A 57,041-nucleotide genomic window follows, 5' to 3' on the forward strand; every position below is an offset into this window, starting at 1 on the left:
TCTGCCACAGTGCAAACGCCACCAGCGCGCCCAGCACCGCGGTCAGCATGGTGACCGTGGCCTGGTAACGACCCAGCAGCCACAATGCCAGGACGGCCCCCGCCCCATAGAACAGGACCTCGGCGCCCGGGGCCCAGGCCACCGCCCCGTAAGCGGGCATGAGGCCGCCGTACATGAGCCCGCTCACCACCTGAAACAGCAGTATGAAAGGGAGATAGCGCAGCAGTGGTTCAAGGGTGGTGGCGTCCCCGGGACCAGGATCACTGGGTTCACGGGACCGGGGGAACAGGGCCAGCAGCAACACTGCCAGGAGCGTGAGCTTGACGGTGGCGGGCAGCGGGGAGGCGATCAGCGCCAGGGCCAGAAGATTGCCGCCTGCCAGGGTGGCGACCCCGGTGGCGACGGGTTGTCCAGCGCCTTTCAGATACTGGCCCACCCTCAGGGAGACCGGCGCGGCGCCCAGGCCCAGGGCGATCATCCAGATGGCCACCACCATATCGGGAATCAGCGCCGAGATCAGCGTCAGCAGGCTGGTGAGGACCACACCTGCCTGGCACAGGCGCTGGAGGATCCAGGAGGGCAAGCGGGCCGCCGCATAACCCAGCACCAACAGTCCCAGGGTGTGCGGGATGAGAAACCAGAGCATCAACTCCGCTTTGCCCAGCAGCATCCCCGACATGGGGAATGCCGTCAGCCAGGCCACGTACGAAGCGGTGGAACCTGCCGCTTGCCAATCGTTTTTCGACAGGAACATTGTCTACTCAAATGGCTGATTTGGCGGCAAGTCTACACCAGGGTTGACAGTGGCCCAAGGCATGGTTGACACGCTGACGACTCGTCCTTTGAGTCGGCCGGGCGGAAGATGAAGGGTAAAGCCCTTACTGTCTTCCCCGGAGGCGCCATGTTCAGCCTGCAAAACCCCGCCCGTGGACCCCTCGTGTGGTCTGCTCCCCTGACGCTGCTGATGGCGCTTGCCCTGGGCACGGCGCAGGCCGACCTCTCTGAACTGGAGGGCACCGTCGGGCACGGCACCCAGGAGGGAGGGACATCCTCCCTGTGGGATCTGGAGGGCGACCACGGCCATGCTCCGGACCGGGGCACCTCATCACTCTGGGATCTGGAAGGCGACGCGGGGCATGACTCCGCCGCCCGCGAACCCCGTGACGACGGCATCGACTGCACGGGCCAGGGCCCTTGCGTTGAAGCCTCCACGGAACTGGCATTGCGGGTGCTGCCGCGCCCGTTTTCCCATGTATACGCGGACCGGGAGGCGTCCGAGTCGGGCATCGTCGAGGCCAACGTGGCCGCCTTCCGGCCACTGTACGTGTTTGCCCGCGAGGGCGTGAATCTGGACCGCGGCGGCGATCCCGAAGGCTGGTACCAGGTGGGACCGGGCCGGGACGCGCCGCTGGGCTGGATGCAGGCCCGTGACGTGTTCGAGTGGCGCCAGGCATTGCTGGTGTCTTACACCCATCCCGGGGACCCCATCGAGGGCCGCAGTCCGGTGCTCATGTTCCAGGACCTGGCCTCGCTGGAGTCCCTGGTGGACGATATGGACATGGCGGGGCGTGCCCGTTCGCTGTATACGGATATCCGCCAGGGTGAGGTGCCCGAGTCGGTGGTGAGCATGGAGCCGGAGCGCTTCGTGGACATCACCCGTCAGTTCTACATGCTGCCGATTCTGGACTGGGAGCAGACCCGCATCCGCGGTGACGACGCCCGTCTGTTGCAACTGGCCGCGGCGGTGCCCCGGGCGAGGGGGGCCGACACCCTGGACAACCCCGACTATGCCAGTCAGTCCCGGGTGGGTCGCGGCGAGGCCGGCGCCGGTCTGGGGGATCTCCAGGTGGACCTGGTGTTCGTGATCGACACCACCCGCAGCATGCAGCCGTTCATCGACATGACCCGGGATGCGGTGGCGCGAATGACCCGGGAATTCACCGACGAGTCCTCGGCGCGTTTTCGTTTCGGTCTGGTCACCTTTCGTGACTGCACCGACACCATCCCCGGTCTGGAATACGTGACCCGCAACCATACCCCGGAACTGGTGGAAGGCGAGGCCCTGGTGGACCTGCTGGCCCATTCGGCGCGGGCCACCGAGGTGGGCAGTCTGGATTATGCCGAGGAGGTGTTTGCCGGCGTCGACACGGCGCTGCGCTCAGCCTGGCGGGAGGATGCCCTGCGCTTCATGATCCTGGTGGGCGATGCCAGTTCCCATCCCAAGGGGCACCCGCAGAACGTCACCGGCAAGGATGAGGTGGACCTGCGCCGCGAACTGGACGATGCCCAGGTGCACCTGCTGGCCATCCATCTGCAGGACCCCCGCGCCGAGGCGGATCACCCCATTGCCCATGCCCAGTTCAGTCGTCTGTCCCGGGTGCGCGGGGATGCCGGCAAATCCGCCATCGAGGAGGTGGATGCCTTCGAGCAGGACCAATACCTGGCCCTGGTGGAGCAGGTCACCGATGACATCAACGGCCTGTTGCAGCGTGCCGTGGCCGGTCAGGCACCCGCGGATGGACAGGCCGTTGCGGATACCACCGCCGCGCCCGGGAGCGGGGCGGAACTGGACTCGGTGTCGGCCCTGTGGCAGGCGGCCCTGGTGGAATACATCGGCCGCGAGGCCACACCGCCCAAGGACATCGTGGCCTGGTCCCTGGACCGGGACCTGGTGAATCCCGCGGACCGGTCACTGGACGTGCGGGTGCTGGTCACCCGGGAGCAACTGAGCACCCTGTCCCAGTCCCTCGACCGGGTGGTGCAGGCGCTGATGCGCGCCGAGGTCACCCAGGCACAGTTCTTCGAGGCGCTGCAGGGGGTGGCCGGGCAGACCATGAAACAGCCCGACGAGATCGGCCAGGGCGCCCAGCTGGCGGACACGGGCCTGCTGCCGGCGTTCATCCAGAGCCTGCCCTACCGCAGCGACATCCTGTCGCTGACGGACGACATGTTTGCCTCCATGACCACGCAGCAGCGCGCGGAGCTGGAATGGAGCCTGCTGGCCAAGCTGGAGCAGTACCGGGCCATCAATGAACAGGTGGATGTGTGGTTCCAGCTCAACGACACGGACGATGACCGGGACCGGGTCTATCCGCTGCACCTGGATTACCTGCCCTGAGGGAGGCGCCATGCCCATGATCCGTATCGCCGGCCTTGGCAAGGACCGCTCCCAGGGTGAGAGTGTCTTCACCCTGGAGGTGCCTGAGTTCACGGTGGAGCCGGGTGAACTGGTGGCGGTGGTGGGGGCCAGCGGCTGCGGCAAGAGCACGCTGCTGGACATGCTTGCCCTGGTGATGGCCCCCACGCGGGTGGAGCAGTTCGGCTTTCTTGCCCATGACGATGAGGCCGAAAGGGATATCCGTCGGCTCTGGCGCCTGCGCGACGAGTCGGCCCTGGCGGGGTTGCGCCGGGACCACCTGGGCTATGTGCTGCAGACCGGTGGGCTGTTGCCGTTTCTCAGTGTACCGGAGAACATCGAACTCTCGTCCAGAATCCGTGGTTGTGGTCCCGCCGGGCAGCGGCTGTACGCGCTGGCCGAGCGCCTGGGCCTGGAGGGTTGCCTGGACCGCATGCCCAGTGCCTTGTCGGTGGGCCAGCGTCAGCGGGTGGCCATCGCCCGGGCATTGATCCACTCCCCGCGGCTGGTGCTGGCCGACGAGCCCACGGCGGCCGTGGACAAGGCAAGGGCCCGGACGGTGATGGCCGATCTGGAATCCCTGGCCCGCGATGAAGGGGTGGCGGTGGTCCTGGTCACGCATGACGTGGACCTGGTGATGGGCCACGCCGACCGTACCTACACCTTCCAGGTCATCCCGGTCTCTGAGCATGTCACCCGCTCCACCTGCCTGCCGCTGGCGGACGGGGAGGCCGCATGAGGCCGACCGGCTCCGCCCACCCCGTGAAGCTGATCCCCGGGCTGGCTGCCTCCCATCTGCGCCACGACTGGATACTCACCCTGTGTCTGGTGGTGGCCCTGGCGGCGGTGATCGCGCCATTGCTGGTGCTCATGGGCCTCAAGAGCGGCACCATCGAGACCCTGCGCGAGCGGTTGGTGGAGGATCCGGTCTACCGGGAGATCCGTCCGGCCCATACCCGGGAGTTCGCCCCGGAGTGGTTCGAGCAGGTGGCCCGATGGCCCGGGGTGGATTTTCTCACCCCCACCATCCTGCCCCTGTCCTCGGTCGTGCAGGTGGTGCATTCCCAGGGAGGGCGCGTTGAACTGTTCGATCTGATTCCCACCGGGCCCGGCGATCCGCTGCTGCTGGAGAACGGGGCCCGCATTCCCTCCGAGGGTCAGGTGGTGCTCTCCGCCGAGGCGGCCCGGCGCATGGGTGTGAGTGCCGGGGATGATCTGCAGGTGAGGGTCACCCGTACCCGGGGCACCCGCACCGAGGAGGCCCGGGAGATCTTTGAGGTGCTGTCCGTGCTGGATGCCCGCGCCGGCAGTCTGCCCCGGGTGTATGCGCCCCTGGATCTGGTGGTGGACGTGGAGGCCTTCAAGGAAGGCTATGGGGCCTCCGCCCGAGGGTGGCCGGGAGACACGCCGGAGCCCTTCCTGAGTTTCGATGGTGCCATCCTGCTGCTGGAGGAACCGCTGGACCCCATTGCCCGCACCGGCCTGATCATCAATACGGGTTTCGCCCGCCTGTCCGACGCAGACCCGGCGCGGGTGCGTGATCGTATCGGCGTGCCGGTGCCGGCAGGCCTGACCGCCTACGATGTCTTCACCCCTGGCAGCACGGTCACGGTGTCCAACCTCAGGGCCATTGAGCAAAAGCTTCGGGGTCGTCAGGCGGTGGTGCTGCCCTATGTGGATCAAGTCGCCCTGACAGATGACCAGGATCGGGAGATCGCCGTGGCCGGGTTGTCCCTGTCGCCCCGGCAGGCGCAACTGCTGGAGATCACCGCGCCCCCTTGGGGTGGTTTCTCCGGCCGAGCCGCGCCGGGCGACAGGCTCGCCTCGGTCATGTTGCCCACCGGCATGGATGCCGCCGGACTGGGAGTGGTCAGCCCCGGCGTGCAGACCCTGAGACTTTCCCTGGAGGGCGTGGGTACCGCTGATGGAGCGCATCCGGTGGTGCCCGTCGAACTGCTCGGCGTGCTGCGTACGGGGATGCAGCGGGCCCTGACCTACCGGGCGGACACACACACCTTCGAGATGGCGCGCGGCGGCTATCGGGGGTTTCGCCTCTATGCCCGCAGTATCGATGATGTCCCGGAACTGGCTGCCCGGCTGCGTGAACAGGGCCTGGAATTCGTCGCCCAGGTGGAGGCCATCGAACGCATCCAGGTGCTCGACGAGGGGCTCGGGCGGCTATTCTGGCTGATTGCCCTGCTGGGCATCAGTGGTGGCACGGCGGTACTGGTGGCCAGCCTGTACGCGGCTGTGGAGCGTCTGCGCCGCGATCTGGGGGTGCTGCGGTTGCTGGGTCTGTCGCGCCGGCATGTGTTCTTCTTCCCCGTGGCCCAGGGATTGATGATGGCCGGCCTCGGGCTGGTCGCGGCGCTGGCCGGGTACGCGTCCCTGGCCTGGGCCATCAACCGCACCTTTGCCAGCGAACTGGCACCCGGCGAGCGGTTCTGCACGTTGCCGGGGGAGCAGATCCTGATGGCCATTGCCGCCACCCTGGCGCTGGCGGTGCTGGCCTCGCTGGTGGCCGCCTGGCGGGCCACCCGCATCGACCCGGCGGAGGCCATTCGTGAACATTAGCCCGCGATCCCCGTCCCGCCCGCAGTGGGCGCCCGACACCTGGCTGGCCCGATGGGCGCGCGGGCTGATGTGCCTCGCCTGCCTGCTGGCATCGGGCGTGGGTCTCGCCGAGGTGCCACCCCAGTCGGTTTTCAACCCCCGCCCCGCCGCGGGTGACCTGATCCTGCCCATGCCCGATGGGGCCGAGATGGTCTTTCGTCGCGTATCGGTGCCCGGGCAGGGTTTCTGGGGCGATCGGGATCGGGTGATCCAGATCGGGGATGCCAGCGGCGGCATCTTCGAGGGCCTGCAACGCACCCAGATCAGTGGTTCCTTCGCGCGGGATGATGGCAGCTGGTATCTGGTGCTGGGCAAGTACGAACTCACCCGGGCCCAGTATATCGCCGTCATGGGCCTGGACACGCTGCTCGAGACCAGCGGCGACCCGCAGGCGCGGGAGATCCCGCAGCTGCGAGGGCGGGAGCTGCGCGAGGCCCTGATGCAGCCGCTGGCCTATGTGAGTCATCAGGATATCCAGGCCTTCCTGCGCGCCTACAACCGCTGGCTGTTCGATCCGGATCACCCCGAGCGGCGCGCCCAGCTACCCCAGGTGGATGGCGTGCCCGGCTTCCTGCGCCTGCCCACCGAGGAGGAATGGGAGTATGTGGCCCGGGGCGGCATGCCAGCCCTGGAGGCGGGTACCTTCAATGATCGCCTGCCGTTTCCCTCCCGTCAGGTGAACGATCATGCCTGGCACCTGGAGAATGCCCGTCACGAATTGCGCCCGGTGGGTCTGCGAGAGGCCGACGGGCTGGGCTTTCATGACCTGCTGGGCAACGTGCAGGAAATGACCTCCGGCCTGTTCCGTCCGGAGATCTGGCAGGGCAAGCCGGGCGGCGTGGCGGTGCGTGGGGGCAGTGTCTCCACCCCGGCCTCGGAACTGCGCACCTCATTAAGGGCGGAACTGGACATCTACGCCTGGAACGCCGATGCCCAGCAGGTGGAGGAGCGGCGTTCCTTCAACACCGGGGCCCGGCTGGCCATCGGCGCCAACGTGCTGGTCAGTTCCGCCCAGCAGGCTCGCATCGAACGCGAATACGAGGCCTACCGTGAGGATCTGCGCCGCACCATGCCGGTGGGCCGCACCCTGGACAACCTGGTGGCCCAGGCCTCGGTGCAACTGGGTACCGTGGATCCCATCCTGGATCGGCTGATGGCCGAGAACCCGAACCTGGCCGAGCCGCTCAAGGCCGTGCAGGCGCAGATGGACCGGGCCCGGGAGCGGCTGGAACTGGCCCAGCGGGAGAGCGCCCGCAGCCTGGCCCAGGATGCCGCCCGCAACGGCGTGAACCTGAGTGTGTACCTGTCACGCCTGGCGCGCCTGGACGACACCCTGGCGCGCGCCCGTCGGCTGGCGGAGATCTCCACCCGCTATCAGGAACAGGTGGATGCGGTGGAGCGCTCCATGCGTGACCTGGAGGTGGCCGCCGGCGAGCAGCTGCGGGGCTACCAGGACAAGGTGGCGGAGCTGGGTGACTACGAACCCCAATATATCGAACACGCCTTCCAGGTGCTGGACGCCGCGGAACTCCCGCCCCGTGAGCGCCAGGTGATGGGCGTGCTGCGCGGGCATGTGGAGGCCTTCAGCGAGCAGCGCCGGTCCGATCCCGAGGCCTGGATGCAGGATTTCCGCGAAAGCTTTGAAGACTTCCAAGACGACTGAACAGACATCCTTCAGGGGGCAAACACCATGAACATGATGAAAACCACTCTTCCCGTCATCCTGGCCGGTGCCCTGGTTACCGGCTGCGCCCATATGGAGGACGGTGATCGCACCCGCACCGAGGGTACGGCCGCTGGCGCCGTGCTGGGTGGGTTGCTGGGCTATGCCGTGGACCGGGAGCGGGGTGCCGTGATCGGCGGCCTGCTGGGGGCCGGCGCGGGTTACTTGGTGGGCAACGAGGTGGCCAAGCGCAAACAGGCCTACGCCACCACTGAGGACTTCCTGGACGGCGAAGCCGACCGGGTGGCCGAGTTCAACACCACCACCGCCGCCTACAACCGGGAAATGGAAGGCGAGATCGCTGCACTGGAGCGGGAATCCCGGGACCTCAGGGCCCGCTACGACGCAGGTTCGGCGGATAAGCGGCGCCTGGAGGCCAGGCGTCAGGACCTGCAACGCCAGTTGGCCCGCAGCGAAAAACTGGAAAAGGCCCTGGAGGAAGAGCTCAAGGTGCAGGAGGCCATCCTCGCCGAGGAAGGCAAGGACCGGCCTGCCAATGATCCCTATCTGGCACGCCTGGAGCGCGAGGTGGCCGCCTTGCAGAGCAATCTGGAGGAACTGCGCGAGGGCAGCAGCCAGTTGGCCCGCATCGACCAGAGGCTGTCGGTATGAGACGCGTCACATTGATGGTGGCTGTCATGGGCTCCCTGGGTCTGGTGGGCTGCGCCACCACCACCGACCCCCGCGAGGGTGGCCTGCTGGGGGGTATTCAGGGCATGAGCAGCGGTGCCTACGATCAACGGGTACAGGAGCGTGAGGACCGTCTCGCCCGGCTTCGTGAGACCCAGCGGGAACTGGAAAGCGAACGCGAGGACCTGGAAGCCCGCAAGGCCCGCCAGAGCCACGAAGTGGCCCTGGAACGGGAACGCCTGGCAGCCCTGGATCGGGATGTGACCGGTCTGAGTCGTCAGGTGGAGGGGCTTTCCGCCCGCCATGGCGAGGATGACGCCCGGGTGAAGGAATTGCAGACGCGCCTGGATGATCTCCAGGGCCGCATGCAGTCCCAGGAATCCGCTCTGGACGCCCTGGAAGGCACGGGAATGGGGGACACGGAAACGGACCTGCGCCGCCGGCAGCTGGAAGAACAGCGCAACGCCCTGCGCGAGGAGTTCGACCTGCTGATGGAACTGTCGCTGGACCTGGCCCGGTGAGGCAAGCCGCCCTTGCCCTGCTGGTGCTGGGCCTGATGGTGTCAGGGCCGGCCCTGGCCGAGGCGGCCGCGCCCCTGGATGAGATCCGCCAACTGTTGCGCCAGCATCTGTACGAGGCCCCGCCGGAGTCGGTGCTGGCCGGGCTTCGGGCCGGCCATCTGAATGCGGATCTGGCCAGCGTGGACCCGTATGCCCGGCATTTTCCCGACCGGGAGGCGGCACAGCTCGATCGTGACGCGCCCACCTGGACGGGCATCGGCGCGGATCTGCAACTGGAGTCGGGCCAGGTGTGGCTACAGACCTACCAGGGTGGCCCGGCGAAACGGGCCGGCCTGCCGGATCGGGTTCGATTGCTGGAGATCGATGGTCAGTCGTTGACGGACTGGCAGGCGGATGCCTTGATGAATGCGCTTCGCGGTGAGGCGGGCTCCCGCGTGGAACTGACATGGCAGGAGAATGGCGCAGGCCCCAAGCGCAGTACGGTGCTCACCCGGGAGCCCTTCCGACCCCTGGATGTGGAACTGGTGGAGCCCTGGGACCGGGGCGTGGTCCGGGTGCGTGATTTTCTGGCCGGACGCACACGACCCGCCCTGATGGCCACCTGGGACTTCCTGGATCGGGTGAGCCCCGAGGTCTCCGACGTGGATACCCCCCTGGTGATGGATCTGCGTCATGCCGGCGGCGGTGACCTGCATGAGGCCCTGGACCTGGCGGGGCTGTTTCTGCCGCCGGGGGCTTCCCTGGGCGGGGTCATGGCGCGTGGCGGTGAAATCCGCAGCTTCAGGGCCCCCGAAGGGACCAAGCTCTCCATGCCCCTGGTATTGCTGGTGGGCCCGCATACGGCCAGTGCGGCGGAGGTGTTCGCCGGCATCCTGCAACACCATGGGCGTGCCCGTCTGGTGGGTCAGCCCACCTTCGGCAAATGCAGTTCCCAGACCGACCGACGTCTGTCGGATGGCTCCGTGCTGCGGTTCACCAACCGTGAAGTCTTGTTGCCCGATGGCCAGAGCTGCAGTGGTCGAGGCCTTCGCCCGGATGTGGAGGTGGGGGATGTCGTGCTGAGCGACCTGCAGCGCCTCATGTCGCTGGCCATGGCCCTGGAGGCGGGGCGGGGCAGCGATGTCACGGGCACCGGACCGGGCAGGCAGTGACCGGGCTCAGATCGAAACAGGAGCGACCCATGTCCATCTCGGCCACATCTGCGCTCAAGACGCCCCCCAGGGGCGTGTTCATCTCCCTGTCCCTCTGCCTGCTCCTGTTGGTCTGTATGGGGCTGGCCGGTGTCCAGGCAGCCACGGGGAACGATCAGCAGCCACTCGGGCCGACACCGGCACCTGCGGCCGAAGACAGCGCTCTGCCTGCTGAATTGGTGGAACTGGCGAGCGACGGTCGGCTGACCGTTCGGGCCCTGCGGGGCTGGGACCAATTGCCGGAGCGCTTCAGCCAGCTCGCGCTGGATCTGCGCCCGCATGACATTGATCTGCTGAGCGCCAATCAGGACACGGTGGAGGCGCTGATTGCCCGCGCGGCGGATGCCCCTTATCTCTCCGAGCGGGTTCAGGAACTCAGGGAACTGGCGCAGCTGCTGGCCCTTTACGCGCAGCCGGCCCTGGAGACTGCGTCCGAGGGTACTGACGAATCCAAAACCGCAACACGGGTTGGATCCCAGGTCGAGACGCAGATCGGGCAGGGTCTGCCGCCTGATGGGGTGTCGGGGTGGGTCCTGGTGTCGGCCGAGCCCCGTTATTGGCAGAGCTCGGACAGTCGGCAAAGCACCTTTTCCTTCAACTTTCACGCTGACAGTGCCGCCGATCGGGCCCAGGTCCGCCAGTCCTCTCGCGGCTACTCGCGGCTGGTCAACCTGGCCTTTGACTGGCGCTGGGACGAGCCGCCTCAATATGCCTTCAAGGAGGAGACCTGGGTGGGGCGGATCGAGTTGAGGAACGTCGGGAGCGATGTGGAATACCTGAGCGGTTCGGCCCCCGAGATCGATCCAATGTCCGGTGGGTTTGCCGTTGGCGCACAGTATCGTTCCGGTACGCGACCGATCATGGATCGCGGTTCGGCCGCCACCGGCCGGTTCTCGCCGGACAACCCGGATTCCGTGGGCACCCCGCTGGCCGAGGCGGAAATCCGTTGGCCGAATCGGGGTTGCCCAGGCGATCAGTTCACTGTCGAGCTGCGGGTCTCGGCCTGGTCGGGTCGCGGCACCATGGTCTGGACCTATGAGTATCATCCCAATGTGCGGCGCTCGCCCCTGTTCGCCGACGTGGTTGCCGAGGGGGCGCTGCAGAACCCTGAGCCTGCGGCGGCCGATCTGGAAACCATCCGGGATTGCCCCCAGTGCCCGGAGATGGTGGTCATCCCGGCAGGCAGTTTCGTCATGGGGTCACCGGAGTCCGAGCATGGTCGACATGAGCAGGAAGGGCCGCAGACAACCATCACCATCGCCAGCCCCTTCGCCATCGCCAGAACGCCGGTCACCCAGGCGCAGTGGTCCGCCTTGCTGGACTCCACGCCCTTCCGTTTTCCGGACTGCCCGGACTGTCCCGCCGACAACGTGTCTCACAGCATGGCCCTGGAGTATCTGCGTCGCTTGAGTGAGAAGACCGGTCACACGTATCGATTGCCCAGTTCAGCGGAATGGGAATACGCCTGTCGTGCCGGCACCGATCTGCGCTTTTGCGGCAGCAATCACATTGACGATGTGGCCTGGTACCGATGCAACAGCGACGGTCGGTCACAGCCCGTGGCCTCCAAGGCGGCCAATGCCTTCGGCCTGTATGACATGAGCGGCAATGTCATGGAGTGGACCCGGGATTGCTATACGGAAGACTATGAACTGATGCCGACGGATGGCAGCCCGCTCACGGAACGCGCCTCCTGCACGCTCAGGGTCTCCCGGGGGGGCGGCTCGTTCAGTGAAGGCGATCAGGTGCGTGCCGCGGCCCGGGGCGCGGGGGGCATGATGGGCATGGGCGATGATGGCTTTCGGCCGGTGCGGGTTCTGCCGGACCCGGACCCGAGCGCGGAGGCGGAATGAGCCACGGCATGCCTGCCCTGACAGCCATGCCATGAGGCATGAGTCGCGGGGCTGGCGGGATTGGCGTTGTGCCCACCTGTTCAGGTATTTTGCTGTCCATCGCGACCGTTTCCCAACCGAGGAGTCCCCATGGTCACCGCCATCATCCTGATGAATGTCCAGCGTCAGAAGATCAACCAGATCGCCGAGGAACTGGCCGATATGGAACAGATCACCGAGGTCTTTTCCGTCAGTGGTCAGTATGACCTGATCGCCATCGCGCGCGTGCCCAGGAACGATGATCTGGCCGAGGTGGTGACCCGTCGACTGCTGACCATCGACGGCCTGGAGAAGACCAACACACTGCTGGCCTTCAAGGCGTACTCCCGGCACGATCTGGAGGCCATGTTCTCCGTTTGATGTGATCCCGACCGACCCAGGGCTGCGTGGTTTGCCTCGCGCCAGGGTGGGTATTCATTCATTTGCAAGGAACCCCCATGACCCAGATTCAGCATCGCGAGGCCTGGCTGTTGGCCTCGCGGGAGTTTGACGAAAATCGAAGTGAAAGCCTTTGGCAGCGGTGCCTGGAGCAGTGCGACCAGGACCCCAACGAGGCCAAGGCCCAGTACCTGAACGAGGCGGCCGTCCTCTACGACCAGCACCTGGCCCAGGGGCGTGGCGAGGGTACACCGCATCCTGACGGCTCCGGTGGGGTGCGCCGTGGCAGGCCACCCAAGCAACCCCGGGTGGGCCTCTGGGCGCGCCTGAAGGAGCCTTCGCCGCTCAACCCCGTGGTTGCAGCCATCCCGCTGGGCCTGGTGGCCCTCTGGATCATCCTGGGCTACATCTTCGCCCAGACCCGCCCACCCTTCGTGGTATGGGGTGTGTTGCTGGCCATCATCTACGTGCCGTCTGCCGCAATCATCGGGTATGCCGCCCTGTTCACCCTGCGTTATCGGCTCAGCGAGACCTTTCGGCGTGAGCGGGCCGCCGAGGTGGAGGGTCTGAGCCTCTGGGCCATTGTCTCGGTCCTGCTGTTTGGTGCCATCAGCACGTTCCTGCTTTGGGCCATGTAGCGTCGAGCTCCCTGCGCAGGGTAGATATGACTTATTTTTCGTGGGATATTGGCTACCCACATAAATACTCCGGGAAACCACAGGTAAGTGTGCCATGCTGATCAAGCCTGTTGACGACCTCGCCCCCCACATTGAGGAACTAAACCGTCTGCTTGAGCGGGCCAGCGAAGAACAGGCCCGGCAGATCCGGGCGAGGATCCTGGCCCTGGAGGGGCGGCTGGCCGCAGCCGCCGAACTGGATCAGCAACTGGCCGACTCCGATCAGGCTGTGGTCATCCATGACCTGCAACTGGAAGTGCGGGGCACGTCCGTTCACTTCGATCATGTGGTGTTCAACCGCCGCATGGAGGCGTTCGTGCTGGACTCCCGCTTCTTCAATACCGGGGTCAGGGTGGAGGCCGAGGAGCGCTTCTTCCATGTGGATGAGGAAGTGGACGGCAACCCGCTGGAGGTCATCGACCCGCTGAACGATCTGGCCGAGCAGGTGCGAGCCCTGGGCAACGCGGTGTTGTTCATGTCCTGGCCCCATCGTTTGGGCGTGAGGCTCATTCCACAGGTCCACGGCCGCATCGTGGTGGGGCCCGATGCCCATGTGCACCTGGCTGGCGAGCACAACCCGGGTGGCCAGGTCACCTGGCTGGAGGATGTTCTGGAACAAGGCCTTCGGGGCAAGCCAGGGCAGGGTGGAAACTACCTGGCCATGTTACGTGCCCTGGCCTCCACCGTGAGCATCCAGGCCCTTCAGGGCTGTGCCGAGGCGCTGGTCGGGCGGCATGTGGCACGTGCGCCGGATTATGAGGCCGAATTCGGCATCAGTGATCAGGCAGCCTCCCCCGGGGTGGCGCCGGAGCAGGCAGCACGGCCCGAGGATGCCGATACCGCGCCCGCCGCACCAGCAGCACCCAGGGAGGACGACGCCAAGCCCCGCACCCAACGGGGTCGTGCGGGCGCCCGTGGTGCCAGGAAGTCCTCCAAATCCGCCACCCAGGAGGGCGCGGCCCCCAAAGGAAAGGCCAAACCCGCAGCCCGAGGCAAGACCGGGGAGGCGGCCAAGGAGACCGCGGGCCAACGCCGTGGCAAGGCAAAATCTGCGGGGGGGAAGGCACAGAAGTCATCCACGGCGGCTTCCGATGCTTCATCGCCACCGGCCTCCCATCGGGATGAAGGCCCGGCGTCCGAGAAGAAATTACCTTCCTCCCGTATCGCCTCCGCCCTGGGCATGAAGACCGGCCCCTTCCTCGATCTGCTGGCTGGGCAGGGCCTGCTGGAGCAGAAGGACGGCGCCTGGCAACTCACGGAAAAGGGGACCGAGCGCGGCGGCGAACAACGGGGCAGCGGCAACCGTATCTCCTTCGCCTGGCCTGAGTCGGTCAAGGAAGAGGCGAGGGCGGCAAGGGACGGGGGTTGATTCGGGCGGCCTCCTGCCATGCCTGGTGGTCTTCAAGGGAGATCATGACCGCGGGCTGTGCCCTAGCGCTTTCGGGTTAAATCCAGCCGCCGCACAAAATCCTCCAGAATGCGGCGGTACAGGTCCTCCTTGAGGAGGGCGTCCTCCACGCCCGCGTCCAGGCTCGGGTTGTCGTTGACCTCGATCACCATCATGCCACGGTCTGTCTGTTTCAGATCCACCCCGTAAAGCCCATCGCCGATGAGATTGGCGGCCTTGAGGGCCGTCTTGATCACCATGGGAGGGACATCCTCCACTGCCAGGGTACGCGCACCCCCTTGCCGCAGTCGGCCCTTGGCCTGGTGGTTTACGATCTGCCAGTGTTTTCGGGACATCAGGTACTGGCATGCGTAAAGGGGTTGCTTGTTGAGCACGCCAATGCGCCAGTCAAACTCCGTGTAAACGAATTCCTGGGCCAGGATCAGATCCGATTCCTTCAGCAGCCTGCGGCCGATCTCTTCCAGTTCGGCACGGTTCTCGGCCTTGAACACGCCTCGGGAGAATGATCCGTCCGGGATCTTCAGGACCACGGGATAGCCGATATGCTCCTCAGCGGTGAGGAGGTTTTCTCGGCGCAGCACCAGCGTGCGGGGCGTGGGGACCTTGTTGGCCGAGAGCCGTTCAGCCAGGTAGACCTTGTTGGTGCACTTGAGGATGGAATCGGGGTCGTCGATCACCACCATGCCCTCGCTGCTGGCCTTGCGAGCGAAGCGGTAGGTGTGATGGTCGATGCGGGTGGTTTCGCGGATGAACAGGGCATCGTATTCCGCCAGGCGCCCGAAATCCCGTCGGTCGATCAGGTCCACCTCCAGCCCCATGGTGCGTCCCAGGCGTACAAAGTGGTTCAGGCCCGCCCGGTTGGAGGGCGGCAGATCCTCTTCCGGGTTTTGCAGGATGGCCAGATCATACTTGTAGCTGCGGGTGCCCCGGGGTTTGCGCCAAGGGCGCTTGAGATAGGTTTCCAGGGCGCTGAAAAAGGCGTCCTCCTGCTCGGCATCCAGGCTGTTCAGGGCCATGGGCTTGAGGGCTTCGATCCGCCACTGGCCCACCAACCGGAATTCCACCTTGAACAATGGGGTGGGGAAGACGGTGAACAACTGCTGGGCGATCTCCCGTAGTTCCTTGGGTGCGCACTGCCCGAAGAAGACGGTGATCTCGAACGCCGTGGGTTCCAGTCCCGAGCGTTTGCGCCCCAGTACCCGGGCCACCTTGCGGTCGATGTCCTCGGTGTCCAGGCTGTAGATGGACTTGCGGGAGAGGTCCTGCAGGGTTCGCACCGAGGGCACCACCTTGTGTTGCCGGGCCTCGGCCAGCAGCGAACAGTAGTAACCCACGCTCAGGTAGCGAAGGCTGCGGCACAGGTTGATCACCCGCAAGCGGCTTTTGCCGGCGGCATGGTCCGGGTGGGTGAGGTAGTCCGCGGCCAGCACCACGGGGTAGTCCGGGAAATGGGGCTTCCAGTCTCCGGGTTGCTCGATGAGCAGGACATGATCCGACATGGGGTCTTCCTTGTGGCTTGTTGCGCGGGGTTCGGGCTTTGTGTGGTTACGAATCGGCTCGGGGGCCGATCACCAGGACCGCCTTGAGTCCCGCCTTGCCATAGCGGGCCATGCGCTCGAAATCCCGTTGCAGGATGGGCATGTTCAACGAGTCCAGCGGGGTTTCACCGTTGTCGTAGTCCACGAAGGGATCATGCACGTAGATGAAGTGCTCATCAAAGCCGGTCACCACCACCCAATGGGGAAACTTCTCGCCGTAGATCTGGTAGGAACTGATGAGCACCACGGGGATGCCGCCGGCATCAAAACGCGCCCGCAGGTCCACCGGTGTCAGGTGCCCGTAATGCACCGGAATGCCCAGGCCGTGGATCTCGTCCAGCATGTCTTCCTGAACCAGACGCATCACCTCTTTCTTGTCCTGGCTGCGCACGGAATCCAGTAGCGGTATCTGTTCATCGCCCAGGGTGAGTTCCACGGAAAAGCCCCGATGGGCCGCAGCCAGGGCCAGCCCGAAAGGCCCGCAACCCCCATGGCCCGAGGTCATGTAGATGGTGGTGGCCTCCCGCCAAAGGCGAAGTTCCAGCTTGCGGTCCAGGGTCAGCGTCGGGTCCTGGGCCTTCATGGCCATCATCAGACAGGAAGGGCCACAGGTGAAATCCAGGGTCTGCTCGTAAAACGGCACGCGGACCATCTCCGGTCGCAGATCGGCTGCCAGTGATTTTTCGTAGCGCCAGGCATCCATGTGATCTTCGTAATAGTCGTCATACTCACCGAAACGTCGATAGCCCAGGGACTCGAACAAATACTGCGAGGCCGTGTTGTCCTTGCGGATCTCCAGGCGCAGGTAGGCGCAGTCCCTGGCCCGGGCAGCGGCTTCGGCCGCCCGCACCAGGTTTCGGCCCAGGCCCTGCCCCCGGGCGGCGGCGTCCAGGGCGATGGAATACAGCCTTGCGCTTGACGTGCCGCGGCTGAACAGCACGAGCACGTAACCCCCAGGGCCCTTGCCGGTGTCGTGCACCAGGGTGTGTGCATTGGCCTTGGTCAGCATGTAGCGGAATTGCCGTCGGGAGAGGCGATCTGTGGGGAAGCAGCGCTGCTCCAGGGCCACGAGTGCAGGGATATCGGTCATCCGGGCAGGCCGGATCACACCCTCGGGAGTCGAGGCAGTGTCGGCGCAAGGCAGGGGGGCAGTGGCGTGTTCCATGGCATCATCGAGTGGCCGTCAAGCCTTCAGAATTGGGCATGGCCGGGGTTTCGTCAATTGCCAAACGCCGCCGCCGGTCGGCTGGACCGACCCATGATCTGCCCTAGCGGGAACGTCGCCACCCGGCGATGAGGCCGCCCATCACGATGAGCGCGCCACCGATCCAGTCCCTGGGGCTCAGCAGCTCGCCGGCCAGCCAGGCGGCTGAGACGGCGCCAGCCACCAGCTCGAAGATGAGGATTACCGAGGACTGGCGCACCGGGAGCCAGGTCACGCCCACCTGCACCGTCAGGGTCATGGTGGTCATGATCGTCATGCCCACCAGCAGGGCCACGGCGATGGTCCATGGGTCCGGCGTGAGGCCGATGCCCAGGGTGCCCGCAGCCCCCATGGCCAGCAGGGGGGCTCCAGACCAGGCCGCCAGGGTCTTCACCCGCAGCGGCATCCAGTAGGCATAGCGCACCTGGATATTGGTGGCCGAGAAGGCCATGCCCGCCAGCAGGCCCAGCAGATCCGCCCGGGTCAGGGCCAGGCCGGTGTTGGTGGGCCAGAGCATCACGAGGGCACCGGTCATGGCCAGGGTCAGGGCGAACAGCGCCTGCGGGGTGAGCGGTTCGCGTAAAAGCAGGCGCGCGAGGATGACCGCCCACACCGGCGACAGGTAGAAGAACAACAGCACCCTGACCACATCGCCCTCGATCATGCCCAGGGAGAAGGCGGTGCCCGACAGCGCCGAGGTGAGCGCAATGCCGGCAAATCGCCCCGGGTGACGGCGCACCCAGCCAAGATGGTGCCGTGCCACCACCAGCCCCACCAGGCTTGCACCGAGATAGATGAAGGCTACCGACCACAGGCCGTGCAGGCCGGCCTGTTCCAGCCAGCGCAGGGGGATCCAGAAACACCCCCAGAGCCCGGCGCCGATGAGCAGGGCGCCCACAGCCAGGCCATGGCCAGGTCCTTGTTGGATCAGGGTGGAAGTATCGCGGGTCGGGGCGGGGTTGTGGGTGGACATCAAATACGGGCCTTGTGATTGAGGCGGGAACCGCGAGTCGCCAAGCCCTCGTGGGAGCGGCCCTTGGCCGCGAAGGATTTCAGCGCAGGGCCAGTCCAGGCGGCGCGCTGCTGTCGCAGGGCATCGCTGGCAGGCCAGCTCCCACGAAAAGGAGGCTGTCCGTTTTTCGCTTCCCGAGGCTAACCGGCGGCTCGGCGGCCGCCGCCACCGTTGCCACCTGGGGGAGGGGTCCAGACGTTGCGAAAGGGCTGGTGGGTGTGTTCGGGGATGTCCCGGGAGAAGCTCAGCCGGACTCCCTGTCCCGTGCGGATGCCCTGGATCCGGCCCTGCTTGAGGCCATACATGCGGGCCACATCCCCGCAGCCCCTCAGGAAGTCCGGCGGTGGCGTGCCACGTTGTGCCTGGGCCTTGCCGTCCTGGAGCTTCACCACAAAGGCGATCCGCGCATGCCAGATGAGCAGGCCCGCGCCCACGGCGAGGATGGCGAACATGAGCAGCAGGGGCATCAGCATGGCAGGGCGTCGTGGTTCACGTTTGGTGAACCGATAACCATCGCATGGCCTGGCACGCGTTCGCAAGCCGTGGTCCAATCCCTGCTGCAACGGGGCCTGATTGCGTTAAGCTGAGGGTCCATCTTCCCCGGCTCACTGGAGTCTTTCCATGCTCATCACACGACGTCGTCTCCTGCTGGCCTCCGGTGCCCTGTTGCTGAGCGGTTGCGCCGCCATGCGCAGTGACTTCGAGACGCCGTCGGTGAGCCTGGAGTCCTTCCGCGTCGTGCCCAATCAGGGCGTGACGCCCCGGTTCGCCCTGGGCCTGCGGGTGGTCAATCCCAACCCCGCCAGCCTGCCCCTGCGGGGCATGAGCTACGCCGTGGATTTCGAGGGGCACCAGTTGATCACCGGTGTAGCCAGCGACCTTGAAACCATCCCGGCGTTTGGTGAGTCACGCTTTGAGGTGGAAGCGGGGCTGGATCTGATCAATAGCCTGCGTCTGCTCAATGATCTGATGGCCCGCGCCGATCGCGATCACCTGAACTACAAGGTGCGGGCGCGGCTGGATGCGGGTGGTTTCAGCCGCCTGATCACCATGGAGGAAACGGGTCAGATTCCCATCTCAGCACTGAGTGGTCGGCCGGCACCACGGTGAGTTGTCATGCTGCATATTTCCAACAACGTGACCCTGGGCGACTGGGAGGTGGAGATCAGCCAGATCCGCGCCCAGGGGGCGGGCGGTCAGAACGTCAACAAGGTGGCCTCGGCGGTCCACCTGCGGTTTGATATTCAGCGTTCGTCGCTGCCCCGCTTGTACAAGGATCGGTTGCTGCGCATGTCGGATCAGCGCATCAGCAAGGATGGCGTGATCATCATCAAGGCTCAGCGCTTCCGCACCCTGGAACAGAACCGGGAGGATGCCCTGGAGCGGTTGCGGGAGTTGATCCAGGAGGCCGGGCGGCCGGTCAAGAAGCGCAAGCCCACGCGGCCGACACTGGCCTCCAAACGGCGACGCCTGGAGAAGAAGATTCAGCGGGGACGGACGAAGGCGTTACGGGGGCCCATCAAGTCGGATTGAGCCCGATGCCCTTCTGCCATGGACGGCCCTCACCCCAACCCCTCTCCCGCAAGCGGGAGAGGGGCCCGGACTACTGTTAAACTCCGCCACCATGCCAACCCCTCCCACTCATTACGACGTCATCATCATCGGCGCCGGTGCCGCTGGCCTCATGTGTGCCGGGGTGGCCGGACAACGGGGCCAGCGCGTGCTGGTGCTGGACCATGCCAACAAACCGGGCAAGAAGATCCTCATGTCCGGCGGCGGGCGCTGCAACTTCACCAACCTGCACTGCACCGCCGAGGATTTCATCAGCGCCAATCCCCACTTTGCCAAATCCGCCCTGAGCCGTTTCAGCCCCTGGGACTTCATCGCCCTGGTGGAGCGCTACGGCATTCCCTACCATGAACGGGAACACGGCCAGTTGTTCTGCGACCGCTCCGCCAAGGACATCCTCAACATGCTGCTGGCGGAATGCGAGGTCGGTCATGTGGAGATCCGCACCCGCACCGCCATCAAGGATGTGCGCATCGGCGCGCCCCATCAGGTGGACACACCCACGGGGACCGTGCAGGCCGACGCCCTGGTGATTGCCACCGGGGGCTATTCCATTCCCACCATGGGGGCCACCGGGTTCGGCTTTGACCTGGCCCGATCCCTGGATATCCCCGTGCGCGCCACACGCCCCGGGCTGGTGCCCCTCACGCTGGAGGGCAAGGCCCTCAAGCGCCTGGAGGACCTGAGCGGCATCGCCCTGGATGCCGAGGCAGGATTTGATGGCCAGAGCTTCCGGGAGAACCTGCTGTTCACCCATCGGGGGCTGAGCGGGCCGGCGGTATTGCAGGTGTCATCCTACTGGGAGCCGGGGCAGCCGGTGGAGATCGATCTCTTCCCGGGCGTGAACCTGGGCGATCACATCCGTAGCGTGCGCACGCAGCGTCCGAAGATGGAATTGAAGACCCTGCTGGGAGAGCGACTCACCCGACGGGTGGCGCAACGCTGGTGTGATCTTTGGGTGGAGAGCAAGCCCCTGGATCAGCTCAGTGACGAGGACATTGCCCAGGTGGAGCGGGTGTGCCAGTCATGGCAGGTGTGGCCGTCGGGCACGGAAGGGTATCGCGTGGCCGAGGTCACGGTGGGCGGGGTGGATACGGATGCCCTGTCCTCCAAGACCCTGGAGTGTCGGGCCTATCCGGGGCTGTACTTCATTGGAGAGGTGGTGGATGTCACCGGTCATCTGGGTGGCTTCAACTTCCAATGGGCCTGGGCATCCGGTCATGCGGCGGGCTGTGCGCTGGCTGGATAGCCCGCCTCGCGCGGTGGACACTCACCACATCAGGTCATCCGGTATCTCGTAACCGGCGTAGGGGTCATCCTCATCCTTCGCCTTGTCCCGGGGGTCGGGGTCATTGCAGACCACCACTCGGTCGGCATCCCGCTCGGCGATCTTGTCGGCCCCCTCCCGGGTCACCACCTCGTAGCCATCCTCCAGGGCGACAATGGCCATCCGCCCGTTGCCCAGCCGATCCCGTTGCTCCGGGGTGACATGCAGGTGGCGGATCAACTTGCCGTGCTGGAAGTTATAGGCGATCTCGCCACCCTCCCGGTCCTGGCGATGAGTGTCGATCAACTGGCGGATCTGCGCCTCCAGGGCCTTGCGCTCGGCGGCCTCCTTCTGCTGACGGTTCAGCTCGCGGGAGCGTTCCGCCTCCCGGCGCCGCGCCTCCTCGGCCGCGCTGGGCTGGGCCGGTTCCGCCGCCGCCTTGCCTTTGCCCTTCTTTTTCTTCTTTGGCGAGGCGTGCCGCGCCTGCTTGAGTTTTTTCTCATCCACCAGCCCCGCTTTCAGGAGCTGTTCATGCAGGGAGTTGGCCATGGGACTATCCGCGGGTGTGGGCTGGAAATGTTGGCTTGGGAAAGGGGCGACATTCTACGCCGCCCGCCCGAGCCAGAGCCAGTCCGGGTCAATCCTTGGGTTGGGAATCCTCCGGGGTGTGCCGTGGTGGTAGCAGGAAGCCTTGCGGATCCTTGCGCAATTCCCGCCCGTAGGCGCGCATCAACTGACGCAGGTCTCCCAGGCGCACACCCCGTGAGCGCAGCGCCACATACATGGCCAGGGCAAAGCTCACCCATAGATTAACCGCCCCGATCACCAGCACGAACAGGAAGTACATCAGGAAGGTGGCACTCTGCATGGCCTCGATGGAGGCGACATAGCCCAGGTTGGCCGAGGCAAAGGCCACATGGCGGATATCCAGGGGCAGTCCCAGCAAAAGCCCGATGAATCCGGTGACCCCGAGCAGCACGCCAAAGAGGAAGTTGCCCATCAGAGCCCCGTAGTTCTTGTCCAGATAGTCAGCAATGCGATGACGCAACCCCATGGGCGTCACACGGGCCAGCAGGGGATTATCCCGCAGCCGGGCCCCCAGTTGCAGATAGGCGCTGCGATTGTCGAAATAGCCTGCGATGAGCCCGGCGACGAACAACCAGACGCCGGCGATGGCCGCGTGGAATATGGCCAGACCCGCCAACGGACGCAGTTCCAGCAGGTGATAGTGCATCTGGGCCTCATCCATCACCGGCTGGTTCAACCAGGCCAGCGAGGCCCAGCCCACCAGCAGGGCCACCGGCAGCGCCAGGCTCACGTTGCCCAGCACCGCCACGAATTGGGATCGACCCACCTGGATCAGCAACCGGGCGATCTGTGCCTGGTTGGCCGCGCCCTTTTCACCGGCCTCGATGGCAGCCGACAGTCGGGCGGCCGTCATGGCGGGCTGCTTGGTGGCCACAGTGAAATGCAGGATATGGATCAGCACGAAGCCCAGGCCATAGTTAAGGCTTACCCAGAAGGTTTCCACGCCCGGGGACAGGCCCATCTGCATGAGCTGGATCTTGATCAGGGCCATGAACGCTATGATCAGGCCGGCGCCGGCGCCGGAACCCAGCATCTGCAGATATTCGCGTCGGTTCTGGGTGATGTAGTGCTCACCGGTCTCGCCGGATTGCTCGGTGATGCTGCGCGACACCAGCTTGATGTTGTCCTGCCACAGGGCGCGCAGGCTACGCTGCCGGGCGTTCTGCACCACCATTTCCCTGAATAGCCGGGCCCCGGCACAGCGCTGGCAGGTGTTGTCGTCGCGCTTGAGGATGTCCAGCAAGTCGCTGATGCGGGTGAGAGTCTGATCCAGACGCTCCAGTAGATGGGTCAGGCTCATGCTGCTGCCATGGGTGACTGCCCGCTTGTGAAAGCGATCCACCTGATCCATGCATTGTTGCAGGAGCACCCGGGCGTGCTCGTCGTCGTGGGCATCCTGTTTCGGGTCTTCAAGCCATTGGGCGTAGTACCGCACATAGGCCGACAGTTCCCGCTCCAGGGCCACGAAGGGGGAGTTGCGTTCGGCAATGTCCGGGTCCAGGCGCAGCAGCTCCGGCTCCAGTTCTTCGGCGGCCACCCATAGGGAGAGCATCTCAAGTGAATAGAGCACTTGTTCCCGGGCACGCGTCAGGGCCGGGCCATTGGTGTCATCCAGGTCCACCAGAGCGTCCAGCAGCAGGATCCAGGCATCATCGGGCACCTGGGTGACCCATACGGTGTCACCAGGTCGATTGAAAACCTGGGAGAGCACATCCCGCAGATTTTCCGGGTCGCGCGGCCGAGGGTTGATCCGTTCATAGAAACGCTGGCCCAACTCCCGCACGAAGCCCCGTCGAGAGAACAGACCAATTTCGGTGTACAGCGAGAGATGTCGTGCCTCCGCCATGGAGGTTTGCAGGTGCTTGCGCAGGTCAGGCGCGGCGGGCTGCTCGCCTTTCTGGCTGCGGCCTTTCTGAGCATCATGCAACTGTTGGATCCGTTCCACCACATCTTCGGTGGTTTCCGCTCCATCGGGGCGAAGCCAGTCCACCACGGCGCCGAGCAGGGGGACCAGGCCGGGGTGTTCTGACGTGTTGAGGCTTTCAAGCAGGGATTCGAGAGATTGCCTTGGCATGGGTTCCCGCCGTTTGGGTCCGTTTCATGGGGGTGACGAGGAGTCGCACTACCGCTCGATTGTTGCGGCACTGGAGCGGAAAAGCCAGACCTCGGGCGCTGGAGTCGACCATGCGGAGGCCCTTATACTCCCGCCAGATCCACAAGCATTGGAAGAGTCATGTCTCGCTTCATGAAAGGACTGTTTGCACTGGCGCTTGGCGCCCTTTGCGCCGTTTCCGTGGCACAGGCCGGCAAGCCGGTGGTGGTGTCTTCGAAGATTGATACCGAGGGTGCCGTGCTGGGTCAGATCATCCTCCAGCGGCTTGAGGCGGGTGGCATCGAAGTCCGTGACCGGCTGCAGTTGGGGGGCACGAGCATCCTCCGCGGGGCATTGAATTCGGGCGATATCGATATCTACCCCGAATACACCGGCAACGGCGCCTTCTTCTTCGATATGACCGACAGCGACGTATGGCATGACGCCGAACAGGCCTACGCCACCGTGCGTGAGCGAGACGCGGAAAACGGCTTGATCTGGCTCGCTCCGGCCGATGCCAACAATACCTGGGCCATGAGTGTGCGCGGTGATCTGGCCCGGGCCCATGGTCTCGTCACGCTGCAGGACCTGGCCGATTATCTCAATCGGGGAGGGGAATTCAAGTTCGCCGCCAGCGCCGAATTCGTCGAGTCGGAGCAGGCCCTGCCAGCCTTCCAGTCAGCCTATGGGTTCGAACTGCGTCCGGATCAGCTGCTGGTGTTGTCGGGGGGTAATACCGCGGCCACAATGCGCGCCGCCGCCCGTCAGACCAGTGGTGTCAATGCCGCCATGACCTACGGTACCGACGGTGGCATTCAGGCCCTGGATCTGGTGGTGCTGGAGGACACCCTGGGAGTGCAGCCGGTTTACCAGCCGGCCCCGGTGGTGAGGCAGATGGTGCTTGAGGCCCACCCTGAGATTGCCGATCTGCTGGAGCCCGTGTTCCGGGCACTGAACATGGAGACCCTGCAGCACCTGAATGGTCAGGTGGCAGTGCAGGGGCTCTCGGCCCGGCGGGTGGCCGCGGACTTCCTCTCGGATCTGGGTGAGTAAGTAACCCATGTCTCGTGACGCCAGGCCCAATCGGGTCCTGGTCAGTCTGATGAGCTTGGGGCTGCTGACCTGGCTGGGACTGGATGCCCTCAGTGTGGCCCCCAATCGGCTGGTGCAGGGGACGCCCCTGAGTCCGGTTGAGGCCCTGGGATGGATGGTCACGTTGCTGGGGGCTATGTTCATGGCCTGCGTGGTGTGGCTGGCCTGGCACCCCTCCTCTGCCAGGCTCTGGACAGCCCTGGGGCTGGTGACGGGCCTGCTGGTGGCCATGCCCCTGTGGTTGTCCGGTGCTGTTGTGGCCGTGCTGGACCCGGATATGCCTCAGGCGAGGGTGGGCATCGGCCCCGGTCTCTGGGTGCTGCTGTTCCTGTGGTTGCTGGTGCTGGTGGAGTTGCGCATTCGCTTGCGGTTGCGCCGCGTGTGGGTATGGAGCCTGCTGCTGTTCGTCATCGCCATATGGGGCATGGCATTGAGCCAATGGCTCACGCCGCTGGCGCTGGTTCAGGAATACCAGGCCCGCAGCGAACAATTCCTGGAAGCCGTGCTTTACCACCTGGCATTGGTGGGGGCAGCAGTGGGTGCCAGCCTGCTGATTGGGCTGGGCATGGCGTTGGCGATGCGTCGTTTCGATGGCCTGCGGCGCCTGGGATTCGGGGTGCTGAACTCCCTGCAGACCATTCCCAGCCTTGCCCTGTTCGGGCTTTTGCTGGCCCCGCTGGCCTGGTTGGGCAATCAGGTGCAATGGTTGGGTGCCCTGGGCGTGAGCGGGATTGGCTGGGCCCCCGCCTGGCTGGCCCTGGTGGCGTACAGCCTCCTGCCCATGGTGCGCAATACCTACGTGGCCCTGGAAGGGGTGGATCCGGGCGTGATCGAATCGGCCCGCGGCATGGGCATGAGCCCTGTTCAGGTCTTTTTCCAGGTGCGCCTGCCGCTGGCCCTGCCGGTGATGCTGGAGGGTATCCGTATCACCACCGTTCAGGCCATCGGCCTGACGGCCGTGGCGGCGCTCATCGGCGCCGGTGGGCTGGGCACCTTCATCTTCCAGGGGCTGGGGCAGGCAGCGATGGATCTGGTGCTGCTGGGGGCGCTGCCCATCATCGCCATGGCCCTGGTGGCCGATGCCCTGCTGGGCGCCCTGGCGGAACGACTGCGACGGCGGGAGGCCACATGATCGAGCTCTTTGACGTAACCCGGCGGTTTGGCGACGAGACGGCGGTGGACCGCATCTCGCTGCGAGTGGAACGGGGTGAGTTCTGTGTGCTGGTGGGGACTTCCGGCTGCGGCAAGTCCACCACCCTGCGCATGATCAACCGACTCATCGAACACAGCGAGGGCGAGATCCATCTGGATGGCCAGCCGATCCGGGATTTCCAGGAGGATCAGTTGCGCCGCCGCATCGGCTATGCCATCCAGAGCACCGGGCTGTTTCCCCACTGGACGGTGGGTCGGAATATCGGGCTGGTGCCCCGCCTGCTGCAGTGGTCCGGGTCACGCATTCAGGAACGGGTGGAGGCGCTGATGGATTTGCTGGGGCTGCCGCCGGAGTTTGCCCACAAGTACCCGCACCAGTTGTCCGGCGGCCAGGCCCAGCGGGTGGGGGTGGCGCGGGCGCTGGCGGCCGACCCGGAGATTCTGCTGATGGACGAGCCTTTCGGGGCCCTGGACCCCATCACTCGCCAGACCCTGCAGGGAGAGCTGCGCGATCTGCAAGCGCGCCTGGGCAAGACCATCGTCTTCGTCACCCACGACATGGACGAGGCCCTGACACTGGCCGATCGGCTGGTGGTGATGCACGAGGGCCGCATTGTGCAGCAGGGACGCCCTACCGAACTGCTGAGGGCACCCGCGAATGATTTCGTGGCGTCCTTGCTGGGCGGGGATGACCGGGGGCTCAAGGAGGCGGCCCTGATCCGGGTGGAGGAACGCATGCTTCCAGTGGCACCGGAGGCCGAGGGTATGCCTATGGTGCGTCGGCACGCCACGGTGAACCAGGCCCTGTCACTGATGCTGTGGCATCACACGCGGCATCTGCTCGTGGTGGACGAGGACGACTCCCCCGTGGGCCAACTCTCTCTGGATGTGCTGATGCACAAGGCACGTCATGAGTGAGGTGGCCATCCAGGGAAGCGAGGGGGGCAATCGGCGATCCCGTTGGCGGTTTATCGTACCCCTGATCTGGCTGGCGGCCCTGCTGATGCTGGCTGTGGGCATGACCACCCTGGAACCCCTGTTTCGCCTGCTGGAGCCGGATCTTCGCCAGGTGATCTACGTCCGGGAAAGCTTTCTGGTGCTGCTGGGTCAGCATGTCCTGATGGTGGCAGTGGCGGCGTTGCTGGCCACCTGCGTGGGTGTGGGGGCGGCGGTGGCGGTCACGCGGGCGGCCGGGCGCGATTTCATGCCCATGGTGGCGCAACTGGCCTCCATCGGTCAGACCTTCCCGCCGGTGGCGGTGCTGGCGCTGGCCGTGCCGGTGCTGGGTTTTGGCGCGGTGCCGGTGATCGTGGCCCTGGTGCTGTATGGTCTGCTGCCCATCGTACGCAATACCCTGGCGGGTCTGCAGGGGGTTTCTGCGGAAGTGCTTGAGGCGGCCCGGGGCATGGGCATGACTCCAAGGCAGGTATTGCTTCAGGTGGAATTGCCGCTGGCAGCGCCGGTGATTCTGGCCGGCATCCGCACCTCGGTGACCATCAATGTGGCCACCGCGGCCCTGGGAGCGACGGTGGGGGCCAGCAATCTGGGTGACCCCATCATCTCTGGCATCGTCAATGGCAATACCCCCTATATCATTCAGGGGGCGGTGATGATCGGGCTGCTGGCCCTCGCCGTGGACAGTCTCTTCGAGCGATTGCAGCCTCGGGTGCCCGGACAGGCCAGCGATGGTCAAGCCGCCAACGGATAGCAGCGCCATAGCCCCTGGCGCACCCCGGCCGGGACCGGGAGGATGCCACCAGAAAGAAGCCGCCCATCACCCGGTGGATGGTGGTCAGTGGTTCCCGCTACAGGGGCGGTTTTTGGTGGATTCCGGGATTTAGTTGTTCTGGATCACTATTGTGGACCTTCTTCCGGTGTAGTGTCGGCCTCGTTGTAAGAGATCGCGTTGTGTCGACGCGGTATATGTCGATAAGACTGATTTGGAGGCTATTCAAATGATGGGTGAAACGAAAGGTTCTCTTTCGGGGCTGAACGAAGAAGAAGCCATGGAGTTTCATGGTGTCTTCATGACCAGCATGATGGGCTTCCTGGCGGTTGCCGCTGTGGCTCACGTTCTGGCCTGGATGTGGCGTCCCTGGGGTGTGTCCTGGTAAGACCCTTCGCCTCAATGGCGAATCAGGTCTGAAGCACTACCCTCAGCGAAGCAGTAAAAGCAGGTTCTTTCCGATATAGGAGATTTCAATATGTGGCGTACTTGGCTGCTGTTCGATCCGCGCAGAGCGCTGGTTGCCCTGTTTGCATTCCTGGCCGTGCTGGCCCTTTTGATCCACTTCATCCTGTTGAGCACTGAGCGCTTCAACTGGATGCACACCGCCTCCCTGGTCGACACGACCGAGCAGGTTGCAATGCAGGCTCAGACGGGCAAGTCGACCCTGGCCTAACTGGCCCAGAGTTGTCTGTACCCGATCTTCCGGGCGGGATGGCTTCGAAGTTCTCATCCCGCCCGGCATCCGGGCCATTCCTTCGCCAGCACCTCAAGACCCTATCTGGTTCCAGTCCTCGCCCACGAAGGACTGTCTCTTGTCAGTACCCTTTTCCTCCCATCCCCGCCGATCGGTAGCCTTTTGCCGTGGCACGCCTGTCCATGCAGGCTAATGACACCCGTTCCGGGTCGTCCACTCCTTCCAATTGTCAACTCTGTGGTCGGGCTGAACTGCTCACCCGGCATCATCTGATCCCGAAAACCCGACACCGTAACCGGCGCAACAAGCGCTTGTTCGACCGGGCCGAGGTGCGGGAGCGAGTCATGTGGATTGCCGACAAGCCGGCAGGGTCAAGCCCAAGGGTGGTCAGCGACGATAGTCCGGGATCTTGCCAGGGTGCATCTGACCAAGCCTCTTTGCACCACCGAGATGTGCGTTACCATGCAAGTGCTCTGTCAGGATCCAACGAAGCGTTCGTGGAGGTCGCGCATGGCCGGCTCGGAAAATGCAAGGCGAGGAGAGGGGCGATCAGGGCAGGCAGGCCCGGAGCCCTCCAGTGAACTGGACGAACGCATCGGCGTTGCGCTGACCGCCAATGGCATCGGCGTCTGGGAACTGGATCTGACTGACCATTCGGCCTATCGCTCACTGACTCATGATCAGATATTTGGCTACCAGCAACTGCTTCCCGAATGGTCCTATGAGGTATTCATAGACCATGTTCTGGCCGAGGATCGGGAGTATGTGGACACCCGGTTCCGCACCGCCGTCGATACCTCAGCGCCATGGGACTTTGAATGCCGCATCCGACGCCTGGATGGTGAGATCCGCTGGATCTGGGCCACTGGTCGCCACGTGGTCGATGAGGCCGGTGGAGTTCGAAAGTTGCTGGGCACGGTGCAGGACATCACCGAACGCAAGCAGGTGGAGCAACATCTGGTACAGGCTCGGCTAGAGGCCATTGCGGCCAAGGCTGAAGCCGAAAAGGCCAATCGGGCCAAGAGCGAGTTTCTTGCCTCCATGAGTCATGAACTGCGCACGCCTTTGAATGCCATTCTTGGTTTTGGTCAGATCCTGTCGGAGGACCCCGCGGCATCCGCGGAACAGACCCAGTTCATCGGCGAGATCACCCGGGCGGGCCAACATCTTCGGGCGCTGGTGGATGAAATCCTGGATCTTCCCCGGCTGGAAGCCGGTGATGTGGAACTGGATCTACGGAGCGTCAGCTGTGGCGAAGTGTCTGCGGCGGCTCGTGTGCTGGTGGAGCCCCTCCTGCAAGAGCGATCGATCACCCTGGAGGTTCGCGCCTGTCAGGATGCGGCGGTGCGCGCCGACCCCTTCCGTGTCAAGCAGGTGCTGGTGAATTTGCTGGCCAACGCCATCAAGTACAACGAGCCGGGTGGGTCGGTGATTCTCGAGGTCGCACAGGAGGGTGAGTCCGTATGGTTCACGGTCAGCGATTCCGGAGAGGGCATTCCAAGGGACAAGCTTGAGGAGGTTTTTGTGCGCTTCGGCCGCTTGGGGCGTGAGACCGGTTCCATAGAGGGGGCCGGTGTTGGTTTGGCCTTGAGCAAGCGCCTGGTGGAACTGATGGGCGGTACCATCGGCGTGGAAAGCACAATGGGCGTTGGTAGCCGTTTCTGGTTCTGGTTGCCGCGAGCCGAGGAGGCACTGGCGCCAACTGATTCCTCTGCACTTCGTGACTGCTCCGAGAAGGAGACAGTGCACTCCGAGCGGGAAAAAGCCACCAAAACCATCCTTTACATAGAGGACAACCCCGCCAGCGTGCGCCTGGTGGCGCGCATCCTGGGGAAAGAGTCCGGATTTCGGTTGCTCACGACGCCATCGGGTACCGTGGGTCTTGAACTGGGTGCAAGGCACAAACCGGACCTTATGCTTCTGGATATCAATACTGCGGACTTGAATGGCTTCGAAGTGCTAAGCCGGGTGCGGTTGTCCGAATGGGGCCGGGATATTCCGGTCATTGCATTAACCGCGAATGCGATGGCCGGGGATTCGTCGCGTGCTGAAGCCGCGGGTTTCAATGCGTATCTCACCAAACCGATTGACGTGGTGGTGTTGCGAAGTACTCTGAACCAGTATGTGGGAGGCGGGTGACTGGCCGTTTCGGGACATGTTGGGACAGGGTGCTTCTTCCTGAATTGTCGTTCGGCGTTGTCATCGACAGAAATCTTCTGAGTGATCTGCTAGGTTAAGTTGAGGGCCAACACTGACCCGAGCCGAGCCAAAGGAGATGTCATCGTGGACAACCTGATCAAGCGCCGGTATCCGGAAGATTCCGACGAAATTCAACCACGGCAGACCTTGGACAGCGGTACGCCGCCCGTTCGACGAATATCTGGCGATGCCCCCCTGCGATGGCTTGTAGAGGGATGGAAGGATCTTTGGCGGGCACCGGCAGGGTTGGCTCACGGGTTGCTGGTTGCTGCCCTCGGGCTGGGGATTCTCTGGCTCACCTGGGGCCAACCATGGCTCACCATGGCGTTGATATCCGGATTTCTACTGGTGGGGCCTGCATTGGCGGTGGGAGTGAATGAACTCGCTCGACAACTGGAGCATGGTGATCAGGGCAATCTGAGCATCCCACAAAGCTTTCGAGCCTTACCGGCGCTGGGCTCGTCCCTGTGGCTGTTTGCGGCAATGCTGGCTGCCATGTTCCTCATCTGGACCGGCTACATGGCCCTATGGATCGGCGTCATGAATGTGGGTGTGCTTGGGCAACCAGGGAGCCTGGGCGAGTTGCTTGGCACCATGCTGTCCACTACCCGCGGCATCGTTTCCCTGATTGGGGTCGTGGTGGCTGGGGCGGCCTTGGCCGTCGCTGCCTTCGCGCTGAGCGTGGTCACGGTACCTGCGATGCTGGATCGTCGCGCAGGGGTTGTGGACGCCATGGCGATCAGCCTGAAGGTGCTCAGCCGAAATCCGATACCCATGCTGGCTTGGGCAGCATTGATCACCGCATTGTTCGGCCTGTCGGTGCTGACTGCACTCATCGCGCTGATCCTGGTTTTTCCCTGGATTGGCTTCGCCATGTGGCATGGATACCGTGAGATGGTGGTCCACGGCGATGATCCGGCGACCCCTGAGAGGGAAACTTCATAGGTGCTGGTTCCTTACTGTGAAAGCACCCAGGTTCAGCTACGGAAGCTCCCTTCTCCCCTGAGGGGGGAGAAGGGCTGGGGATGAGGGGGTGGGGGAGGCACTGTGCCGGTCCTCGCCCCTCACCCCAACCCCTCTCCCCTGAGGGGAGAGGGGCTCGTAATGTATCTTTCATCATCGGGGGTGCCTAACCACCGTGATGCATGAGAGTTAACCCGTTTCCCGCCATGACGTGACCCCCGGGTCGGGTGGCACCGGGGCCATGTGGGATGCCTGCTCGCCTGGGGCCCGACCTGCTTCGATGATCAGCACGGCCACGATCAGCGCGAGAACCGCCGTCTGACCGAGCCTCCAGCGGCTGGCGTGCTCGCCGACGACTGTCGGGACGCTGTGCGCGATACGCGCCGCAGTGCGGCGTTTGCCGGCAATGAATCGATTGGCACCCCTGGCGACCAACACAAAGGGGCGGGTGATCTGGTCCAGAAACACCTGGGGGCCGATCTCAAGGGCACGGGCACGAACCCATGCACCCAGGGCCAGCGTCGCGCCCAGAAGCAGTGGCCACGCCTCGGTCGGTCCCGCTGCACTGAGGGGTGCGGCGAGGGAGCCGGCGGCTGTGGGCCAGATGAACGGAAGCGCCGCCGCCGCCATGACCAGACCCAGGGTCGACAGAACCAACCCCTCGGGAACGGCAATGGACGGGGCGGCCGGGGGCTTGCACCACAGGGTGATGCCAAAGCGTGCCATGAGCAGGGTGGTGGCCAGCCCCGACAGCGTCAGCCCCACGATCAGCCAGGGAAGCCAGGCCTCGGATCCGTCCGCGAGGGCCGATTTCAGCGCCTCCTTTGCCAGGGCACCAGAGGTGGCGGGTGCGCCCGCCAGCACCAGCGCCGGCACGGCCACGATGATGAGGGCCAGCACGCGCCCGCTCTGCCCTATTTGGGCACCGAACAGCCCGGCCCCGAGAAAGAGGGCGCCCTTGGCGAGGGCATGATGGGCTGCCATGAACACCAGCACCGCCAGCAGCGCCGGCCAGGCGGCGGGTGCCATCAGCCCGGCCCCCAGTCCCAGCGCGATCAATCCCATCTGGCTGACGCTGGAAAAGCCCAGCACTGTCTTGGGGCTTTGCTGGTTCAACCCCAGCAGCACCGCGGCGAAAATGGTGATGAGCCCCGTCGCCATCATCACCGTGCCGTGGTCGGGCAGTGCCTGCGTGCCCAGGGGCAGGGTGGCCAGCATACCGAAGAGCCCGGCCTTGATCATGGCCCCCGACAGCACGGCGCTGGCGGGCACCGGGGCCGCACCGTGGGCCGGTGGCAGCCAGAAGTGAAGCGGCATGATGCCGAGCTTGACCGAAAAGCCCAGGAGCAGAAGGGATGCGCTGAGCCCCGAGAGTTCGGCGCTGCGCAGATCTGCCAGCAGCCGTGAGCCCGCCTCGCTGGCGGCAAGCGCAAGGCCGGCAAACAGGGCCAGTTCCCCCAGGATGACGAAGGCGATGTACAGCCGGCCCGCCTCGAAGGCTGCCTGCGAGCGGGCCTGCACCACCAGTCCATAGGAGGCGAAGCTCATGAGCGCAAAGAAGGCGTAAAAACCGAGGGCATCCTGGGCGATGATCAGTCCCAGATTACCCGTCATCGCCAGCAGGAAGCATACCGCGAAACCGCGCTCGCCCGGCGTGCCGCTGAACCATTCCCGCGCTGCGGCCCCGGCCGCGATCCACAACAGCGCGGTGAAACCCAGGAACAGCCGCGAGACCTCATCCAGCCCGAAGGAAGCCCCCATCAGCAACCAATCGCCGCGCACACCGAGCGGTATGGGGGCCAGGAGTGCCAGCAACAGGGCCGGCAGCGCCGCCAGCGGCATCAGCCGCCAGATGAAGGGCCGCGCCGCCGGAAACACCATCAGCATGGCCAGCAGGGTGGGCAGCAACAGGGGCAGGATAAACACGATCTTCATCAGAATGCCTCCGCCGAATATTCCAGGGTGACGATGAAGCGGGTCCATTCAAGCGGGCTGAAGGGCGCATTGGCCAGGCCCCCGGCCACCAGCACCAGGGCGGCGGTGGCGATGGGCGGCGCGGCCAGCATCCAGCCGACGGGCCGACGCACCGGCGCCTCCTGTGGCGCGGTGTCCGGTTGCCTGAACCAGGCCCGGTGGAGCATGGGCAGAAAATAGGCGGCATTGAGCAGGCTGGAGCCCAGCAGGAGGGGGATCACCCAGCCTTGCCCGGCATCGAGCCCACCCGCGGCCAGATACCATTTGCTCACGAATCCCGCCAATGGCGGCAGGCCGATCATGCCCAGAGCCGCCAGCGTGAACGCCGCCATCGAGCCCGGCATGATCAGGCCCACGCCATTCATCCGGCTCACCTGCTTGATACCCAGCCCCTCGGCCAGGTTGCCCGCCACCATGAACAGGGTGATCTTCATGATGCCCTGATGGATCAGATGGGCGAGCGCGCCCATGGCCGCAATGGGGCTGGCAAGGGCGACACCCAGGGCGATGTAGCTCACCTGGCTGACCGTGGACCAGGCCAGGCGGCGCTTGATGTCGTCCTGGCCCAGCGCGCGGATCGAACCGTAGAGGATGGTGATGGCGGCCAGGACAGCCAGCGCGGTGGTCAGCCCCAGGGCCTGGGCCGTCTCGATCCCGTAGACCTCATAGACCACGCGGATGATGCCGAAGGCGCCGGCCTTGACCACCGCCACCGCGTGCAGCAGTGCGGACACCGGCGCCGGGGCCACCATGGCAACGGGCAGCCAGCTGTGCAGCGGCACCATCGCCGCCTTCACTCCCAGCCCGATGATGAGCACGGCGAACAGCAGTTGCGCGGCCAGGGGGGTGTCTTCGGCAACCCCTTCCAGGATGCCGCCGGGCACGAAATCGGTGCTGCCCGCCAGCACCCAGAGCCCGAGTGTGCCCAGCAGCAGCACCAGTCCCCCGCCCAGGGTGTAGATCAGGTAGATGCGCCCCGCCCGCAGCGCCGCAGCGGTGCCGTAATGGATCACCAGCGGGTAGGTGGCCAGGGTAAGCATCTCGTAGAACAGCAGAAACGTGAACAGATTGCCCGCCAGCGCGATCCCCACCGTGGCGGCCACGCAGAGGCTGAAGAACCCGAAGAAGCGTGCCCGGTGCGGACCCTTCTCCAGGTAGCCCACCGCATACACCGTGGTGATCAGCCACAGCACCGCCGAGAGGGCAATGAACAGGATGGCCAGCGGATCGGCCTGAAGGTTGAGGTCCAGCCCCGGCAGCACCGTCCACCGCAGGTCGTAGATCACGCCCTGGCTCACCTTCCAGCTCAGCCAGGCCACCAGCAGGACCTTGACCAGGGCCGCGCCCAGATTGATGGCCGTGCGCAGGCCGGCACTGCGCTCGGGCAATGCCAGCAATACGGGGGCCGCGCACAGCGGGATGAGCAGAATGATCAACGGCAACAGCGAAGCATTGTTCATGGCGCACCGCCGAAGGGATAGCCGATGTTCATGAAGGCCAGGATCGGCGCGGCCAGCAGGCCCAGGCCGAGCGCACACAGGGCCAGAGTCAGCGGTGCCGCGTCGGCCAGCGCCCAGCCCTGATGCTCACCCACGGTGGTGCGCTGCCGGTCGAAGCGCAGGAAGCCGGTGAGAACCCGGGAGAAATAGGCCACGCTCAGCATGGTCGCGATCATGGTCACCGCGATCCAGTGCCAGTATCCGCTGGTCATCGCCCCTTCCATCAGGATCCACTTGCCCGCAAAGCCCAGGCTAGGTGGCAGGCCCACCAGGCTGATGGCGGCCAGGGCAAAGCTGAGCTGCGCCAGGGTGGGGCGCACCGGGGAGCGGTCGAGTTCACGGATGCGGTCATGGCCGATCTCCTCCTTGATGCGCCCGGCGGCCAGGAACATCGCCGCCTTGGCGATGGCATGGGCCAGCATCAGCAGCGCGGCGGCCTTCCAGCTTTCCGCCACTCCGTCGGCGCCGGCACGGGCAAAGGCCACGAAGACGAGCCCGATCTGGGCCACTGTGGACCAGGCCACCAGCAGCTTCAGCCGTTCGGCGCGCAGCGCCTGGATCGAGCCCCACAGGATCGCACCCACCCCCAGCAGTCCGATGAGCGCGACCAGCACCTCCGAGAGTGGCAGCAGGTACTGCGCCAGGCGCAGCACGATATAGAGCGATGCCTTGACCACCAGCGCCGAGAGCAGTGCCGAGGCCGGCGCGGTGGCATTGGCGTGGGCCTGGGGCAGCCACACGTGGAGCGGGAACAGGGCCGTCTTGAGCGCCAGCCCGGCGACCATCAGCGCCAGCGCGGCCCCCAGCGCGGGGGATGGCGGGGCCGCCAGCAGCCCCGCAAAGTCCAGCCGGCCGAGTTCCAGATACACGAACCCCACGCCCAGAAGGAACAGCAGTGCCCCCAGGATCGAGGCATACATGTACTCAAGCCCCGCGCGCACCGCCTCGATCCGGCCCGAAAGCACCGTGAGCCCGACGGCGGCCAGGGAAATCACCTCCAGCATCACGTAGAGGTTGAACAGGTCCGTGGAGAGGTAGACGCCATTCAGACCGCTGAGCAACAACAGCCACAGGGGCCAGAAGTAACGACGCATGCGCTCCGGGGCGCGGTGATGGGCGTAGCTGTTCAGTGCGCCGAGGCTGACCAGCAACCCGACCCCCGTGGTCATGGCCATCAGTGTCGCACTCAAGCCATCGGCCCGCAGATCGATCCCCAGCGGTGCCCCCCAGTTGCCCAAGGGTGTGACCACAGCCCCCTCGGTCAGCACCTGCAGCACCAGCGCGCTGGCCATCAGCGCGGTGAGCACGACCGCGCCCACACCCACCCAATGGGCCTGGCGGGGCAGCAGGAAGGCCAGTATCGCGCCTGCCAGTGGGGCGAAGACGACGGCGGTCAGCCAGTCGATGGCCGGCATCTCAATCATGGTGCTCGTGCTCCAGGGTGTGCAGGCGACGGATGAGGGCGAGGGCCACGGCGGTGGCGCTGATCATCACCACGATCCCGGTGATCACCAGGGCATGCGGTACCGGATCAGGGGCCTCTGGCGGCGCCTTCCAGGCGGCGACCACGAGCATGAAACCGGCCCCCACCGAGCACAGCTTCAGGGCCAGCAAGCGGCGCAGCGGATCCACCAGCACGAGCGCGCCGCACAGCCCCACCACAAAGACGCCCAGGCCGGTCAGGCCGAAGATCAGTCCAGTGCTCATGAACGGCCCCCCTGGGTAGAGATCGCTTCGGGCTCGCGGCCGTGGAAGAGCGCCGCCAGCGTCGCGGCGATGGAGAGGGTGACCAGTCCCTCGATCAACAGGATCAGCGTTTTGGCGTGATCGGCCGGGTATTCGAACGGCACCCGTCCCCCGCCGGCCACCAGCAGCGCCACGGTGGCAAAGCCCGCCGCGCCCAGGACGAACACCCCCCGCGCCAGCGGCCGATGCGACGGCTGTGGCTGATACCGCTGGGTGAGCAGCAGCAGAATGCCCACGGCCGCCAGCACCGCGCCGCCCTGAAAGGCCCCGCCCGGCGCCGAAGTCCCCACCCAGAGCAGGTAGGCGCCGATGACCGTTATCGCCGGCAGCACGAGGCGGGCGAAGCCGCGAGGAAGATCACCCAGTTCTGGCCCCAGTGTCGGCTGCGGCGCCTGACTGACGCCGCGGTCGATCATCCACACCGCGATCACGGCCACCAGCAACACCACCACCTCCATCAGCGTGTCGTAGGCACGGAAATTCAGCAGGACGGCGGTCACCGGATGCTCCACGCCGCTGTCGGCCAGGTTGTCCGCGACCGCCACGCCCAGCCCGGGTGTTCCCAGCGGCGTGGCCAGAAAGGCCCCGACCAGCCCGGCGAGGACAAGGGCGCAAAGCCCCATGTTGATCACCATCACGCCCTGAGGCAGCGCCGGCCAGCGCTCCGGCTCGGTGCGCACCTGCCGCCAGGTGGCGAGCAGCAGTGCCCCGGTCAGCCCGGTGCCGATGGCGGCCTCGGCCAGCGCCACATCCGGGGCGGCCAGACGCACCCAGGCCAGCGCGCTCATCAGCCCGAACACGATCACCAGCACTATCATCGCGAACCGATCCCGCACCACGAGCACGGTCACGGCCAGCGAGACGATGGCGAGTCCGAGGATCACATCGAAGAGCAGGAGCGGATCGATCATGTCAGCGTCCCCGGACCGGGGCGTTCGAGCGCAGCACATGGCCCGCGATCAGATGACCGGAGACCGCGCTGGAGACGGCGACCAGGCCCCATATCAGCAGGATCCGCAGCATCTCGCCGACCGAGCCGGCCAGCAGGGCCACCCCGAGACAGGTGAGGCCCAGGCCCAGCCCATCGGCCTTGGTCAGGGCATGCAGCCGGCACAGGGTGTCGGGAAAGCGCAGCAGCCCGATGGTGCCGACCACAAAGAAGGCCGCGCCAGCCGCAATCAGCACGAGGGCCAGAAGCTCGATGGACATCAGTGATCCTCCCTGCGGGTGACGACGACGAAGCAGATCAGGGTGATGGCCGCGAGAAGCGCGAAGACCAGGGCCACATCCAGAAGCACGGGCATTTCCATCAACAGCGAAAGGATCAGCAGGATCGCCACCGCCGCGGTCCCCAGGAGCTGCGCCGCCAGCATGCGCTCTGCCGGTTGCGGTCCGCGCAGGACCGGGACGAGTCCCGCGAGGATCGAGGCGAGCAGCACCAGCGCGATGATGGAGAGTGCGAGGGTCATGGGGTGTTCTCCAGGGCCAGGTGTGGGGGAACCGTGCGCAGCCCGAAGAGGGCGGCGACACGGGCCTCAAGCGGACGTAGCTGCGCCTCGAGATCGGCGTCCGTGTCCAGCATGTGGATGAGCAGGAGCTCGTCATGGAGCCCCGCCGTCAGGGTGCCCGGCAGCAGGGTGATGACGTTGGCGAACAGCAGCCGCGGCGCCCCTTCCGGCAGCCGGGTGCGAAACACCCGGCAACCAGGCGCCAGACAGGGACGCCGCCCAAGGGCTCGCCGGGCGACGTCGAGTGCCCCCAGCAGCAGACGCAGCGCGAACCAGGGGCCAAAGCGCAGTGCCCCCACCGGCGAGAGGCGCCAGCGTGGTGGCGCCGGGTAGAGAAAGATCAGCGCCGTCGCGGCCAGGATGGCCGGGCCACCGATCATCCAGCCCTGGGCCGTCCCGCCGGTGAGCGCCACCCACAGCCCCGCAAGGACGGCCAGGCTGAAACCTGCACGGGCAATGTGGCGGCGGACGCCACGCGGTGGGTGGGCATCCACGACGATGCCGGGAAGATCGGCCTCCCGGGTTAGCCGCGCGGGGAGCCCATGGCCTGCCCCTTGCCCATGCACGCCAAGGGGGAACTGGACAGGGCGGCTGGCGGGCCGCTCCAGGAGTGGCTGGGGCGTTGCTGAAAGGCGGTCAGCGTACTGGTTCATGATGCGTCTCCGTGGTGGGCAGCCGGATCACCTGTTCGCGCCAGGAAGGCGCCCGCTCGGGCTGCCAACCGTTGCGCGCGCTGAAGCCTGGCTTGTTCGTCGATAAGAACGCGCGAGGGGGGGCGCTTCATCCCGAGGGTCGAGTCGGTAGTGATCAAGCCATGACGCAATCACGCAGGAAGATGAAGGGATTATCTTCCCGCCAGCAGCGTTCTTCGGGTGGATGCACCAGAACGAGGACATGAACGCAATGCTCAGCTATCTGCCCGATATGAAGACGTCCACCGCCGCCCTGGGGCGGCGTTGTGGCGATGGGTTGCTCGGCCTGTGGAGCCGGGTGTGTCAGCGCAATGCCCAGGCCGACGAGTCCTGGCTGGAAAAACGTGATATGGCGGTGATCACCGCCACCTTGATGCGGCTATCCGAGCGCCAGCTCAGCCGGATCGGCATGAGCCGGCGCACCCTGGCCCTGGATGTGGAAGACCTGGCGGCCCGTGCCCAAAGGGAGCTTCAGGTCAGTCCCGTCGTGCTGGAGGTGGTGAAGTCGGGTGGGTCGCGGCGGGTGATCAGGCACGAGTAGGACGTCCCGAGCCGCCAACACCCCGAGGGATGGTGTTTCCCTCGGGGTGTTCATCTTTACCGGGTGGCGCGCACCACGCGGCTGATCTCGTCCAGCTGAAGGACGGCACGCTTGAGGTAGAACCCCTGCAGTTGCAGGTGATTGGCGACAATGCTGTTGGCCCCACTGCCGTTGAGCACCACCCGCGGCTGCAGTTGTGAGGCCCGGCGCAGACTGTCGATGGCCTGTGCCCAGACCCGCTCGAGTCCGTGGGCGGCGATCACGCTCTGATAGTCCTCGCCCAGTTCACGCAGCAGCAGATAGAACGCATAGCTCATGCCCTTGTTGAAGTAGAGCATGCGGTTGGATGTGAAGTTGATGATGAATGGGTCGGTATCCACCAGGGCATCCAGCCGGGCCGCCCGTGAGCCCAGGTCGGTGGCGATGCGGTCCACGGTCATCACCAGGGCGTCGCTGCGCGTTTCAAAGACGGCCTCTCCCCGGGCTACGCGCTGGTTGTAGTTGATCAGGGCGGCGTGAGCGGCCCGGTATTGCGCATCGGCCGGCTGCACGGGCAGGAGTGACTGGTTGAGATCGAACAACCAGACATCGGGTGGGAACTGCAACAGCCCCGCCGCCCGTTCAAGATCATTGTCAATCGCCCCCGAGCCTCGCAGCCGTCCGATCTGGGTTTCCAGTTCGAGGGTGAAACGGCCCACCCCTCGCATCATTCCACTCTGGAAGCTGGGCATGTTGATGTGAAAGGCCGTGGGGTAGAAGAATGGGTCGTTGGGGCTCCAGCGATGGGTGATGGTCTCGCGCTCGATCAGGGCAGCCGCCATGTCCACCGCGCGGCTTCCCCCCTCGATCGGGGTGGGCGGGGTGAAGCTCGGGTCGGCATCGATCCGGTTCATCATGCTGCCCGCCACGCCGAAGTAGAGCCCGAACGCAATCGTCAGCATGAGCGTGCTGCGCTTGGTCACGGAGAGCAGACCCGTGCCAAAGATGCGCGCGCGCAAGGAGACCCTGCGGCGTCGCATCAGTGTTGGGGGTTGGGGTATCAGATCTTGGTACATGGTGGCTCCTGTCCGTTGATGCTTATCCAGAGAACGCGCGGGCGCGCGGTTTCATCCCACCCGGGGCGGCCGCGCAAAAAAATCTCATCCGGCAGGGATGAAATCCGAGCGTGCCGCGTTTTATCCGCTCATACGATGACGTAACAACGCACCGAGCAGGGTGACATCACGAGCGCCGGATGGGAGTTCCGCCATGAGCCTGAAGAGCGAGCTTCACACACATATCCAGAGCCTGCGCCGCTACGCGCTGGTGCTGACCCGCAACCGCGATGCGGCCGAGGACCTGGTGCAGGAGACGTTGACCAAGGCCATCGCCCGGGCGGAGACCTGGCAGCCTGGCACCGCGCTGCGTCCGTGGCTTTTTCGGATCCTGCACAACACCCATGTCAGCGAGATACGTCGCCGGCAGGTCCGTGAGGCCGCTGCGGCCGATCTGCCCGAGCCGATTTCCCCGGAGACGCAGTCGCATCATGCGGACCTGCGCCAGGTGCTCGCGGCACTGGACCAGCTGCCCGAGGCACAACGCACGCCCATCGTGCTCGTGGCGCTTGAGGGTATGAGCTACAAGGAGGCGGCCTGCAGTCTCGATGTGCCGCTGGGCACCTTCATGTCGCGGCTTGGCCGCGGCCGCGAGGCCCTGCGCAGACTCATGGATCAGCCCCAATCCCGGAATGACAGTCTTTCAGCCTGAGGAGACCATCATGCAACGCAATGACGACCCCATACCCGATCACGTACACTATCCCGAACTACAGGCCTACCTGGACGGCCGCCTATCGCCGGAGGCCGCCGCTGAAGTGGAGGCGCGGCTGGCAGGGGACGAAACCCTCTCCGACGCCGCGGCACAGTGGCAGCATCACCGCAATCTCATCCGCGACGCTGCCGACGTGCTGGACACCGGTGACTCCAACCTGCGCACCGCTGCCCTGGAGCGCGACCTGGCACGCCGGCTGGCAGAGCGCCAGCGGCATGCACGTCTGGCTTCGCCGAGGCTCGGCCAGTTCGCCGCCTCGGTGGCCATCTTCGTCCTGGGCTGGGGGGCGCACATGGGCTATGAGCGGCTGAGCGTGCCCGATCACCCGGATTACGTCGCCGAGGCGCTGTCGGCCCATCAGGTGTTCGCCCATGATGATCGATATCCGGTGGAGTTTCGTGCCGACGAGATGGAGCAGGCGGTGGGCTGGTTATCGGCGCAGATGCAGCGCAAGGTCGACAGCCCCAAGCTGGATAACCTGGGTCTTGAGGTGGTCGGCGCGCGGCTCCTGGGAACGCAGAACGGGCCGAGCGGGCTGTTCATCTACGAGAACGCCGAAGGTCAGCGCCTATCGGTGCTCATTTCCGCGCATGAGGAAGGCATGCCCGAAATCCCGCTGCGCGTGTCGCGCCAGGGAAAACAGACGGTCGCCTACTGGAGCGACGAGTCGATCGACTACGCGGTTCTCGGGGGCCACGACCGGGCCATGCTCACTCAGGTCGCCGCCGCTGTGTCCATGAGCCGATGAAGACGTTGCATGACGCCCGAGTGCGCCCTCCTGAGCGAGCCAGAGCCGCGGCGACCCCGTCTCCACGGGCATACACAATGGGCGCTTGACGCGAGCAGTTCCAAAAGCCATTGGCATACCGGATGCTCGGTGCCGTAAGCTCGGGGGACGCGGTGAAGCGTCTTTTGGGGAGCCACAATACCCTGGAGATGCAGACCGCCCGGGCCGCCCTTTGGCCTACAGGGTGCAATCACGGCGCGGAGATACTTGGATAACGGTAGCAAGGGAGAAATCAGCATGTTCCAGTTGAAAAAAGCGTTGAATGGGGGCGTACTACTGCTGGGCTTTGGGGCAGTCTGTTTCGCACCAGCGGCGATCGCGGGCAAGCCCTGGCAGCGTATTGATGTTCCAGACAGTATGACCGTGTTGCTCGCGGACGGAAGCGAGCGGGAAGTTTCTCCGTCATGCTCAGGCGGGCCGACCCTGATCAATCCGGAAATGCCGCCTAGCCCCGACAATCTCAAACCAGCAGACACAAATTTTGCCTTCTTCGTGCAGCAGGGCAATCCCAACCGCATTCTGTTTTTCATGGATGGAGGTGGCGCATGCTGGAATGCCGAGACCTGCATTGGTTCGCCGCTGATCGGAGAGTCCACTTACGTCCAGACCGTCGACGGGATGATAGGAGACTTGGCTAACATCGGCGGCGTGCTCGATTCTGACAACCCTGGCAATCCCTTCGCCAATTACACCAAGGTCTTCGTGCCCTATTGCACCGGCGATATTCACTTCGGCACCCGGGATGCAGAGTATGAACTCACCACCGACGAAGGATCGTTGTCCTGGACGATCCACCATCGCGGTGTTGATAACCTTTTGGCCACGATTCACATGCTGAACACGAGCGTGAGTAGGAACGGGAAGCGGTTGGCTGTGGATTTCGCAAGCGCTAAGGACGTTACCGTGACCGGCCTCAGTGCTGGGGGGTATGGCGCTACGCTGGCTTTCGGCTATATCGCCGAGGAAACGAGTCCCCGCACGCGTCTGAACCTGATCTCGGACTCCGCCATGGGTGTGCAGACCGATGATTTCTATGGCCAGGTGATCTACGACGGCAGCGGTGATGAGCGCTGGGGCTTTGCCGATGGATTGCCGTCCTGGGTGCCCGCCTTCAGTGACCCCGACGTGTTCCTGGGCGGTGCTACAGGGAACGCGCTGGCCTTCAAACCGTTGATGTTCCAGGCATTGGGTGATTACCGACCCGAAGCACGCCTCGCTTCGGTGTCGCCGAATCTGGATGGTGTGCAGATCCAGTTCTATGCGGCCAGCCTCCCTTCAGCCCAGCAGCCGATCAGCCCCTCTGAGTGGTATGCCGGACTGCAGTACATCGTCCAACAGACGGCGTCCGTACCGAACTACAGGTTCTTCATCGAGGAGGGCAGTTTCCATACGTTCCTCGCATCGGATGAACACCTCTATGGGGTGGGCGCACTCGGCGTTTCCCTGCGCGACTGGATCAACGCGATGATCAAGCCCGGAAACCGGGCATGGGACAGCCTCGACGCGGGGGAGCCTGCCTTGCAGTGAAAGCACGCACCTGCCTTGCTACGGGTTGCTTGTCTTAGGCGGCGCCCCCCAGTGGGCGTTGCCTCAGCGAGCAACCTCGCGGGGAATCATCATTAGCTCTGTGACAAGACTGTCAAGGGATTACAGCAATATGAGTACGTCGCATCGAGGAAGAGGCCTTCAAGACGGTTGGGCGCGTGACGATCAGTCTCGGTGTTGCCCTTGAGTCCCCACAGGCCATACCGGTCCTGTATAGAATGATCGCGTGTTGTGGTTTCAGGTCGTTTTGGAATAAAACCACTCGCAAGTCCTGAGTTGATTGTTAGGGGGTTGGATGACAAAGCCAATCGTATCGGCAGTAAAACCCACGGGTGTCCCGCTCGAAAAGGACAAGGAGTATTACTTTTGTCGTTGCGGGCGCTCCAGCGATCAACCCTTCTGCGATGGCTCCCACCAGGGGACCGGCATCGAGCCGATCGCGTTCAAGCCCCGCAAGGATGGCAAGAACTGGCTGTGCATGTGCAAGCAGTCGGGCGATCTTCCCTATTGCGATGGCACCCACGCCCAAGTGCCGGAGAGCGCGGTGGGAGAGGAATTTGGTGGCCTTGATGAGGACGCGGAAGAGGCCGGCGACGATGCCGCTCCCACACCGCGCAACACCGGGACGGAACCCCACGTGGAGCTCATTCATGCCCTGGCGCGAGGTGGGCTGGAAGAGGTGGGGGCCATGGGGCCCACGGTGGCCATGGGCGTGCCGCGGGATCGGATGCCATCCTGGGATGATATTCAGATTCTGACAGCGCAGTTCGCGCGCCGCCCGCTTGACGGCGATATGGATGTGGACAGCGCGCTGGTGATCGGGCCGGAGGCCCGGCGCCCGCTGCGTCTGGAGATGCCGCTGTTGGTCACGGACATGAGCTTTGGTGCGCTCTCCCGCGAGGCCAAGATCGCGCTGGCGCGAGGCGCCGAACAGGCCGGTACCGGCATCTGCTCCGGCGAAGGCGGCATGCTGCCGGAAGAACAGGCCGAAAACTCGCGCTACCTCTTCGAACTGGGGCCGGCGCGTTATGGCTACTCCGAGGAAATACTCGATAAGGTGCAGGCCTTCCACTTCAAGGGCGGCCAAGGCGCGAAGACCGGTGTCGGCGGCGTGTTGCCGGGCGCGAAGATCTCGGAAGAGATCGCCAAGGTGCGCGGGATCAACACCGGCCAGGATGCGGTGTCGCCACCGGTGATCCCGGACCTGGAAACGCCCGCCGATTTCCGACGCTTTGCGGATTCGGTCCGCGAACGCACCGGCGGCATTCCCGTTGGCTTCAAGCTCTCCGCGAACCACATTGAACAGGATCTTGCCTTCGCGCTCGATGCAGGCGCTGACTACGTGATCCTGGATGGCCGCGGTGGCGGCACCGGGGCCGCGCCGGCCCTGCTCAGGGACCACATCAGCGTGCCGACCATCCCCGCACTGGCGCGCGCACGACGTTATCTGGACCTTCGAGGTGCGAGCGGGCGGGTCACCCTGATCATCACCGGTGGGCTGCGCACCCCGGCGGACTTCGTCAAGGCCCTGGCGCTGGGCGCCGATGGCATTGCACTGGGCAACAGTGCCATTCAGGCAGTGGGCTGTGTGGGTGCCCGCATCTGCCACACCAATCGCTGCCCAACAGGTGTGGCGACTCAGGATCCGGAACTGCGCAAGCGCCTGGATCCGGATGCAGGGAGCGCCGGGCTCGCCCGCTTCCTCGGGGCCTCCCTGCAGCTGATGCAGGTGCTGGCTCGCGCCACGGGCCGGTCACGCTTGGCGGACCTCGATCGGGAGGACCTGATCACCTTCAATCGCGACCTGGTGGAGATGGCTCGGGTGCCCTATGCCGGCGAGTCCGGCGGCGGTTGAATAAATCACTGGACAGGGGTGAAAAAATGGGTTTTAAGTTTCCTGTGATCCAGATGCGCTTCAGCGGGGTGGGTTACAGGAGGGTATATGGCTCAGGAAGCGGAAGGTAGGCAGGTACCCGACCAGGGGCTCAATCATGTCGTCTTTTATGGGGCAGCCGTCGGCATTGTAGCCTTTGCGCTTTGGGCAATGTTGTTTACCGAGCAGGCCGGTGCGGTGATCGGCGGTGTACTGGCCTGGATTTCCAACACCTTTGGTTGGTTCTATTTTATTGCCGTGGTCGCCTACCTGGTGTTTGTGGTGGCCATCGGCCTGTCCCGCTATGGCAGTATTCGCCTTGGTCCGGAACACTCGCGACCGGATTTCAACATCCTCACCTGGGCCGCCATGCTCTTTGCCGCGGGCATCGGCATTGACCTGCTGTTTTTCTGTGTGGCCGAACCGGTCAGTCATTATCTGGCACCACCGGTGGGTGAGGCGGGCACTGTCGAGGCCGCCCGTCAGGCCTTGAGCCTGACCTTTCTTCACTGGGGCCTTTCCGGGTGGGGTATCTACACGCTGGTGGGCATGTCACTGGCCTTTTTCAGTTACCGCCACGGCCTGCCACTGACCATTCGCTCCGCGCTGTACCCACTGATCGGCAAGCGTATCTATGGGCCGATCGGGCACTCGGTGGATATTGCTGCCGTGCTGGGCACGGTGTTCGGCATCGCCACAAGTCTGGGCATTGGCATCATCCAGCTCAATTTCGGCCTCAATTACATGTTCGGCATTGCCGAGAGCACGGTCACGCAAGCGGTGCTGGCCCTGATGATCGTGGTCTTTGCAGCCATATCGGCCATCACCGGTGTCGAGCGCGGCATCCGGCGACTGTCTGAGTTCAATATGCTGCTGGCACTGTTGCTGCTTTTGTTTGTGCTGTTTTCCGGCAAGACGGTGATGCTGCTGAACGCGCTCGTGATGAATATCGGCGACTATCTGTCGAGCTATGTCAGCCTGTCGTTCAATACCTATGCCTTTGATCCGCCCGCCGACTGGCTCAATGCCTGGACCGTCTTCTTCTGGGCCTGGTGGATTGCCTGGGGGCCTTTCGTTGGCATGTTCCTGGCGCGGATTTCGCGCGGACGCACGATTCGCGAGTTTGTTGCCGGTACGCTGATTCTTCCGCTGGCCTTCATGATGGCCTGGATGGCCACCATGGGTAACAGCGCCATCGATCTGATCGCCACCGGCAGCGGTGTGGAGAACTTTGGCGAGCAGGCCATGAATAACCCTGGCTCGTCCATCTATCTTTTCCTGGAGAGCCTGCCCTGGACGGGTGTGACCACGGTAGTGGTGAGCATTCTGGCCATTGTGTTCTTTGTCACCTCGGGTGACTCCGGGTCGCTGGTGCTGTCGAATCTGACATCCGTGATTCGAGACCCCAACGAGGACGCCGCCAACTGGATGCGCATCCTCTGGGCGGCCATCATTGGCCTGCTGACCCTGGCCCTGCTGATGACCGATGGCCTGGAAGCCCTGCAGAGCGCCGTGGTGATCATGGGGCTGCCCTTTGCTGTGGTGCTGTTCCTGATGATGTTCGGGCTGTTCAAGGGACTCACGCTGGAGGGACTGAAGTTTGATAGTCACCAGCGCAGCCTTTCCGGCCACCTCTCTGGCCGCACCGGACGAGTCAGCCAGGATGGCTGGAAGCAACGTCTGGCACGTGCCATGCACTTCCCCAATTTCAATGAGGCGCAACGCTTCCTGGCAGATACTGCCAGACCGGCCATGGAGCAGGTGCGTGATCAGTTGCGTGAGCAGTCCATCAAGGCCGAAGTCGAGTTCGAAAAGGGTGAGTCGTTGCATATTGCGCTGACCGTTGATCTGGGTGGTGAGCAGGACTTCACCTACCAGATCTGGCCGTTCAAGGCGCGCATGCCTGCATTCCCGTTGCGCGCCACCCGGCCCCGGGCCAATTACTACAGGCTGGAAGTCCACCTGAGCGAAGGAGGGCAAGGTTACGATGTGGCTGGTTACAGCAAGGAGCAACTGATTGCCGATATGCTGGACCAGTACGAACGTCATCTGGACTTTCTCCATTCCCGGCAGCACAGTCTCGGTGGCAACACGCAGGTTCCCGACGGGCCTGACAAGGCCGCCGGCAAGGAGTCCAATACATGAGCGAGTCACGATTTGAAGAGGCATTCGACTACATCATCGTGGGTGCCGGTTCGGCGGGCTGTGTGCTGGCCGATCGGCTCAGTGCGGACGGTCAGTACTCGGTCCTGGTGCTGGAGTTTGGTGGTAAGGACAATTCGATCTTCATTCAGATGCCGACGGCCTTTTCCATACCGCTCAACAAGCCGAAATACGACTGGGGGTTGTACTGCGAACCTGAGCCAGGCCTGGCTGGCCGTCGCCTGCACCATGCCCGTGGCAAGGTGATTGGCGGGTCCTCTTCGATCAACGGCATGGCCTATGTGCGCGGTTGTGCCGGGGACTTTCAGGAGTGGGAGCAGGCGGGTGCCAAAGGGTGGGGTTATGAGGATGTACTGCCCTATTTTCGCCGTGCCGAGGATTGTGTATACGGCGCGGATGATTATCGAGATACCGGCGGTCCGGTGGGTGTGTGCAATGGCAACAATATGCGCAACCCACTGTATCGGGCCTTTATCGAGGCGGGTCGGCAGGCCGGTTACGGTGAGACCAGCGATTACAATGGCTATCGGCAGGAAGGCTTTTGCCGCATGGACATGAGCGTGCGCGACGGGGTGCGCAGCTCGACCGCCAATGCCTACCTCAAGCCAGCCCTCAAGCGCGGCAACCTGACGCTGCGCATGCATGCGCTGACCACGCGGGTGGTGATGCAGGGAAAGCGGGCCGTTGGCGTGGAGTACCGGCAGCAAGGTCAGGTGCACCGGGTAGGTGCCAACCGGGAGGTCGTCCTCAGTGCCAGCACCTTCAATTCGCCCAAGCTGCTGATGCTTTCCGGTATCGGATCGGCGGATCAGCTGCGTGAGCACGGTATCGATGTGGTGCACGATCTACCCGGAGTGGGGCAGAACCTGCAGGACCATCTGGAGGTCTGGGTGCAGCAGCGCTGTACGCAGCCGATCACCCTCAATGGCTGGCTGAATCCCCTGGGCCAGTTGCGGATTGGTGCGCAATGGTTCTTCGCCCGTTCTGGCCTGGGTGCGACCAACCATTTCGAGTCCAATGCCTACATCCGCAGTCGACCCGGGCTGAAATGGCCTGATCTGCAATACCATTTCCTGGCTGGGGCCATCGCCTACGACGGCAGCAAGGCCGTCAAGGGTCACGGTTTTCAGGCGCATCTGGGTGCCAACAAGCCGTTGAGTCGCGGTGCGGTTACGCTGAGGTCCGCCAACCCCGAGGAGGCCCCGCGACTGGTGTTCAACTATCTGCAGGAAGAGGCCGACCGCCAGGCCTATCGCGACGGGGTGCGCCTGACGCGCGAAATCTTCGCTCAAGCGGCTTTCGATCCATACCGTGGCGATGAGGTCTCACCGGGGCCGAATGTGCATACGGATGATGAAGTTGATGACTGGGTGGCACAGACAGCTGCAACCGCCTACCACGCCTGTGGCACTTGCCGTATGGGCGAGGACGAGAACGCTGTGGTCGATTCGCAGTGTCGGGTGCGCGGCGTGGAGGGGCTGCGAGTGGTGGATTCGTCCATCATGCCCACGGTCACCAACGGCAACATCAATGCACCGACCATCATGATCGGCGAGAAGGCCGCCGACCACATCATGGGCCGCGATCCGCTTCCGCGCTCCGAGGTGCCTGTGTTCGAGCCTGAGGGGTGGCAGCAGCAACAGCGGGAAAACAGGCCGGGGGTGATGTCCAGCTAAGACCTGAAAAGACGGGGAGATGGGGGACCGCTGTCGACTCTTGTGGGAAGCTTCCATGATCCAGGGCTTTGCATCCCCCCGCGGCATTGAGTGCGCTCCAGCGTCGCGCCTGCGCGCCGGCTTCAACGTTACAGGGTGAGTTGGCTTTCAACTCAATCCTGGTCCGCCTCGGTCTCGGTACAGACCCGGTTGCGGCCGGCCTTCTTGGCCGCATAGAGCGCCATGTCGGCACGGCTGACGAAGGCTTCATGGCTGTCGTGTTCTTCAAGATGTGAAGAGGCGAGACCGGCGCTGACGGTGATGCGGAGCGAGTGCTCGCGGATCAAAAAAGGCGCCGCCTCGATCTGCTGGCGCAGGCGCTCAATGAAACTCCGTGCCTGGGCCACGTTGGTATCGGGCATCAGGATCAGAAACTCTTCACCACCCCAGCGCGCGACCCAGTCGGATTCGCGGGTACTGGCTCGGAGCACCATGGCGACCTCCTGGAGCAGTTGATCGCCCACGAGATGACCATAGGTGTCGTTGACGCGTTTGAAAAAATCCAGATCAAGGATGGCGATCGCATTGGGGCGGTGTCCCCGCTGTCCTTGTGCCTGGATGCCACGGATCACATGCCACATGCCACGCCGATTGAGCAGTCCGGTCAGTGGATCATGGTCGGCATGGTAGGCGAGGCGCAACTCGGCCTCCTTGCGCCGGTGAATGTCGATCCGCAAACCACTGACTGCAACGGCGATTCCGTCTGGACTGCGTTCATAGACGCGCGCGTGGTCCTGTAGCCAGATCCAGTGTCCACCGCGATGCCGGAAACGGTACTCGGCGGTGAAGTCGTCCACACCACCATGAATGACTTGCCCCGTTTGCTCGGCGAAGGCCGCCAGGTCCTCGGGATGGACGTTCGCCCGCCACCACTCGTCGGTGATGACGATCTCGCCGGGTTGATAGCCGATCTGGGCCAGATAACGCTGGTCCGGGCACACCTGGCCAGTGCTGAAATTGGCGGTATACGTGCCGATGCCGCCGGCCTCAAGGGCGAGGTCGAGCATTCGTTGAGTCTGCAGGAGCTGCAGTTCCGCGAGTTTGCGGTCATGGATATCACGACCGACACCGATAATGGCAGTGACTTCTCCTCGCTCATCCAGCACGGCCACATCGGACCACCCGAACCAGCGCCAGCCATCCTGGGTCAGGGCCCGTTGTTCCAGATAGCAGCGGTATGGCGGGTGGTAGAGGCTTGCCATCGCGGCGTTGGTATGGGCCTGGTCATCGGGATGAACCAAGGGCATGAAACGTTGGCCGATCAGATCCTCTTCGCGCTTCCCGAAGGTGCTGCAATAGCCCGGGTTCACGTAGAGGAAACGGCCCTCGCAATCGACCTTGACGACCAAGTCATTCTGCTGCTCGACCAGGAGTCGGTAATGCTCTTCACCGCCGGGCAGGGGGGCGTTGGATTCTGGGGATGCCTTGCCACTGGTCGGCGGTTGCCTCGGTGGACGCTGATCCATTGTGGCTTGCCCCCACTCTGGGTACCTGAAGGAGAATGCTCTGCTCACTTTATCGCATGCTGGCAGCCAATCTGTACAGTTGGCAGGTGACGTCGGGTTGGCGCCCCTTCAGGCTACCGATTGGATTTGCCCAGGATGTTTCGCATCAAACGACCCAGGATGTCGGCGCCGGTGAGCAATCGTGGCTGGTCTGTCCATGACAACACCACGTCGTCCTCGACAATGTCATCCCCCCTCGGCCCGGAATGCAGGCGGAACCGCGGAATCAGTTCACCGAGTTTGCGAGTGCTGCTGGTCACGATGATCGGACGGTGGCAGTGCCGGAGGGGGTTGAAGTGCTCGGGAGCGAATATGGCCTCCCGCAGGAAGTCATTCACACTGAGGACCAGCCGGGGCCAGTCGTCGGAATCGACAATGACCACCCAGCTCTTGCCCGAGCGGTTGATTTGACAGAGAAACGGGTCCTTGGGATCGGCGGTGATTGTTGGGAACACAGGCCTTGTTCCATCGAATTCAAGACACAGCACGCTCCCCGGATCCACCGGCTCGCCCTCGTCTCGTATCGGGACATCGTCCAGCTCCAGGAAATTCAGCGCACCCTGTCCTTCGACCCGTGCGATCTCGGACTCGGTGGTCTCCATGTGGAGCTGGATCACCCGACGCAGATCACGCTCCGGAAAGTAGCGGATGTTCTCGCCGCCCAGCCAGGCATCCAGTGCCCAGGCAGTGGGCCGTGCCACCGGGTAGAGCAGCACCTGGTAGACCCGCAGCACCGGCGCCAGCATGGACGCCATGCGCAGTGCGTTGCGGGTGAAATAGGATTGCGGAATGATTTCCGCGAAGATCGTGATGACAACGGTGGAGAACAGGAAGGCGATCACGCCGCTCATCACGGCGCCGGAAAGCAACGCCAGCAGCACGTTCACCCCCACGTTGCCCCAGAGGATCGTGACCAGTGCGAAGTTTGCGTCCTCACGCAGCCCCAGCACGCGTTCCGATAGTTTGTTGCCCTTGCGTGCCTCGACCTCCAGTTCCAGCTTGCTGAGCGAGAACAGCCCCAGGTTCAGACCGGACAGCATTGCCGACTGAGACAGGCAAAGCAGGATTCCGAACCAGGTGAGCAGCGTCATTTCATCGCCTCCAGCGACATCAACTCAAGGACGAAGCGTCCTGAAACCAGGGAGCCGGTGATTACTCGCCGGCACGCCTCAGCAGAATCATGGCGCGAGCCTCCACGGTGAACGTACCCCCGGCGTCGTGATGCCGATCCTCATCGACCCATCCCTCGGCGGTATCCAGTTCCACCCGCCAGCGTTTGCACCAGCTGGCCTCGGGCAAGGTGAACTCCAGGGGCTCATGGTGGGCGTTGAAGGCCAGAAAAAATCGATCATCGACGATGCGCTCGCCGCGCGGCCCGGGGGAGGGCAGGGACTCACCATTGATGAATATCCCCAGCGATCTGGCAAAGTCTTCTCCCCAGTGATCCTCTTCCATACACTCCCCGTCGAGTGTGAACCAGGCAATGTCTTCCACATCGTGGCCATGGATGGCCCGACCCTCGAAAAAGCGTCGCCGCCGGAACACCGGGTGATCATGCCGAAAACGCACCAGACGGCGCGTGAATTCAAGCAGCGACGTGTCCACCTGTGACCAGTCATACCAGGCCAGTTCGTTGTCCTGGCAGTACACGTTGTTGTTGCCCTGTTGTGTGCGTCCCAGTTCATCTCCCCCCAGCAGCATGGGCACACCCTGGGACAGCATCAGGGTGGTCAGGAAGTTGCGCTGCTGCCGGGCGCGCAGGGCGTTCACCTGCGGGTCCTCGCTGGGGCCTTCCTCGCCACAGTTCCAGGAGCGATTGTCATCGGCGCCATCCTGGCTATCCTCGCCGTTGGCCTCATTGTGTTTGTCGTTGTAGGACACCAGGTCCCGCAGGGTGAAACCATCGTGGGCCGTCACGAAGTTGATGCTGGCATGGGGCATCCGGGAGGAGGACTCGTACAGGTCGGGGCTGCCCGTCAGCCGGTACGCGAATTCACCCAGGGTCTGGTCCTCGCCGCGCCAGAAATCACGAACGGTATCCCGGTACTGGCCATTCCACTCCGACCACAGCACCGGGAAATTGCCCACCTGATAGCCCCCCTCGCCGATGTCCCAGGGTTCGGCGATGAGCTTTACCTGGCTGATGATGGGGTCCTGCTGGATGATGTCGAAGAACGCCGAGAGCCGGTCCACCTCGTGCAGTTCCCGGGCCAGGGTCGAGGCCAGGTCGAAGCGAAACCCATCCACGTGCATCTCCAGCACCCAGTAACGCAGCGAGTCCATGATCAGCTGCAGGACATGGGGATGGCGCATGTTCAGGGAATTGCCGGTGCCCGTGTAGTCCATGTAGTGACGGGGTTCATCGGGCATCAGCCGGTAGTAGGCAGCGTTGTCCAGTCCCTTGAGGCTGAGCATGGGCCCCAGGTGATTGCCTTCGCTGGTGTGGTTGTAGACCACGTCCAGAATCACCTCCAGTCCCGCCTCATGCAATGCCTTGACCATCCCCTTGAACTCACGAAGCAGTTCATTGGGATCGTCGCTGGAGCCATATTCATTGTGAGGTGCCAGATAGCCGATGCTGCTGTAGCCCCAGTAATTGCGCAGGCCTTTCTCCTCAAGGTGTGAGTAATGGATGAACTGATGCACCGGCATCAGCTCCACCGCCGTGACGCCCAGGGACTTGAGATGCTCAATGGCGACCGGATGGGCCAGGCCGGCATAGGTACCGCGCACCGCCTCGGGGATATCCGGGTGGCGGATGGTGAAGCCCTTGACGTGGGTCTCGTAAATCACGGACTCGTGCCAGGGCGTGCGGGGATGGCGATCCTCCTCCCAGTCGAAGTGCGTGTCCACGACCACGGAATGGGGCACATGAGGGGCACTGTCCTGGTCGTTGAAACTGTTGTCGGGATCATCGAAACGGTAGGGGAACACCGCTTCGTTCCATTTCACACGGCCCACAATCGCCTTGGCGTAGGGGTCCAGTAACAGCTTGTGGGGATTGCACCGCAGACCCTGCTCCGGGTCCCAGGGGCCGTGAATGCGAAACCCGTAGCGCTGCCCCGGGCCGATGCCGGGCACATAGCCATGCCAGCACAGGGCCGAGACCTCCGTCAGGTCAAAGGACTCGGTCTGTTGCCCCTGCTCATCAAGCAGACACAACTCCACCCGCTCTGCCACCTCCGAGAACACCGAGAAGTTGGTGCCCTCTCCGTCAAAGGTGGCGCCCAGGGGGTAGGGCATCCCGGGCAGTAGCCGGGGCGACGCGTCATGGGAGGGCGTATCGGGTGTGGCCGTCATTGGAACAACTCCTGGTTGTCAATTCGGCGGGGTGGAGTCTGAGCGCAGGGCCTGAATCAGTGCCACCCCCATGAGCACCATGATAATGGAAAAGGGGACCGCCGCGACCAGCGAGGCAGTCTGAAGTGCTCCCAGCCCGCCAGCGAAGAGCAGCGCGGCGGCGATGGCCGAGACCAGAAAGGTCCACACCACGCGCACCGGCGTGGGGGGCGATAGCCGCCCGCCGCTGCTCATGGAACCCAGGATGTACGAGGCCGCAGCCGCAGAGGTGATCAGGAAGGTCACCACCAGCAACAGGGCGACCCAGGAGAGCAGGGTGCCCAGGGGGAGCGTTTCCAGCAGCTGGAACAGCGAGGCCGACACGTCATCGCTGACCGACCCGGCCAGGCCGGCGTTTTGTTCCAGGTCCCGATACAGTGCGGTGCCGCCGAACACAGCAAACCAGAAGCAGGCGATCATGGGGGGCACGGTCAACACCGCCGCCACGTACTCGCGAATGGTCCTTCCCCGGGATACCCGCGCCACGAAGGCCCCCACAAAGGGCGACCAGGCGATGATCCACGCCCAGTAGAACAGGGTCCATTGCCGCGTCCAGCCATCGCCCTCCCCAGGACCGAGCCTCAGGCTGTAAGTCAGGAAATGGTGTGCATAGTCCCACAGCCCCAGGAAGAAGGTCTTCACGATGTACAGGGTAGGCCCGAGCAGGAACACCGCCAGCAACAACCCCAGGACCAGACTCAGATTGAGGATGCTCAGGTATTGAATGCCCGTTCCCAACCGCGTGAGCGTAAAGCCCAGGTACACCACGGCCAGGGTCACCACAATAAGCAGATGGACATAGGGTGTGTTGGGCACACCGAACAGGGTGTGAAGGCCACCATTGGTCTGCAGCACACCCATCCCCAGGGAGGTGGCCATGCCCAGTACGGTGGCGATGATGGCCAGGATGTCCACCGAATCTCGCAGCCGGGGGCCATGACCGGTCAGCGGATGCAGGGCGGTGGAGATGCGCCCATCCTCCCGGCGATGGAATTCGAAATAGGCAATCACCAGGCCCACCAAGCCGAAGATGGCCCACTGGCTCACACCCCAATGGAAAAACGCATACCCCATGGCCAGGCGGCCCGCAGCCTCTGTCTGTGGCTCCGCGCCCCCCAGAGGCGGCAGTACAAAGTGACTCAGGGGCTCGGCCACGCCCCAGAAGACCAGCCCGATACCAAAGCCAGCCGAGAACAACATCCCGATCCAGGCAAAAAAGCCGAACTCGGGTCGGTCGTCCGGTTGCCCCAGACGGACACGCCCCCAGGGGCTCAGGGCCAGCCCGACCAGAAACACCACGAAGCCGAACACCGCCAGCAGATAAAGCCAGTCGAAATTGATGCTCACCAGCCGGTAGAGCCGATCGGCGGTGGCCGCGAATGGCCCCGGCAGCAGAATGCCCAGCAATGAAAGCACCCCGATGACCGCCGCCGAGACGGAAAACACCGGATTTTTTACCAGCGTTACAAGAGAGTGCTCGCGCATGGCTCCCACGCCCTGAGGATGGCAGGGCGTCCCCTGAATGTTGAGCCACCTTGCCATGGGGGCAGGGTCAGTTCAAACCACTGCCGTCCGGGGCTTGCTCTGGATGCCTCTGCCGCGATGGAGTCGGTGGCACGGAGACTGTCGGGCTATATCGTGCTCGCCCGGGCCGTTTCCTGGGACGCGCTGAACAGAGCGTGGAGCCTGCAACGGCGGGTGCGCATGGTGATTACACGGGATAGCGCTGCACCACCTCGTAGCGCACGCCGTCCGGGCCGGGTTTTGACACCACCAGACAGAAGCCGTCCACCGACCAGCGGATGGGGTGAATGGGGGCCCGTGCCACGGGGGCCTTCAGCTTGCGGGCCACGGTGACATGGGGACGGTACTCCCGCGCCTCCGGCTGGAAGCCGCAGGGTATCAGGGCGGTGTTCAGGTCCTGTGCCAGCCGCACCAGGGGGTCGCGGGGGACAACGTCCCCCAGCCACAACACGCCGGGCTTTCTGAAACACCCAAGCCCCGTGAGTTCGAACGCGAATGGCTCGATGTCCACCGTGCTTGCGGCCCGGCTCAGACACTCGGCATAGGCCGTATCGGCCGCGCCAATGAAGGCCAACGTGAGGTGCAGGTTGTCCCGGGCGACCGGGCGCCCGCCATGCCCGTCAGGCACGCGGGCCTGGATTGCATCCCGCAAGGCATCGTCAGGCCACAGGGCGAAGAACATTCGTTGGGTCATGAAGGTATTGTGCCTTCATTCACCCAAAGACGCATCGCGCCTCAAGGAGAGCAGGGCAGCCCCTGAGTCTTGGGCCACCCAGCCATGGCATGAGCCTCGGTTCAAACCGCCCCGCCGGTCATCTTCCGGGTGACCTCGGCCACATGCTGCCCCTGGAAGCGGGCGATGGTCAGCTCCTTGTCGCTGGGCTGACGGCTGCCATCGGGGCCTGCCAGGGTGGCCGCACCGTAAGGACTGCCACCCCGGGTTTCGGACACATCGGTGAGCTCCGGGATCGCGTAAGGCACACCCACGATCACGAACCCCTGGTGCGCCAGGGTGTGCCAGAAGGAGGTGATGGTGGTCTCGCCGCCGCCACCGGTCCCTGTGGAGGTGAACACACTGCCCACCTTGCCCACCAGTTTGCCCTGGGCCCACAGGCCGCCGGTGCGATCCAGGAAATTGCGCATCTGCGAGGCCATGTTGCCGAACCGGGTGGGGGTGCCGAAGATCACGGCATCGTAATCCGCCAGTTCCTCGGGCTGGGCGATGGGGGCCGCCTGGTCCAGCTTGGCACCGGCGTTGCGCGCATCTTCCTCGTTCATCAGCTCAGGCACACGCTTGATGTCCACGGTGGTGCCCTCCACCCCACGGGCGCCCTCGGCCACCGCATTGGCCATGGTCTCGATGTGACCGTACATGGAGTAATACAAAACCAGAATCTTGCTCATTGTCCTTGCCTCCGTGTGCAAAAGAACGTGGTGCCCCCGAGCGGGGCGTGTGTGTCATTGGAATTCATGGCGGCAGGTTGATAAACCCCTAGTAACGCATAAGATTGATGCATGAAACGCATCGATCTGCCGGACTTCGACCTGATCCGC

52 protein-coding genes (2 of these 52 cut by a window edge) are annotated in these 57,041 nt (G+C 64.4%); 30 read left to right on the forward strand and 22 right to left on the reverse strand.

The window, feature by feature from the left end:
- Window positions 1–754, reverse strand: the 5' portion of a protein-coding gene (locus LPW30_RS11560; RefSeq protein ID WP_239680913.1) for a helix-turn-helix transcriptional regulator. 566 nt of this gene lie to the left of the window's left edge; only the first 754 of its 1,320 coding nucleotides appear in the window; its start codon is at window positions 752–754; its stop codon lies beyond the left edge, outside the window.
- A 183-nt stretch (window positions 755–937) separates the two neighbouring features.
- On the opposite strand from LPW30_RS11560, the gene LPW30_RS11565 reads away from it, so the two are divergent.
- From LPW30_RS11565 to LPW30_RS11615, 11 genes are all read left to right on the forward strand, one after another.
- Window positions 938–3,118: a vWA domain-containing protein gene (locus LPW30_RS11565; RefSeq protein WP_239680914.1), complete on the forward strand. Its 2,181-nt coding sequence runs from the start codon at window positions 938–940 to the stop codon at window positions 3,116–3,118.
- A gap of 10 nt (window positions 3,119–3,128) precedes the next feature.
- A complete protein-coding gene (locus tag LPW30_RS11570; RefSeq protein ID WP_239680915.1) occupies window positions 3,129–3,875 on the forward strand; it encodes an ABC transporter ATP-binding protein in 747 nt (248 codons plus the stop codon).
- On the forward strand, window positions 3,872–5,710 hold the full coding sequence (locus tag LPW30_RS11575; protein ID WP_239680916.1) for an ABC transporter permease: 1,839 nt from the start codon (window positions 3,872–3,874) through the stop codon (window positions 5,708–5,710). The genes LPW30_RS11570 and LPW30_RS11575 overlap by 4 nt, the downstream gene beginning before the upstream one ends.
- Window positions 5,700–7,412 (forward strand): SUMF1/EgtB/PvdO family nonheme iron enzyme, encoded by a 1,713-nt coding sequence (locus tag LPW30_RS11580; protein ID WP_239680917.1) that lies wholly within the window; start codon window positions 5,700–5,702, stop codon window positions 7,410–7,412. The genes LPW30_RS11575 and LPW30_RS11580 overlap by 11 nt, the downstream gene beginning before the upstream one ends.
- Window positions 7,413–7,439: 27 nt before the next feature.
- Complete coding sequence (locus LPW30_RS11585) at window positions 7,440–8,084, forward strand: glycine zipper domain-containing protein (protein ID WP_239680918.1); 645 nt, start codon at window positions 7,440–7,442, stop codon at window positions 8,082–8,084.
- Window positions 8,081–8,623, forward strand: coding sequence for a hypothetical protein (locus tag LPW30_RS11590; RefSeq protein ID WP_239680919.1), 543 nt, complete (start codon window positions 8,081–8,083; stop codon window positions 8,621–8,623). Before LPW30_RS11585 ends, LPW30_RS11590 begins: the two co-directional genes overlap by 4 nt.
- Window positions 8,620–9,774 carry a S41 family peptidase gene (locus LPW30_RS11595; protein WP_239680920.1) on the forward strand — a complete coding sequence of 385 codons (1,155 nt, stop codon included), beginning with the start codon at window positions 8,620–8,622 and terminating at the stop codon, window positions 9,772–9,774. Before LPW30_RS11590 ends, LPW30_RS11595 begins: the two co-directional genes overlap by 4 nt.
- A gap of 29 nt (window positions 9,775–9,803) precedes the next feature.
- Entirely contained in the window at window positions 9,804–11,666 is a 1,863-nt protein-coding gene (locus LPW30_RS11600) for a formylglycine-generating enzyme family protein (protein WP_239680921.1), read from the forward strand.
- A 129-nt stretch (window positions 11,667–11,795) separates the two neighbouring features.
- Entirely contained in the window at window positions 11,796–12,065 is a 270-nt protein-coding gene (locus LPW30_RS11605) for an Lrp/AsnC family transcriptional regulator (RefSeq protein ID WP_025280845.1), read from the forward strand.
- Between the two features lie 77 nt (window positions 12,066–12,142).
- Window positions 12,143–12,721, forward strand: coding sequence for a hypothetical protein (locus LPW30_RS11610; RefSeq protein WP_238624160.1), 579 nt, complete (start codon window positions 12,143–12,145; stop codon window positions 12,719–12,721).
- A gap of 94 nt (window positions 12,722–12,815) precedes the next feature.
- Window positions 12,816–14,129, forward strand: coding sequence for an NERD domain-containing protein (locus LPW30_RS11615; RefSeq protein WP_239680922.1), 1,314 nt, complete (start codon window positions 12,816–12,818; stop codon window positions 14,127–14,129).
- Between the two features lie 62 nt (window positions 14,130–14,191).
- On the opposite strand, the gene LPW30_RS11620 is transcribed toward LPW30_RS11615, so the two are convergent.
- From LPW30_RS11620 to LPW30_RS11635, 4 genes are all read right to left on the reverse strand, one after another.
- Window positions 14,192–15,667, reverse strand: a complete 1,476-nt coding sequence (locus tag LPW30_RS11620) for a RimK family protein (protein ID WP_239680923.1) — start codon at window positions 15,665–15,667, stop codon at window positions 14,192–14,194.
- Between the two features lie 46 nt (window positions 15,668–15,713).
- Window positions 15,714–16,871 (reverse strand): GNAT family N-acetyltransferase/peptidase C39 family protein, encoded by a 1,158-nt coding sequence (locus LPW30_RS11625; protein ID WP_174411994.1) that lies wholly within the window; start codon window positions 16,869–16,871, stop codon window positions 15,714–15,716.
- A 103-nt stretch (window positions 16,872–16,974) separates the two neighbouring features.
- Window positions 16,975–17,883, reverse strand: a complete 909-nt coding sequence (locus LPW30_RS11630) for a DMT family transporter (RefSeq protein ID WP_239680924.1) — start codon at window positions 17,881–17,883, stop codon at window positions 16,975–16,977.
- Window positions 17,884–18,062: 179 nt separating this feature from the next.
- The gene (locus tag LPW30_RS11635; RefSeq protein ID WP_025280851.1) at window positions 18,063–18,395 is read right to left on the reverse strand and encodes a DUF3634 family protein; all 333 of its coding nucleotides are present in this window, start codon (window positions 18,393–18,395) and stop codon (window positions 18,063–18,065) included.
- Between the two features lie 148 nt (window positions 18,396–18,543).
- On the opposite strand from LPW30_RS11635, the gene LPW30_RS11640 reads away from it, so the two are divergent.
- The 3 genes from LPW30_RS11640 (at window position 18,544) to LPW30_RS11650 (ending at window position 20,740) form a co-directional block, all read left to right on the forward strand.
- Window positions 18,544–19,032 (forward strand): LEA/WHy family protein, encoded by a 489-nt coding sequence (locus tag LPW30_RS11640; protein WP_239680925.1) that lies wholly within the window; start codon window positions 18,544–18,546, stop codon window positions 19,030–19,032.
- Window positions 19,033–19,038: 6 nt separating this feature from the next.
- Window positions 19,039–19,455, forward strand: coding sequence for an alternative ribosome rescue aminoacyl-tRNA hydrolase ArfB (gene arfB / locus LPW30_RS11645; RefSeq protein ID WP_239680926.1), 417 nt, complete (start codon window positions 19,039–19,041; stop codon window positions 19,453–19,455).
- Between the two features lie 91 nt (window positions 19,456–19,546).
- Window positions 19,547–20,740 (forward strand): BaiN/RdsA family NAD(P)/FAD-dependent oxidoreductase, encoded by a 1,194-nt coding sequence (locus tag LPW30_RS11650; RefSeq protein ID WP_025280854.1) that lies wholly within the window; start codon window positions 19,547–19,549, stop codon window positions 20,738–20,740.
- A gap of 21 nt (window positions 20,741–20,761) precedes the next feature.
- Here the strand turns inward: LPW30_RS11650 and LPW30_RS11655 are convergent, their stop codons facing one another.
- Both LPW30_RS11655 and LPW30_RS11660 read right to left on the reverse strand, forming a co-directional pair.
- Window positions 20,762–21,307: a DUF2058 domain-containing protein gene (locus tag LPW30_RS11655; RefSeq protein WP_238624167.1), complete on the reverse strand. Its 546-nt coding sequence runs from the start codon at window positions 21,305–21,307 to the stop codon at window positions 20,762–20,764.
- 88 nt (window positions 21,308–21,395) lie between these two features.
- Entirely contained in the window at window positions 21,396–23,420 is a 2,025-nt protein-coding gene (locus LPW30_RS11660; protein ID WP_025280856.1) for a site-specific recombinase, read from the reverse strand.
- Window positions 23,421–23,579: 159 nt separating this feature from the next.
- Here LPW30_RS11660 and osmF point away from each other — a divergent pair, with 159 nt between their 5' ends.
- The 8 genes from osmF to LPW30_RS11700 all read left to right on the forward strand — a co-directional run bounded on the left by osmF (window position 23,580) and on the right by LPW30_RS11700 (window position 31,249).
- Window positions 23,580–24,491: a glycine betaine ABC transporter substrate-binding protein OsmF gene (osmF, locus tag LPW30_RS11665; RefSeq protein WP_025280857.1), complete on the forward strand. Its 912-nt coding sequence runs from the start codon at window positions 23,580–23,582 to the stop codon at window positions 24,489–24,491.
- Between the two features lie 7 nt (window positions 24,492–24,498).
- A complete protein-coding gene (locus tag LPW30_RS11670; RefSeq protein ID WP_239680927.1) occupies window positions 24,499–25,662 on the forward strand; it encodes an ABC transporter permease in 1,164 nt (387 codons plus the stop codon).
- A complete protein-coding gene (locus tag LPW30_RS11675) occupies window positions 25,659–26,600 on the forward strand; it encodes an ABC transporter ATP-binding protein (protein ID WP_025280859.1) in 942 nt (313 codons plus the stop codon). The genes LPW30_RS11670 and LPW30_RS11675 overlap by 4 nt, the downstream gene beginning before the upstream one ends.
- The gene (locus LPW30_RS11680; protein WP_239680928.1) at window positions 26,593–27,390 is read left to right on the forward strand and encodes an ABC transporter permease; all 798 of its coding nucleotides are present in this window, start codon (window positions 26,593–26,595) and stop codon (window positions 27,388–27,390) included. The genes LPW30_RS11675 and LPW30_RS11680 overlap by 8 nt, the downstream gene beginning before the upstream one ends.
- A 247-nt stretch (window positions 27,391–27,637) precedes the next feature.
- On the forward strand, window positions 27,638–27,796 hold the full coding sequence (gene pufB, locus LPW30_RS11685; protein ID WP_025280861.1) for a light-harvesting antenna LH1, beta subunit: 159 nt from the start codon (window positions 27,638–27,640) through the stop codon (window positions 27,794–27,796).
- A 90-nt stretch (window positions 27,797–27,886) separates the two neighbouring features.
- Window positions 27,887–28,084, forward strand: coding sequence for a light-harvesting antenna LH1, alpha subunit (pufA, locus tag LPW30_RS11690; protein ID WP_025280862.1), 198 nt, complete (start codon window positions 27,887–27,889; stop codon window positions 28,082–28,084).
- A gap of 531 nt (window positions 28,085–28,615) precedes the next feature.
- The gene (locus LPW30_RS11695; protein WP_239680929.1) at window positions 28,616–30,244 is read left to right on the forward strand and encodes a hybrid sensor histidine kinase/response regulator; all 1,629 of its coding nucleotides are present in this window, start codon (window positions 28,616–28,618) and stop codon (window positions 30,242–30,244) included.
- Window positions 30,245–30,388: 144 nt separating this feature from the next.
- A complete protein-coding gene (locus tag LPW30_RS11700; RefSeq protein ID WP_239680930.1) occupies window positions 30,389–31,249 on the forward strand; it encodes a DUF2189 domain-containing protein in 861 nt (286 codons plus the stop codon).
- Between the two features lie 207 nt (window positions 31,250–31,456).
- On the opposite strand, the gene LPW30_RS11705 is transcribed toward LPW30_RS11700, so the two are convergent.
- From LPW30_RS11705 to LPW30_RS11740, 8 genes are read right to left on the reverse strand one after another with little or no spacing between them, the layout of a single operon-like run.
- Window positions 31,457–33,202, reverse strand: coding sequence for a complex I subunit 5 family protein (locus LPW30_RS11705; protein WP_239680931.1), 1,746 nt, complete (start codon window positions 33,200–33,202; stop codon window positions 31,457–31,459).
- Entirely contained in the window at window positions 33,202–34,701 is a 1,500-nt protein-coding gene (locus tag LPW30_RS11710) for a complex I subunit 5 family protein (protein ID WP_239680932.1), read from the reverse strand. The genes LPW30_RS11705 and LPW30_RS11710 overlap by 1 nt, the downstream gene beginning before the upstream one ends.
- Entirely contained in the window at window positions 34,698–36,164 is a 1,467-nt protein-coding gene (locus LPW30_RS11715; protein ID WP_084306927.1) for a complex I subunit 5 family protein, read from the reverse strand. Before LPW30_RS11715 ends, LPW30_RS11710 begins: the two co-directional genes overlap by 4 nt.
- Window positions 36,157–36,447, reverse strand: coding sequence for an NADH-quinone oxidoreductase subunit K (locus LPW30_RS11720; protein ID WP_239680933.1), 291 nt, complete (start codon window positions 36,445–36,447; stop codon window positions 36,157–36,159). The genes LPW30_RS11715 and LPW30_RS11720 overlap by 8 nt, the downstream gene beginning before the upstream one ends.
- A complete protein-coding gene (locus LPW30_RS11725) occupies window positions 36,444–37,397 on the reverse strand; it encodes a hydrogenase subunit MbhD domain-containing protein (RefSeq protein ID WP_239680934.1) in 954 nt (317 codons plus the stop codon). Before LPW30_RS11725 ends, LPW30_RS11720 begins: the two co-directional genes overlap by 4 nt.
- Window position 37,398: 1 nt before the next feature.
- Complete coding sequence (locus LPW30_RS11730) at window positions 37,399–37,695, reverse strand: cation:proton antiporter (RefSeq protein ID WP_239680935.1); 297 nt, start codon at window positions 37,693–37,695, stop codon at window positions 37,399–37,401.
- Window positions 37,695–37,955 carry an MrpF/PhaF family protein gene (locus tag LPW30_RS11735; RefSeq protein WP_025280870.1) on the reverse strand — a complete coding sequence of 87 codons (261 nt, stop codon included), beginning with the start codon at window positions 37,953–37,955 and terminating at the stop codon, window positions 37,695–37,697. Before LPW30_RS11735 ends, LPW30_RS11730 begins: the two co-directional genes overlap by 1 nt.
- Window positions 37,952–38,647: a Na+/H+ antiporter subunit E gene (locus LPW30_RS11740; protein ID WP_239680936.1), complete on the reverse strand. Its 696-nt coding sequence runs from the start codon at window positions 38,645–38,647 to the stop codon at window positions 37,952–37,954. Before LPW30_RS11740 ends, LPW30_RS11735 begins: the two co-directional genes overlap by 4 nt.
- Before the next feature lie 241 nt (window positions 38,648–38,888).
- Between LPW30_RS11740 and LPW30_RS11745 the strand changes: the two genes are divergently transcribed.
- Window positions 38,889–39,227: a hypothetical protein gene (locus LPW30_RS11745; protein ID WP_239680937.1), complete on the forward strand. Its 339-nt coding sequence runs from the start codon at window positions 38,889–38,891 to the stop codon at window positions 39,225–39,227.
- Window positions 39,228–39,283: 56 nt separating this feature from the next.
- On the opposite strand, the gene LPW30_RS11750 is transcribed toward LPW30_RS11745, so the two are convergent.
- A complete protein-coding gene (locus LPW30_RS11750) occupies window positions 39,284–40,282 on the reverse strand; it encodes a DUF2333 family protein (RefSeq protein WP_025280873.1) in 999 nt (332 codons plus the stop codon).
- Between the two features lie 193 nt (window positions 40,283–40,475).
- Here LPW30_RS11750 and LPW30_RS11755 point away from each other — a divergent pair, with 193 nt between their 5' ends.
- From LPW30_RS11755 to betA, 6 genes are all read left to right on the forward strand, one after another.
- Window positions 40,476–40,973 (forward strand): sigma-70 family RNA polymerase sigma factor, encoded by a 498-nt coding sequence (locus tag LPW30_RS11755; protein WP_025280874.1) that lies wholly within the window; start codon window positions 40,476–40,478, stop codon window positions 40,971–40,973.
- Window positions 40,974–40,983: 10 nt separating this feature from the next.
- Entirely contained in the window at window positions 40,984–41,784 is an 801-nt protein-coding gene (locus LPW30_RS11760; RefSeq protein ID WP_239680938.1) for an anti-sigma factor family protein, read from the forward strand.
- A 276-nt stretch (window positions 41,785–42,060) separates the two neighbouring features.
- Entirely contained in the window at window positions 42,061–43,350 is a 1,290-nt protein-coding gene (locus LPW30_RS11765; RefSeq protein ID WP_239680939.1) for a pectin acetylesterase-family hydrolase, read from the forward strand.
- Window positions 43,351–43,663: 313 nt separating this feature from the next.
- On the forward strand, window positions 43,664–45,223 hold the full coding sequence (locus LPW30_RS11770) for a glutamate synthase-related protein (protein WP_239680940.1): 1,560 nt from the start codon (window positions 43,664–43,666) through the stop codon (window positions 45,221–45,223).
- An 87-nt stretch (window positions 45,224–45,310) separates the two neighbouring features.
- Complete coding sequence (gene betT / locus LPW30_RS11775; RefSeq protein ID WP_025280878.1) at window positions 45,311–47,386, forward strand: choline BCCT transporter BetT; 2,076 nt, start codon at window positions 45,311–45,313, stop codon at window positions 47,384–47,386.
- Window positions 47,383–49,080, forward strand: coding sequence for a choline dehydrogenase (gene betA / locus LPW30_RS11780; protein ID WP_238625867.1), 1,698 nt, complete (start codon window positions 47,383–47,385; stop codon window positions 49,078–49,080). The genes betT and betA overlap by 4 nt, the downstream gene beginning before the upstream one ends.
- Window positions 49,081–49,232: 152 nt before the next feature.
- On the opposite strand, the gene LPW30_RS11785 is transcribed toward betA, so the two are convergent.
- The 6 genes from LPW30_RS11785 to wrbA all read right to left on the reverse strand — a co-directional run bounded on the left by LPW30_RS11785 (window position 49,233) and on the right by wrbA (window position 56,891).
- Entirely contained in the window at window positions 49,233–50,585 is a 1,353-nt protein-coding gene (locus LPW30_RS11785; RefSeq protein ID WP_239821871.1) for a sensor domain-containing diguanylate cyclase, read from the reverse strand.
- A gap of 113 nt (window positions 50,586–50,698) precedes the next feature.
- Window positions 50,699–51,715: a DUF21 domain-containing protein gene (locus LPW30_RS11790; RefSeq protein ID WP_239680942.1), complete on the reverse strand. Its 1,017-nt coding sequence runs from the start codon at window positions 51,713–51,715 to the stop codon at window positions 50,699–50,701.
- A gap of 61 nt (window positions 51,716–51,776) precedes the next feature.
- Window positions 51,777–53,924, reverse strand: coding sequence for a glycogen debranching protein GlgX (gene glgX / locus LPW30_RS11795; RefSeq protein WP_238625783.1), 2,148 nt, complete (start codon window positions 53,922–53,924; stop codon window positions 51,777–51,779).
- Window positions 53,925–53,942: 18 nt separating this feature from the next.
- Window positions 53,943–55,505: a BCCT family transporter gene (locus LPW30_RS11800; RefSeq protein WP_239680943.1), complete on the reverse strand. Its 1,563-nt coding sequence runs from the start codon at window positions 55,503–55,505 to the stop codon at window positions 53,943–53,945.
- 169 nt (window positions 55,506–55,674) lie between these two features.
- On the reverse strand, window positions 55,675–56,181 hold the full coding sequence (gene thpR, locus LPW30_RS11805) for an RNA 2',3'-cyclic phosphodiesterase (protein WP_239680944.1): 507 nt from the start codon (window positions 56,179–56,181) through the stop codon (window positions 55,675–55,677).
- A 101-nt stretch (window positions 56,182–56,282) separates the two neighbouring features.
- Entirely contained in the window at window positions 56,283–56,891 is a 609-nt protein-coding gene (gene wrbA, locus LPW30_RS11810) for an NAD(P)H:quinone oxidoreductase (RefSeq protein WP_239680945.1), read from the reverse strand.
- Between the two features lie 111 nt (window positions 56,892–57,002).
- On the opposite strand from wrbA, the gene LPW30_RS11815 reads away from it, so the two are divergent.
- A protein-coding gene (locus LPW30_RS11815) for a LysR family transcriptional regulator (RefSeq protein WP_239680946.1) crosses the window boundary here: on the forward strand, window positions 57,003–57,041 show its start. The gene runs 876 nt beyond the window's last position; only the first 39 of its 915 coding nucleotides appear in the window; the start codon lies at window positions 57,003–57,005; its stop codon lies beyond the right edge, outside the window.

The sequence above is a fragment of the Ectothiorhodospira variabilis genome (assembly GCF_022227625.1).
Classification (GTDB): domain Bacteria; phylum Pseudomonadota; class Gammaproteobacteria; order Ectothiorhodospirales; family Ectothiorhodospiraceae; genus Ectothiorhodospira; species Ectothiorhodospira haloalkaliphila.

Bases quoted from the DNA above. Each gene is read 5' to 3' on its own strand.
- LPW30_RS11570 (WP_239680915.1), top strand. From the start codon at position 3,129: ATGCCCATGATCCGTATCGCCGGCCTTGGCAAGGACCGCTCCCAGGGT.
- LPW30_RS11575 (WP_239680916.1), top strand. From the start codon at position 3,872: ATGAGGCCGACCGGCTCCGCCCACCCCGTGAAGCTGATCCCCGGGCTG.
- LPW30_RS11585 (WP_239680918.1), top strand. From the start codon at position 7,440: ATGAACATGATGAAAACCACTCTTCCCGTCATCCTGGCCGGTGCCCTG.
- LPW30_RS11590 (WP_239680919.1), top strand. From the start codon at position 8,081: ATGAGACGCGTCACATTGATGGTGGCTGTCATGGGCTCCCTGGGTCTG.
- LPW30_RS11600 (WP_239680921.1), top strand. From the start codon at position 9,804: ATGTCCATCTCGGCCACATCTGCGCTCAAGACGCCCCCCAGGGGCGTG.
- LPW30_RS11605 (WP_025280845.1), top strand. From the start codon at position 11,796: ATGGTCACCGCCATCATCCTGATGAATGTCCAGCGTCAGAAGATCAAC.
- LPW30_RS11610 (WP_238624160.1), top strand. From the start codon at position 12,143: ATGACCCAGATTCAGCATCGCGAGGCCTGGCTGTTGGCCTCGCGGGAG.
- LPW30_RS11615 (WP_239680922.1), top strand. From the start codon at position 12,816: ATGCTGATCAAGCCTGTTGACGACCTCGCCCCCCACATTGAGGAACTA.
- LPW30_RS11620 (WP_239680923.1), bottom strand. From the start codon at position 15,667: ATGTCGGATCATGTCCTGCTCATCGAGCAACCCGGAGACTGGAAGCCC.
- LPW30_RS11625 (WP_174411994.1), bottom strand. From the start codon at position 16,871: ATGGAACACGCCACTGCCCCCCTGCCTTGCGCCGACACTGCCTCGACT.
- LPW30_RS11630 (WP_239680924.1), bottom strand. From the start codon at position 17,883: ATGTCCACCCACAACCCCGCCCCGACCCGCGATACTTCCACCCTGATC.
- LPW30_RS11635 (WP_025280851.1), bottom strand. From the start codon at position 18,395: ATGCTGATGCCCCTGCTGCTCATGTTCGCCATCCTCGCCGTGGGCGCG.
- LPW30_RS11640 (WP_239680925.1), top strand. From the start codon at position 18,544: ATGCTCATCACACGACGTCGTCTCCTGCTGGCCTCCGGTGCCCTGTTG.
- arfB (WP_239680926.1), top strand. From the start codon at position 19,039: ATGCTGCATATTTCCAACAACGTGACCCTGGGCGACTGGGAGGTGGAG.
- LPW30_RS11650 (WP_025280854.1), top strand. From the start codon at position 19,547: ATGCCAACCCCTCCCACTCATTACGACGTCATCATCATCGGCGCCGGT.
- LPW30_RS11655 (WP_238624167.1), bottom strand. From the start codon at position 21,307: ATGGCCAACTCCCTGCATGAACAGCTCCTGAAAGCGGGGCTGGTGGAT.
- LPW30_RS11660 (WP_025280856.1), bottom strand. From the start codon at position 23,420: ATGCCAAGGCAATCTCTCGAATCCCTGCTTGAAAGCCTCAACACGTCA.
- osmF (WP_025280857.1), top strand. From the start codon at position 23,580: ATGTCTCGCTTCATGAAAGGACTGTTTGCACTGGCGCTTGGCGCCCTT.
- LPW30_RS11670 (WP_239680927.1), top strand. From the start codon at position 24,499: ATGTCTCGTGACGCCAGGCCCAATCGGGTCCTGGTCAGTCTGATGAGC.
- LPW30_RS11675 (WP_025280859.1), top strand. From the start codon at position 25,659: ATGATCGAGCTCTTTGACGTAACCCGGCGGTTTGGCGACGAGACGGCG.
- LPW30_RS11680 (WP_239680928.1), top strand. From the start codon at position 26,593: ATGAGTGAGGTGGCCATCCAGGGAAGCGAGGGGGGCAATCGGCGATCC.
- pufB (WP_025280861.1), top strand. From the start codon at position 27,638: ATGATGGGTGAAACGAAAGGTTCTCTTTCGGGGCTGAACGAAGAAGAA.
- pufA (WP_025280862.1), top strand. From the start codon at position 27,887: ATGTGGCGTACTTGGCTGCTGTTCGATCCGCGCAGAGCGCTGGTTGCC.
- LPW30_RS11695 (WP_239680929.1), top strand. From the start codon at position 28,616: ATGGCCGGCTCGGAAAATGCAAGGCGAGGAGAGGGGCGATCAGGGCAG.
- LPW30_RS11705 (WP_239680931.1), bottom strand. From the start codon at position 33,202: ATGAAGATCGTGTTTATCCTGCCCCTGTTGCTGCCCACCCTGCTGGCC.
- LPW30_RS11710 (WP_239680932.1), bottom strand. From the start codon at position 34,701: ATGAACAATGCTTCGCTGTTGCCGTTGATCATTCTGCTCATCCCGCTG.
- LPW30_RS11715 (WP_084306927.1), bottom strand. From the start codon at position 36,164: ATGATTGAGATGCCGGCCATCGACTGGCTGACCGCCGTCGTCTTCGCC.
- LPW30_RS11720 (WP_239680933.1), bottom strand. From the start codon at position 36,447: ATGAGCACTGGACTGATCTTCGGCCTGACCGGCCTGGGCGTCTTTGTG.
- LPW30_RS11725 (WP_239680934.1), bottom strand. From the start codon at position 37,397: ATGATCGATCCGCTCCTGCTCTTCGATGTGATCCTCGGACTCGCCATC.
- LPW30_RS11730 (WP_239680935.1), bottom strand. From the start codon at position 37,695: ATGTCCATCGAGCTTCTGGCCCTCGTGCTGATTGCGGCTGGCGCGGCC.
- LPW30_RS11735 (WP_025280870.1), bottom strand. From the start codon at position 37,955: ATGACCCTCGCACTCTCCATCATCGCGCTGGTGCTGCTCGCCTCGATC.
- LPW30_RS11740 (WP_239680936.1), bottom strand. From the start codon at position 38,647: ATGAACCAGTACGCTGACCGCCTTTCAGCAACGCCCCAGCCACTCCTG.
- LPW30_RS11745 (WP_239680937.1), top strand. From the start codon at position 38,889: ATGAACGCAATGCTCAGCTATCTGCCCGATATGAAGACGTCCACCGCC.
- LPW30_RS11750 (WP_025280873.1), bottom strand. From the start codon at position 40,282: ATGTACCAAGATCTGATACCCCAACCCCCAACACTGATGCGACGCCGC.
- LPW30_RS11755 (WP_025280874.1), top strand. From the start codon at position 40,476: ATGAGCCTGAAGAGCGAGCTTCACACACATATCCAGAGCCTGCGCCGC.
- LPW30_RS11760 (WP_239680938.1), top strand. From the start codon at position 40,984: ATGCAACGCAATGACGACCCCATACCCGATCACGTACACTATCCCGAA.
- LPW30_RS11765 (WP_239680939.1), top strand. From the start codon at position 42,061: ATGTTCCAGTTGAAAAAAGCGTTGAATGGGGGCGTACTACTGCTGGGC.
- LPW30_RS11770 (WP_239680940.1), top strand. From the start codon at position 43,664: ATGACAAAGCCAATCGTATCGGCAGTAAAACCCACGGGTGTCCCGCTC.
- betT (WP_025280878.1), top strand. From the start codon at position 45,311: ATGGCTCAGGAAGCGGAAGGTAGGCAGGTACCCGACCAGGGGCTCAAT.
- betA (WP_238625867.1), top strand. From the start codon at position 47,383: ATGAGCGAGTCACGATTTGAAGAGGCATTCGACTACATCATCGTGGGT.
- LPW30_RS11785 (WP_239821871.1), bottom strand. From the start codon at position 50,585: ATGGATCAGCGTCCACCGAGGCAACCGCCGACCAGTGGCAAGGCATCC.
- LPW30_RS11790 (WP_239680942.1), bottom strand. From the start codon at position 51,715: ATGACGCTGCTCACCTGGTTCGGAATCCTGCTTTGCCTGTCTCAGTCG.
- glgX (WP_238625783.1), bottom strand. From the start codon at position 53,924: ATGACGGCCACACCCGATACGCCCTCCCATGACGCGTCGCCCCGGCTA.
- LPW30_RS11800 (WP_239680943.1), bottom strand. From the start codon at position 55,505: ATGGCAAGGTGGCTCAACATTCAGGGGACGCCCTGCCATCCTCAGGGC.
- thpR (WP_239680944.1), bottom strand. From the start codon at position 56,181: ATGACCCAACGAATGTTCTTCGCCCTGTGGCCTGACGATGCCTTGCGG.
- wrbA (WP_239680945.1), bottom strand. From the start codon at position 56,891: ATGAGCAAGATTCTGGTTTTGTATTACTCCATGTACGGTCACATCGAG.